At 69.9% G+C, this 57,325-nt stretch carries 50 protein-coding genes and 2 pseudogenes (1 of these 52 cut by a window edge); 35 read left to right on the forward strand and 17 right to left on the reverse strand.

What is annotated here, in order from left to right; genetic code table 11:
• Positions 1–331: 331 nt before the first annotated feature.
• A complete protein-coding gene (locus tag DJ81_RS06455) occupies positions 332–553 on the reverse strand; it encodes a DUF5795 family protein (protein ID WP_094523093.1) in 222 nt (73 codons plus the stop codon).
• A gap of 75 nt (positions 554–628) precedes the next feature.
• The gene (locus DJ81_RS06460) at positions 629–1,663 is read right to left on the reverse strand and encodes a DUF5794 domain-containing protein (protein WP_094527702.1); all 1,035 of its coding nucleotides are present in this window, start codon (positions 1,661–1,663) and stop codon (positions 629–631) included.
• Positions 1,664–2,335: 672 nt separating this feature from the next.
• Here DJ81_RS06460 and guaB point away from each other — a divergent pair.
• The 3 genes from guaB (at position 2,336) to DJ81_RS06480 (ending at position 6,626) form a co-directional block, all read left to right on the forward strand.
• Positions 2,336–3,823 (forward strand): IMP dehydrogenase, encoded by a 1,488-nt coding sequence (gene guaB / locus DJ81_RS06470; RefSeq protein WP_094589030.1) that lies wholly within the window; start codon positions 2,336–2,338, stop codon positions 3,821–3,823.
• A 138-nt stretch (positions 3,824–3,961) separates the two neighbouring features.
• Positions 3,962–4,549, forward strand: coding sequence for a HalX domain-containing protein (locus tag DJ81_RS06475; protein WP_094523085.1), 588 nt, complete (start codon positions 3,962–3,964; stop codon positions 4,547–4,549).
• 109 nt (positions 4,550–4,658) lie between these two features.
• The gene (locus DJ81_RS06480) at positions 4,659–6,626 is read left to right on the forward strand and encodes a DEAD/DEAH box helicase (protein WP_094589033.1); all 1,968 of its coding nucleotides are present in this window, start codon (positions 4,659–4,661) and stop codon (positions 6,624–6,626) included.
• A 22-nt stretch (positions 6,627–6,648) separates the two neighbouring features.
• On the opposite strand, the gene DJ81_RS06485 is transcribed toward DJ81_RS06480, so the two are convergent.
• Positions 6,649–7,716 (reverse strand): phytoene/squalene synthase family protein, encoded by a 1,068-nt coding sequence (locus DJ81_RS06485; protein ID WP_094523081.1) that lies wholly within the window; start codon positions 7,714–7,716, stop codon positions 6,649–6,651.
• Between the two features lie 198 nt (positions 7,717–7,914).
• Between DJ81_RS06485 and DJ81_RS06490 the strand changes: the two genes are divergently transcribed.
• Positions 7,915–9,060: an acyl-CoA dehydrogenase family protein gene (locus tag DJ81_RS06490; protein WP_094589035.1), complete on the forward strand. Its 1,146-nt coding sequence runs from the start codon at positions 7,915–7,917 to the stop codon at positions 9,058–9,060.
• Between the two features lie 18 nt (positions 9,061–9,078).
• On the opposite strand, the gene DJ81_RS06495 is transcribed toward DJ81_RS06490, so the two are convergent.
• Complete coding sequence (locus DJ81_RS06495; protein WP_094589037.1) at positions 9,079–11,148, reverse strand: PH domain-containing protein; 2,070 nt, start codon at positions 11,146–11,148, stop codon at positions 9,079–9,081.
• Positions 11,145–11,609: a PH domain-containing protein gene (locus tag DJ81_RS06500; RefSeq protein ID WP_094557269.1), complete on the reverse strand. Its 465-nt coding sequence runs from the start codon at positions 11,607–11,609 to the stop codon at positions 11,145–11,147. The genes DJ81_RS06495 and DJ81_RS06500 overlap by 4 nt, the downstream gene beginning before the upstream one ends.
• A 209-nt stretch (positions 11,610–11,818) precedes the next feature.
• Here DJ81_RS06500 and DJ81_RS06505 point away from each other — a divergent pair, with 209 nt between their 5' ends.
• Positions 11,819–13,129 (forward strand): Glu/Leu/Phe/Val dehydrogenase, encoded by a 1,311-nt coding sequence (locus tag DJ81_RS06505; protein ID WP_094523073.1) that lies wholly within the window; start codon positions 11,819–11,821, stop codon positions 13,127–13,129.
• 105 nt (positions 13,130–13,234) lie between these two features.
• On the opposite strand, the gene DJ81_RS06510 is transcribed toward DJ81_RS06505, so the two are convergent.
• Positions 13,235–13,921, reverse strand: coding sequence for a YqjF family protein (locus DJ81_RS06510; protein WP_094589040.1), 687 nt, complete (start codon positions 13,919–13,921; stop codon positions 13,235–13,237).
• 253 nt (positions 13,922–14,174) lie between these two features.
• Positions 14,175–15,060 (reverse strand): annotated as a pseudogene (locus tag DJ81_RS06515) (cation diffusion facilitator family transporter).
• Positions 15,061–15,306: 246 nt separating this feature from the next.
• Between DJ81_RS06515 and DJ81_RS06520 the strand changes: the two are divergent.
• Complete coding sequence (locus DJ81_RS06520; protein WP_094523067.1) at positions 15,307–16,008, forward strand: HD domain-containing protein; 702 nt, start codon at positions 15,307–15,309, stop codon at positions 16,006–16,008.
• Between the two features lie 75 nt (positions 16,009–16,083).
• On the opposite strand, the gene DJ81_RS06525 is transcribed toward DJ81_RS06520, so the two are convergent.
• On the reverse strand, positions 16,084–16,770 hold the full coding sequence (locus DJ81_RS06525) for a TetR/AcrR family transcriptional regulator (RefSeq protein WP_094523065.1): 687 nt from the start codon (positions 16,768–16,770) through the stop codon (positions 16,084–16,086).
• Positions 16,771–16,939: 169 nt separating this feature from the next.
• Between DJ81_RS06525 and DJ81_RS06530 the strand changes: the two genes are divergently transcribed.
• The gene (locus DJ81_RS06530) at positions 16,940–18,646 is read left to right on the forward strand and encodes a COG1361 S-layer family protein (protein WP_094523063.1); all 1,707 of its coding nucleotides are present in this window, start codon (positions 16,940–16,942) and stop codon (positions 18,644–18,646) included.
• Positions 18,647–18,715: 69 nt separating this feature from the next.
• Entirely contained in the window at positions 18,716–21,214 is a 2,499-nt protein-coding gene (locus DJ81_RS06535) for an RND family transporter (protein WP_094589042.1), read from the forward strand.
• Here DJ81_RS06535 and DJ81_RS06540 read toward each other — a convergent pair.
• From DJ81_RS06540 to DJ81_RS06550, 3 genes are read right to left on the reverse strand one after another with little or no spacing between them, the layout of a single operon-like run.
• Positions 21,211–22,284, reverse strand: a complete 1,074-nt coding sequence (locus tag DJ81_RS06540; protein ID WP_094589044.1) for a metal ABC transporter permease — start codon at positions 22,282–22,284, stop codon at positions 21,211–21,213. The genes DJ81_RS06535 and DJ81_RS06540 overlap by 4 nt on opposite strands.
• Positions 22,281–23,036, reverse strand: coding sequence for a metal ABC transporter ATP-binding protein (locus DJ81_RS06545; RefSeq protein WP_094523057.1), 756 nt, complete (start codon positions 23,034–23,036; stop codon positions 22,281–22,283). Before DJ81_RS06545 ends, DJ81_RS06540 begins: the two co-directional genes overlap by 4 nt.
• Positions 23,033–24,097, reverse strand: a complete 1,065-nt coding sequence (locus DJ81_RS06550) for a metal ABC transporter substrate-binding protein (protein WP_094589046.1) — start codon at positions 24,095–24,097, stop codon at positions 23,033–23,035. The genes DJ81_RS06545 and DJ81_RS06550 overlap by 4 nt, the downstream gene beginning before the upstream one ends.
• A gap of 151 nt (positions 24,098–24,248) precedes the next feature.
• On the opposite strand from DJ81_RS06550, the gene DJ81_RS06555 reads away from it, so the two are divergent.
• The 11 genes and pseudogenes from DJ81_RS06555 to DJ81_RS06605 all read left to right on the forward strand — a co-directional run bounded on the left by DJ81_RS06555 (position 24,249) and on the right by DJ81_RS06605 (position 36,843).
• Positions 24,249–24,677 (forward strand): SHOCT domain-containing protein, encoded by a 429-nt coding sequence (locus DJ81_RS06555; protein ID WP_094523053.1) that lies wholly within the window; start codon positions 24,249–24,251, stop codon positions 24,675–24,677.
• A 102-nt stretch (positions 24,678–24,779) separates the two neighbouring features.
• The gene (locus DJ81_RS06560) at positions 24,780–25,025 is read left to right on the forward strand and encodes a YhbY family RNA-binding protein (RefSeq protein WP_094523051.1); all 246 of its coding nucleotides are present in this window, start codon (positions 24,780–24,782) and stop codon (positions 25,023–25,025) included.
• Positions 25,025–25,942 (forward strand): mechanosensitive ion channel family protein, encoded by a 918-nt coding sequence (locus DJ81_RS06565; RefSeq protein ID WP_094589048.1) that lies wholly within the window; start codon positions 25,025–25,027, stop codon positions 25,940–25,942. Before DJ81_RS06560 ends, DJ81_RS06565 begins: the two co-directional genes overlap by 1 nt.
• 70 nt (positions 25,943–26,012) lie before the next feature.
• Positions 26,013–27,350, forward strand: a complete 1,338-nt coding sequence (trkA, locus tag DJ81_RS06570; protein ID WP_094527717.1) for a Trk system potassium transporter TrkA — start codon at positions 26,013–26,015, stop codon at positions 27,348–27,350.
• Between the two features lie 7 nt (positions 27,351–27,357).
• Complete coding sequence (locus DJ81_RS06575; RefSeq protein WP_094589050.1) at positions 27,358–28,860, forward strand: TrkH family potassium uptake protein; 1,503 nt, start codon at positions 27,358–27,360, stop codon at positions 28,858–28,860.
• Between the two features lie 106 nt (positions 28,861–28,966).
• Positions 28,967–30,535: a TrkH family potassium uptake protein gene (locus tag DJ81_RS06580; protein WP_094527719.1), complete on the forward strand. Its 1,569-nt coding sequence runs from the start codon at positions 28,967–28,969 to the stop codon at positions 30,533–30,535.
• A 118-nt stretch (positions 30,536–30,653) separates the two neighbouring features.
• Complete coding sequence (locus tag DJ81_RS06585) at positions 30,654–31,094, forward strand: universal stress protein (protein WP_094527720.1); 441 nt, start codon at positions 30,654–30,656, stop codon at positions 31,092–31,094.
• Entirely contained in the window at positions 31,091–33,466 is a 2,376-nt protein-coding gene (locus DJ81_RS06590) for an amino acid permease (protein WP_094527721.1), read from the forward strand. The genes DJ81_RS06585 and DJ81_RS06590 overlap by 4 nt, the downstream gene beginning before the upstream one ends.
• Positions 33,467–33,555: 89 nt before the next feature.
• Positions 33,556–34,395: pseudogene (locus DJ81_RS06595) on the forward strand (universal stress protein); the annotation flags it as partial.
• Positions 34,396–34,463: 68 nt separating this feature from the next.
• Positions 34,464–35,147 carry a TrkA family potassium uptake protein gene (locus DJ81_RS06600; protein ID WP_094523037.1) on the forward strand — a complete coding sequence of 228 codons (684 nt, stop codon included), beginning with the start codon at positions 34,464–34,466 and terminating at the stop codon, positions 35,145–35,147.
• A 1-nt stretch (position 35,148) separates the two neighbouring features.
• Positions 35,149–36,843: a potassium transporter TrkG gene (locus DJ81_RS06605; RefSeq protein ID WP_094527722.1), complete on the forward strand. Its 1,695-nt coding sequence runs from the start codon at positions 35,149–35,151 to the stop codon at positions 36,841–36,843.
• A 58-nt stretch (positions 36,844–36,901) separates the two neighbouring features.
• Here DJ81_RS06605 and DJ81_RS06610 read toward each other — a convergent pair whose 3' ends face one another.
• Entirely contained in the window at positions 36,902–37,258 is a 357-nt protein-coding gene (locus DJ81_RS06610) for a hypothetical protein (RefSeq protein WP_094589052.1), read from the reverse strand.
• 122 nt (positions 37,259–37,380) lie between these two features.
• Here DJ81_RS06610 and DJ81_RS06615 point away from each other — a divergent pair, with 122 nt between their 5' ends.
• Positions 37,381–39,081, forward strand: coding sequence for a methylmalonyl-CoA mutase (locus DJ81_RS06615; RefSeq protein ID WP_094589054.1), 1,701 nt, complete (start codon positions 37,381–37,383; stop codon positions 39,079–39,081).
• A 68-nt stretch (positions 39,082–39,149) separates the two neighbouring features.
• Here the strand turns inward: DJ81_RS06615 and DJ81_RS06620 are convergent, their stop codons facing one another.
• Positions 39,150–39,386 carry a hypothetical protein gene (locus DJ81_RS06620; RefSeq protein WP_094523029.1) on the reverse strand — a complete coding sequence of 79 codons (237 nt, stop codon included), beginning with the start codon at positions 39,384–39,386 and terminating at the stop codon, positions 39,150–39,152.
• Positions 39,387–39,496: 110 nt separating this feature from the next.
• Between DJ81_RS06620 and DJ81_RS06625 the strand changes: the two genes are divergently transcribed.
• From DJ81_RS06625 to DJ81_RS06640, 4 genes are all read left to right on the forward strand, one after another.
• Positions 39,497–40,261: a phosphopantothenate/pantothenate synthetase gene (locus DJ81_RS06625; protein WP_094527724.1), complete on the forward strand. Its 765-nt coding sequence runs from the start codon at positions 39,497–39,499 to the stop codon at positions 40,259–40,261.
• 162 nt (positions 40,262–40,423) lie between these two features.
• Positions 40,424–40,873 carry an Lrp/AsnC family transcriptional regulator gene (locus DJ81_RS06630; RefSeq protein ID WP_094523025.1) on the forward strand — a complete coding sequence of 150 codons (450 nt, stop codon included), beginning with the start codon at positions 40,424–40,426 and terminating at the stop codon, positions 40,871–40,873.
• Positions 40,874–40,976: 103 nt separating this feature from the next.
• A complete protein-coding gene (locus DJ81_RS06635) occupies positions 40,977–42,131 on the forward strand; it encodes a DUF63 family protein (protein ID WP_094523023.1) in 1,155 nt (384 codons plus the stop codon).
• Positions 42,132–42,295: 164 nt separating this feature from the next.
• A complete protein-coding gene (locus tag DJ81_RS06640; RefSeq protein WP_094589056.1) occupies positions 42,296–43,972 on the forward strand; it encodes a methylmalonyl-CoA mutase in 1,677 nt (558 codons plus the stop codon).
• A gap of 9 nt (positions 43,973–43,981) precedes the next feature.
• Here DJ81_RS06640 and DJ81_RS06645 read toward each other — a convergent pair whose 3' ends face one another.
• Positions 43,982–44,296: a YbjQ family protein gene (locus tag DJ81_RS06645; RefSeq protein WP_094523019.1), complete on the reverse strand. Its 315-nt coding sequence runs from the start codon at positions 44,294–44,296 to the stop codon at positions 43,982–43,984.
• 77 nt (positions 44,297–44,373) lie between these two features.
• On the reverse strand, positions 44,374–45,177 hold the full coding sequence (locus DJ81_RS06650; RefSeq protein WP_094523017.1) for a formate/nitrite transporter family protein: 804 nt from the start codon (positions 45,175–45,177) through the stop codon (positions 44,374–44,376).
• A 120-nt stretch (positions 45,178–45,297) separates the two neighbouring features.
• Here DJ81_RS06650 and mce point away from each other — a divergent pair, with 120 nt between their 5' ends.
• Positions 45,298–45,681 carry a methylmalonyl-CoA epimerase gene (mce, locus tag DJ81_RS06655; protein ID WP_094557280.1) on the forward strand — a complete coding sequence of 128 codons (384 nt, stop codon included), beginning with the start codon at positions 45,298–45,300 and terminating at the stop codon, positions 45,679–45,681.
• Positions 45,682–45,717: 36 nt separating this feature from the next.
• Here mce and DJ81_RS06660 read toward each other — a convergent pair whose 3' ends face one another.
• Positions 45,718–47,889: a S9 family peptidase gene (locus DJ81_RS06660; RefSeq protein WP_094523014.1), complete on the reverse strand. Its 2,172-nt coding sequence runs from the start codon at positions 47,887–47,889 to the stop codon at positions 45,718–45,720.
• 203 nt (positions 47,890–48,092) lie between these two features.
• Here DJ81_RS06660 and DJ81_RS06665 point away from each other — a divergent pair, with 203 nt between their 5' ends.
• From DJ81_RS06665 to DJ81_RS06705, 9 genes are all read left to right on the forward strand, one after another.
• Positions 48,093–48,788, forward strand: coding sequence for a cyclase family protein (locus tag DJ81_RS06665; protein ID WP_094589058.1), 696 nt, complete (start codon positions 48,093–48,095; stop codon positions 48,786–48,788).
• A gap of 115 nt (positions 48,789–48,903) precedes the next feature.
• Positions 48,904–49,185, forward strand: coding sequence for a 50S ribosomal protein L44e (locus DJ81_RS06670; RefSeq protein WP_053771189.1), 282 nt, complete (start codon positions 48,904–48,906; stop codon positions 49,183–49,185).
• Positions 49,186–49,187: 2 nt separating this feature from the next.
• On the forward strand, positions 49,188–49,361 hold the full coding sequence (locus DJ81_RS06675) for a 30S ribosomal protein S27e (RefSeq protein ID WP_008004084.1): 174 nt from the start codon (positions 49,188–49,190) through the stop codon (positions 49,359–49,361).
• A gap of 18 nt (positions 49,362–49,379) precedes the next feature.
• Entirely contained in the window at positions 49,380–50,180 is an 801-nt protein-coding gene (locus tag DJ81_RS06680; protein ID WP_094589060.1) for a translation initiation factor IF-2 subunit alpha, read from the forward strand.
• Positions 50,181–50,205: 25 nt separating this feature from the next.
• Positions 50,206–50,388: an RNA-protein complex protein Nop10 gene (locus DJ81_RS06685; protein WP_094523008.1), complete on the forward strand. Its 183-nt coding sequence runs from the start codon at positions 50,206–50,208 to the stop codon at positions 50,386–50,388.
• A gap of 76 nt (positions 50,389–50,464) precedes the next feature.
• The gene (locus DJ81_RS06690; RefSeq protein WP_094527730.1) at positions 50,465–51,217 is read left to right on the forward strand and encodes a proteasome assembly chaperone family protein; all 753 of its coding nucleotides are present in this window, start codon (positions 50,465–50,467) and stop codon (positions 51,215–51,217) included.
• Positions 51,218–51,297: 80 nt separating this feature from the next.
• Complete coding sequence (locus DJ81_RS06695; RefSeq protein ID WP_094523004.1) at positions 51,298–52,464, forward strand: thiolase domain-containing protein; 1,167 nt, start codon at positions 51,298–51,300, stop codon at positions 52,462–52,464.
• Positions 52,461–52,934 carry a Zn-ribbon domain-containing OB-fold protein gene (locus DJ81_RS06700; RefSeq protein WP_094589062.1) on the forward strand — a complete coding sequence of 158 codons (474 nt, stop codon included), beginning with the start codon at positions 52,461–52,463 and terminating at the stop codon, positions 52,932–52,934. The genes DJ81_RS06695 and DJ81_RS06700 overlap by 4 nt, the downstream gene beginning before the upstream one ends.
• An 87-nt stretch (positions 52,935–53,021) precedes the next feature.
• Positions 53,022–55,769 carry a PAS domain S-box protein gene (locus tag DJ81_RS06705; RefSeq protein WP_094589064.1) on the forward strand — a complete coding sequence of 916 codons (2,748 nt, stop codon included), beginning with the start codon at positions 53,022–53,024 and terminating at the stop codon, positions 55,767–55,769.
• Between the two features lie 3 nt (positions 55,770–55,772).
• On the opposite strand, the gene DJ81_RS06710 is transcribed toward DJ81_RS06705, so the two are convergent.
• Entirely contained in the window at positions 55,773–56,543 is a 771-nt protein-coding gene (locus tag DJ81_RS06710) for a VOC family protein (protein WP_094522998.1), read from the reverse strand.
• 229 nt (positions 56,544–56,772) lie between these two features.
• On the opposite strand from DJ81_RS06710, the gene DJ81_RS06715 reads away from it, so the two are divergent.
• A protein-coding gene (locus DJ81_RS06715; protein ID WP_094589066.1) for a UbiA family prenyltransferase crosses the window boundary here: on the forward strand, positions 56,773–57,325 show its beginning. Its footprint extends 566 nt past the window's final position; only the first 553 of its 1,119 coding nucleotides appear in the window; it begins with the start codon at positions 56,773–56,775; its stop codon lies beyond the right edge, outside the window.

Raw genomic sequence — 57,325 nt, forward strand, 5'->3', positions numbered from 1 at the left:
GCCGGAGGGATTTGAACCCCCGATCGACTGATATCTCCGGTGCGCCTCGGAACTCCAGAGGGTCGTCAACGCGAGCGATGATCAGTCGCCCGCTCGGTATATCAGTCTGGAGTGTCGTCCCGGGCACGAACCTCTGGAGTCAGTCGCCATGCCTGGCTTGGCCACAGCCCCACGCGGTATCGCATTAGGTGGTTGCCGAAACGCGGATAAAGGGGTTTCGATCGCGAGCGATCGGGTGACGACAGGGCGACGCGAGCGATCGAGTGACGACAGGGCGACGCGAGCGGCGCCGTTACCGAGCGAGGTCCGACCGCTGTTCCCGGCGATAGCCTCAGCGGTCGTCGTCGCTCCAGTCGCACTCCTGGCATTTGAACCCGGTGACGAACTCGGTGACGCTCGGCATGTAGCCGACGGTGATGACGTCGCCGCCGCACTCGGGGCAGTCCCGCTCGGCGTCCGCGATGGACTCGGCTTCGAGCACCGACTCGCCTTCGACCAGCTCCGCGAGCTTCTCGGGCGTCACCATTCGGCCCTGCACGACGCGATTGGACATACGTCGCGTAGACGGCGGAGCACCTAAACCCCGGCGACACGCCGGTGTGGGGAGCCGCCGATCGCGACGCGACGCCTACAGCCAGGGCGCCCGGGAGTCGTCGTCGGTGAACGGGTCCGACTCGTCGTCGCCCGCGTCGCGGTCGCCGCCGTTGGCCAGCACCGCCACGTCGTCGTCCACGATCGGTCCGGGCGCGTCCGGCGGGGCGTCGAGCGGCGGGTCGGTCGGCGCGGGATCTCCGTCCGCGGGCGCCTCGTCGGAGCCTCCCTCCTCGTCGGCGTCTTCGTCGTCGCCGTCGCGGGGACCGTCGCCCGGCCCGTCCTCGTCGCCCGGCGAGTCGTCCCCGGAGTCCGCGACGGGACCGGCGTTCGGGTCGTACGCGAACAGCGTGGTGACGGCGAGGACGGCCAGCGCGATGGGCGCCTCGGTCTGCATCAGGTCGAACGGACCGAGCAGGATCGGGAGCGCGAGCACGCCGAGCGCGACCGCCGAGCCGAACCGGAAGCGGTCGATGTCGACGCGGCCCCGGAGGTGCGGCGACAGCAGCGCGACCGCGAGGGCGAACGAGACGCCGACGCCCGCCGCGGCGGCGCCGTTAACGACGTACTCCGGCGAGGTCATCTCGCCCGGGCGCACGGCGAAGCCGGCAGGGTCGAAGCTCGCGACGAACCCGAGCGCGATGATGACGCCCGGGCTCGGGAGGTACTCGCCGATCTCCGAGCTCGCGGTCTTGGCGGCGATCGTGAGGATCACCAGCCCCGCGAACCGCTCGAAGACGTGGAGGTCGAGGAACGCCTTGAACGTCGGCGCGAACGCCGCCTCGATCGCCGCGATGGGAACGACCACCGCGCCGATCAACAGCACGGAGGTCGCCATCTCCCGGCGGCTCCCGTCCATTTCGGCGAGGATCACGGCCGCGGTGGCCGACCCGCCGAAGATGAGGATCCCGGTCTCGACGACGCCGGTGGCGGTGCCCAACACGCCGGCGATGACTAACGCCGGGAAGATGCCGTCGATCAGCGGCAGCACCATGACGGTCGCGAGCAGCTTCGTCGCGCTGCCCACCTGCCGCTCTAAGCGGAGCGCTATCGGGTGGCGTGAAACGCTCATTCAGGGGCGATGTCCCTGACCGACGGGTACACGGTGGGAAGCAGACGACCCGCGATAGCCGAGGGCCCGGCGTGCGGAGTCGAAGCCGCGAGCGGCCCGACCAGCCCATGTAAAGAGTTTGCGCGGATTGCCGGCTGTAAAGGAGGCGCCGAGGGTGCGGATCGGCTGGCCGGCGGTGCGCGCGTTCACGGGACTGTCGGAGTCCATACTCTATATACGCGTTTCGGTTGCGTTAAAGGTTGTGTGAGACCTGTCCGCACGACACGGACGATCGCTGTATCTCATTTAAAAAGGCGGGTACGAACCGGTGACGAATCCCGGATTTCGCCGGCGATCCGTCGACGGCGCCGGCGTTAGAGCGCCGATCCGTGGGAGACGGCTCGCGGACGTGCCCGTCGAACTGTGACACGCGAGAGCCGAGGGCGGGTGATCGAAGGCGAGAGTCGAGTGCGGGTGATCGAAGGGAGGTCGCAGGCGCCTCGTCCGTGGAGAGCGCGAGGCTGGCACTCGCGCCGAACGCCTGACGAGCACCCGTGCCGGTCAGGTTCGATATCGGCTCCGCCGCGCGCGATATGATCCACGCCCGTGCATATATATAGAACTCGAATGAGAATGAGGTGCACGTCCGTGCGGACTCGCAACGTTTTTGATGCGGCACTCACGACGGTTTATATGGAGACCAACTCCGGTCGATTCTCTGCGAAGCTCGACGTGCCGGAAGCGCTGACGTTCGACGACGTGCTCCTCCGCCCCAAGGAGAGCCGGGTGGAGCCCGACGACGCCGACCTCTCCGCGCGCGTCTCGAAGAACGTCGAACTCACCGTGCCGGTCCTCTCGGCGGCGATGGACACCGTCACCGAGAGCGACCTGGCAATCGCGATGGCCCGGGAGGGTGGCCTCGGCGTCCTGCACCGCAACATGACCGTCGAGGAGACGGCCACCGAGGTCGAGCGCGTCAAGCGCGCCCACGAGCTCGTCATCCGCCGCGAGAACGTCGTGACGGTCTCGCCCGACGACACCGTCCGCGAGGCCGACGCCGTGATGGAGCGACAGGGCGTCTCCGGCGCCCCGGTCGTCGACGCGGAGGACGCCGTCCTCGGCATCATCTCCGGGACGGACATCCGCCCCTACCTGGAGGTCGGCGAGGACGACGCCGTCGGCGAGGCGATGACGGACGAGGTCATCACCGCGTCGGAGGACGTCGACGCGCGCGAGGCGCTCGAACTGATGTACGACCACAAGATCGAGCGCGTCCCGATCGTCGACGGCGAAGACCGCCTCGTCGGGCTCATCACCATGCAGGGCATCCTCCAGCGCCGCGAGCACGAGGAGGCCGCCCGCGACGACAGGGGCCGCCTGTTGGCCGGCGTCGCCGTCGGCCCCTTCGAGGAGGAACGCGCGATCGCGGCCGACGAGGCCGACGTCGACGTGATCTTCATCGACTGCGCGCACGCCCACAACCTCAACGTGCTCGACTCCGCCCGCGCGATCAAAGAGACCGTCGACGCCGACGTCGTCGTCGGCAACGTCGGGACTCGCGAGGCCGCCGAGGCCGCCATCGACTTCGCCGACGGGCTGAAGGTGGGGATCGGGCCGGGGTCGATCTGCACCACGCGCGTCGTGAGCGGCGCCGGGATGCCGCAGATGACCGCGGTCTCGGAGGTCGCGGACGTGGCGTCCCAGCAAGGCGTCCCGGTGATCGCTGACGGCGGGATCCGCTACTCCGGCGACGCGATCAAGGCGCTGGCCGCGGGCGCGAACGCCGTGATGCTCGGCTCGTACTTCGCCGGCACCGACGAGGCGCCCGGGCGCGTCATCACGATGCAGGGGAAGAAGTACAAGCAGTACCGCGGGATGGGCTCCGTCGGCGCGATGAAGTCCGGCGGCGGCGACCGCTATCTCAAGGAGGAGGACGAAGACGAGGAGTTCGTGCCCGAGGGCGTCGAGGCCGCGACGCCGTACAAGGGGAGCCTCGCCTCGGAGCTCCACCAGCTCACCGGGGGGATCTGCTCCGGCATGGGGTACGTCGGCGCCGCGACCGTCCCCGAGCTGCACGAGCGAGCCGAGTTCGTCCGCGTCTCCAGCGCCGGGCAGACCGAGGGCCACCCGCACGACGTGATGATCACCGACGAGGCGCCGAACTACAGCCCGAACGAGTGATCGCTCGCCGGATCGGCCGACGGTCGGCCCACGGTCCGACGGCGTTCGATAGCGGCGGCGTGGTCCCGAAGAGGTATTTTAATATAGTCCGCGAAGAGACCAAACGTGTGAGCGAACACGTCGTCGCTCCGAGAATCCATGAGTGAGCAACCGCCGCTGGTCCTCGTGGTCGAGGACGAACCAGATCTGGCCGACCTGTACGCCGCGTGGCTCGGCGACGAGTATCGCGTTCGAACCGCGTACGGCGGCCAGGAAGCGCTGGAGAACCTCGACGAAGTCGACGACGATGTCGATACGATCCTGTTGGACAGGCGGATGCCGGGGCTCTCGGGCGACGAGGTGCTGTCTGCCGTCCGCGAGCGCGGCATCGACTGCCGGGTCGCGATGGTCACCGCCGTCGAGCCCGACTTCGACATCCTGAAGATGGGGTTCGACGACTACCTCGTGAAACCCGTCACCAGCGACACCCTCAGGGAGACGGTCGCGGGGCTGTTGCGACGGGGAGAGTACGACACGGAGATGCAGGAGCTGTTCTCGCTGACCTCCAAGAAGGCGATGTTGGAGACGGAGAAGAGCGCCACGGAACTCGCCGACAACGACGAGTATCAGCGACTCACCGACCGCATCAACGAGCTCCGGTCGCGGGCCGACGAGTCGCTGGAGGCGGTCACCGAGGACGAAGACGACTTCGAGAAGCTGTTTCAGGACTTCGACGACGGGAACTGACGGCCCGAGGCGGCTCGGAACGCGACGCGACCGGCGTCCGGAACCGAAACGCGGCTCCGCTTCCGCCCCGCCGACTGTTTAAATACGGTCCGGCCGAACCGACGACCGAATGCGCGTCAGCGACCTCCCGCTCGCCGAGCCGTACGTCGACCACTTCGCCGAGCGGGGGATCCGCGAGCTGTACCCGCCGCAGGCGGCCGCCGTCGACGCCGGCGTCTGCGACGGCGCGAACGTCGTGGCCGCGATCCCCACGGCCTCCGGGAAGACGTTCGTCGCCGAGCTCGGGCTGTTGACCGCGGACGGCCCGGGGCTGTACGTCTGTCCGCTCCGCGCGCTCGCCCGCGAGAAGTACGAGGCGTTCGCGTCGCTCCCCGGCGTCGACGTCGGCATCTCCACGGGCGACTTCGACGCCACGGGCGAGGCGCTCGCCGGCAACGACGTCGTCGTCGCGACCAGCGAGAAGGTCGACTCGGCGATCCGGAACGGCGCCGACTGGGTCGACGAGCTCGCCTGCGTCGTCGTCGACGAGGTCCACCTCCTCGGCGCCGAGCGACGCGGCCCGACCCTCGAAGTGACGCTCGCGACGCTCCGCCGCCGGAACCCCGACGTGCAGGTCGTCGCGCTCTCGGCCACCGTCGACAACCCGGAGGCGATCGCCGGGTGGCTGGACGCGACGCTCGTCGAGTCCGACTGGCGCCCGGTCGACCTCCGGACCGGCGTCGCCGTCGGCGGGCACGTCGACTTCGACGACGGGACGGCGATCGACGTCGCTGTCGCGGACGAGTCGAACCCCGAGACCGACGGTGACGACGACGACGGCCTCGACGACACCGAGGTCACGGCCGCCCTCGTCGCCGACACCGTCGCCGACGGCGGGCAGTGCCTCGCCTTCGTCCGGTCGCGGACCGAGGCGGTCGCGCTGGCGGAGCGGCTCGCCGAGGACGGCCTCGCGGGCGAGATGGGGATCGGGTCGGCCGCCGAGGCCGCCGCCGACGAGGTCGAGGCCGTCGACGGCACGGTCACCGGCCGACAGCTCGCCGACTGCCTCCGGTCGGGCGTGGCCTTCCACCACGCCGGGCTCCGCTCCGGGCACCGGTCCGTCGTCGAGGCGGCGTTCCGCGACCGCGACGCCGCCTGCATCTGCGCGACGCCGACGCTCGCGGCCGGGGTCAACGTCCCCGCGCGTCGCGTCGTGGTCCGCGACCAGAAGCGCTACGCCGGCTCGGCGATGGAGTGGCTCCCGACGCTGGAGGTCCACCAGATGTGCGGCCGCGCGGGCCGGCCCGGGCTCGACCCGCACGGCGAGGCGGTGCTCGTCGGCGACGAGGACACCGAGGCCGAGCTCGTCGAGCGCTACGTGGAGGGCGAGCCCGAGGCCGTCGAGTCGAAGCTCGCCGACCCCGCGTCGCTCCGGACGCACGTCCTCTCCGCGATCGCGACCGGCTTCGCCGAGACCGAAGAGGAGATACTCGGCGTCTTCGAGGGCACCTTCTACGCGCGGGAGGCGGGCGCCGGCGGCCTCGCGGACGCCGTCGCGGTCGCCGTCGACGACCTCGTCGCGGCCGGGATGGTCCGCCGGGAGACCGGCGGCGTCGACGCCTACCGGCTGGTCGCGACGCCCGTCGGCGAGACCACCTCGAAGCAGTACGTCAGGCCGGAGACCGGCGAGCGGATCGTCGCCGGCCTCCGGACGGCCGCCGAGATGGCGAGCGCGACGACGCTCACCGTCTTCGAGGTGATCTGCGACACGCCCGACATGCAGGACACCTACCTCGGCAACGAGGAGCGCGCCGAGATCTACCGCTTCGCCCGGGCGAACGCGGGACAGCTGACCACGGCGATGGGCGAGACCGACGACTTCGAGGAGTGGCTGGAGTCGGTGAAGACCGCGCGGATCCTCGACGAGTGGATCGGCGGCGCGACCGTCGAGGCGCTCGTGGAGGCGTACCGGATCGGCCCGGGCGACCTCGACTCGCGGATCGAGCGCGCCGAGTGGCTGCTGAGCGCGGCCGAGGCGCTGGCGGAGACGACCGGCCTCAGCGTGCCGGCGGTCTCGCGGGCGAGAGCGCGGCTCTGAAATCCGTCAGAAGAGTCGTCCGTCAGTCCGCGGGCTCGACGGCCCGGTGAAACGGGGTCCGGGAGATCGTCCGCCGGAGGTCGGCCAGCGAGTCGCGGCCGACCTCGCCGGCGACGGACATCACCGCGAACACCTCCTGTCTGGAGACTTTCACGCCGGTCTCGGTGAGCGCGTCCTCGGGCCGGGAGTTGAGCTCGCGGAGGGTGCCGACCGCGAGCAGGTACGGGACGGTCCACGCCTCCATCGTGTTCCCGTTCGAGAGGGGCATCGTCTCCAGGTACGCCTGCGCGTCGTCGAGGAACGACCGGGCGTACTCGGCGGTGCGTCCGACGACGCGGGCCGACGACTCGCGGTTCTCTGGGTGGACGACGCGCTCCTGCTCGACCCCCTCGTCGGCCAGCCACTCGGCGGGGAGGTAGACGTTGTTCTCCTCCGTGTAGTCGTCGTACACGTCCTTCGAGACGTTGACGAGCTGGAGGAGGAGCCCGAACTCCTCGGCGGTGTCGCGGAGGCGCCGCGCCCGCTCCTCGCCGACGTCGCCGCGGGTGAGGAGGTTCGTGATGAGGTTGCCGACGGTGCCGGCGGCGTAGTAGCAGTACTGCTCCAGTTCGTCTCGGTCGTCGATGCGCAGCCCGCCCTCGGTGGCGTGGCGGTCGACGAACATCGCCATCCCGTCGACCATCTCCAGCACGGGCGGGACGATGGCCTCGCGGGCCTCGGGATCGAGGTCCTCGAACGTCGCCACGATCGTCGGGGCCTCGGCGACGACCTCCCAGTCCTCGTCGCGCTCGGCGGGCGCCGGGAGCCACTCGTCGACGGCGTCGCGGAACTCGGCGATGTCGACGTCCGAACCCGGGTCGACGGCGTCGCGGTAGGTGCGCAGTACGTCGCTTTGCGCCTCGGGAGGGATGTGACCCGCGTCCTCGACGGTGTCGGCGACTCGACAGAGGAGGTACCCGACGCAGATCTGCGAGGCCATCGGCTCCTCTAACACGTCGACCGTCAGCGCGAAGGTCCGAGAAACGCCCTGAACCGCCTCGTGACACCACGGAAGGTCGGGCTCGGCGGGACCGTGTGCTCGTCCGCTCATTCGGTTACCGACACTTACGGCACAACGCATAAAAAGCCTCGTGGAACGAGCCGGGCTCTGCACCCCCGACGGGCGTCGATTCCGACGGGGTTCGAGGGACGGGATCGACCGACTGCGCTCCGAAGGGCGGCGAGAAACCTCGCCCCCGTGTAGGATCGTGTAGAAACCGATAAGTCGCCGTGCGCGGGAGTGTACGGCATGGACTTCGCGCTCTCCGAGGAACAGCGTCAGATCCGCGACACGGTCGCGGAATTCGTCGACGAGGAGGTCGTCCCACGGGCCGCCGAGATCGACGAGTCCGACGAGTTCCCGGCCGACCTGATCGACGAGATGGCCGAACTCGGGCTCATGGGAATGCCGTTCCCCGTCGAGTACGAGGGCGCCGGGCTCGACTACCACAGCTACGCGATCGGCCTCGCCGAGATCTCGCGCGGCTCGGGCGGGCTCGGGACCGTCGTCGCCGCCCACACGTCGCTCGCGGGGAACATGCTGTACGAGTTCGGCGACGAGCGACAGAGGGAGGAGTACCTCACCGCCTTGAACACGGGCGAGGACGTCGGGGCGTTCGCGCTCTCTGAGGCCGAGGCCGGCTCGGACGTGCCAGCCATGACGACCACGGCCGAGCCCGACGGCGACGGCTACGTCGTCGACGGGGGGAAGCTCTGGATCTCGAACGGCTCCGTCGCCGACACGATCACCCTGTTCGCGAAGACCGACCCCGACGCCGGCCGGAAGGGGATTTCCTCGTTCGTCGTGCGCCCCGAGGAGGACGACGGGTTCATCGTGGAGGGGACGGAGGACAAGCTCGGCGATAAGGGGTGTCCGACCGCCGAGCTCCGCTTCGACGACATGTGGATCCCCGAGGACCGGCGGCTCGGCGAGGAGGGGGAGGGGTTCGTGCAGGCGCTGAAGACGCTGAACGGCGGCCGGATCACGATCGCGGCGCGGTCCGTCGGCATCGCGCGGGCCGCGCTCAACGAGGCGAAGTCGTACGCGCAGGAGCGGGAGCAGTTCGACCACGCCATCGCCGACTTCCAGGCGATCCAGCACAAGCTCGCCGACATGGACACGAAGGCCCGCGCCGCGGAGCTGTTGATGCACGAGGCCGCGGACCTGAAGATGCGCGACGAGGACTACATCAAAGAGGCCGCGCAGGCGAAGCTGTACGCCTCGGAGATCTCCCGCGAGGTCGCGAACGAGGGAATCCAGATCCACGGCGGCTACGGCTACACGAAGGACTTCCCCGCCGAGCGCTTCTACCGAGACGCGAAGCTCTCGGAGATATACGAAGGGACGAGCGAGGTCCTGCGGAACACCATCGCTCAGCAGTTGCTCGACGAGTAGGCGGCCGCGGACGCCTCGCTACTTTTCGTCGCCCGCGGATCCGCCGTCGCTCTCGGCCGGATCCTCCGCGCTCTCCTGGTTCGACGTCCCTCCATCCGACGTCCTCTCCTCGCCGGTCTCCTCGTCCGACGTCCTCTCCTCGCCGGTCTCCTCGTCCGACGTCCCCTCGTCGGCCTCTCCGTTCCGTCCGCCCCGCTGATGGGCCACGTCGGCGTCCGAAGGGAACCGGTCGACGGCGTACTCGCCGGTGTCGATCCGCTCCGCGGGCTCGGAGTAGTCGCGGTCGGTCGTGGAGAAGTCCGGCCGGACCACCCCGTCGTCGGGGATCGCGGGTTCGTCCTCGGCGTCGACGGGGTCGGAGTCGGCGTCGGAGCCGGAGTCGGAGGAATCCCCGCTCTGGGTGTCGCCGCGTTCGGCATCTCGGTCGGCGTCGGGGATCCCGGCGTCTCTCGCGGTCGCGGCGTCGTCGTCTCCGGTGTCGGCGTCGTTGCCAGCCCCGGCCCGTCCGGCACCGGCGGCCTCTTCGGCGTCTGCGACGTCCACCCCGTCGGCGTCGTCGTCGGGACCCGCCTCGACCGCCTCGTCGACGTCGCCCTCGAACCACTCGAAGCGGTCGCGGCGGTTCCGCTGGGTGGTGAGCGCCGACTGGAGCCGCTCCTGTAACGCCTCTCTGAGCTCGATCGCCTCGTCGAGCTCGAAGTCGACGGCGGCCGCCGACGTGCCGCTGAACGAACTGCTCCCGGCGGTGTCGGCGACGATCGTCGCCACGTTCCACCGGCGCTGGAATATCGTCCGGCTGTCGATGACGGTCTGGATCCGGTAGTAGGGGACGACGGTCACCGTTCGGCTCCAGAACCCGTTGCGCGTGAGCAGGTGGTCGTCGCCGAGCCAGTAGCCGCGGTGCTTCCACTTCAGGTGCGCCGCCGGCGGCACCGCAAGCAGGAGGACGGCGGGGCCGTACCACGGGAGGTCCGGAGTCACGAACCAGTCGACGGCGAAGGCGACCCCGACGAGGACCGCGACGGCGATGACGTACCGGAAGACGTAGCGCCACCGGATCCGCTTCGGCGGCCGGGAGAACGTCGGCGTCCCGAACGACTCCACCTCGTGGGCGAGCCGGTAGACGCGGTCCGTCGTCGCGATGGGGACCGCCGCCTGACTCCCCCCGTCTCCGGACTGGCCGGGGGCGTAGCCGGCGGTCTCGATCGAGAGGCTCGCGTACCCGAGCACCCGCTTCGCCGGGTTGTCGGAGACCGTCAGCGTCTGGACCTTCTCGGTCGGGATCGAGCCGCTGTATCGCCGGAACAGGCCGCGCTCGTACCTGAGCTCGTCGCCGGCGCGCGAGAGGCGGAAACCGTAGTAGTTCGAGAACGCGACCCCCGCGCCGAGGATCCACGACACGAGGAACAGCCCGCCGACTGCGACGATGGCGGTCGCGGTGAGCGCGGTGGCGGACGCCTCGGGGATGAAGCCCGAGAGCACCGGGACCGATCCCGAGCTCAGAAAGACGAGCAGACCGATGAGCCGGCCGTCGAACGACAGTGCGCCGACCAGGGCGAGTTCTCCCGGCGAGATGGCGAACAGCTCCTCCTCCGCCGGACCGACGGCGTCGCGGTCGGCGCCGTCGGCGCTGCCCTCAGTCGCGCTCGCCTCGCCGGCCGACGAGCCGGACTTGCGGCGCTGGACCTCGCGGCGGAGCCGGGTCGCCTCCGCCGGCTTGACGAAGCGGATCGACCCCTCGGTGGAGGAGCCGCCGGCGGTCTCCAAGTCGACCGCGGCGATCCCGATCGCCCGCTGGATCACGCTCTGGCTCACGTCGACGTTCTGGATCCGGCGGTAGGGGATCTCCCGCTCGCGCCGCGAGATGACCCCGGAGGAAATGTCGAGGGTGTCCGCCGTGAGCTCGTAGTCGAAGCGCCGGTAGTAGGCGGTCTCGTACGCGAGCGCCGCGATGAGGATCGCGCCGCCGGCCGCCGCCGCCGCCGGGAGCCCCCAGTCGTTGCTGTTCGCGACGAAGAAGGCGACCACGACGAATCCCGACACCTTCTGGAGCGCGCGGTACGGGACCGACTGGGGCGCGAGCTTCACACCGCGTCCTCCCCGTCCGCGCGGATCGCCAGTCGCTTCAGCTCCTCGCGGAGGTCGCTCGCGCCGTCCGGCGTCAGTCCCGGAATCCGGACGTCCGCGCCGCGGGAGCCGGCCGTGTAGACGACGCAGGAGGCGAGCCCGACGCCGCGCTCGACCGGGCCGCGCCGGGAGTCTACGTGTTGGATCCGCACCAGCGGCACCGTCGTCCGGACCTGCGTAACCACGCCGCGGTCGAGGTACAGCGCGTCCTCGCGGATCTCGTAGCTCCACCGTCGGTACTTGAGCACGGCGTGGACCACGCCGAGCGCGAGGACGACGCCGCCGGCGGCGAAGGGCGCCCACATCGGGAGGCGGCCGATGTAGAACCCGCCGGCGAAGGGGAGAGAGAAGACCGCCGCGACGATCACCGCGCGGAGGATCCACACGATCCGAATCCGGGGATGCAGCGACTGTGCCGTCATCGAGGCTCCCCCGCCGCGTGTCCGCGTATCATACGCCGTCGTTGTCGGCGCCGACGTATAAGTCCGGGCGAAACGGGTCGCCGTCAGGCCCCGGAGACGCCCGTGATAGTCCTCGCACTGAGGGCGCACTCGACGCATTTGAGAGGTACTCTCTACCGGGGTCAAGTATTGCCGAAACCGATATCACCCGGGCCCGAGTCGGGCCGAATATGGCGGACGATCCGTTCGAGAACATGCTGGCACAGATGGACCGCGCGGAGGAGTACGCCGACGTGGATCACGGCGTCTTCGAGCGGCTCAAACACCCCGAGCGGACGCTCAAAGTCACCCTCCCGGTCGAACTCGACTCGGGGGAGGTCGAGGTGTTCGAGGGGTACCGCTGCCAGTTCGACAGCGCGCGCGGGCCGTTCAAGGGCGGCGTCCGGTTCCATCCGACCGTCAGCCAGCGGGAGGTCGAGGCGCTCGCGGGGTGGATGACCTGGAAGACCGCGCTCGTCGACCTCCCGTACGGCGGCGCCAAGGGCGGCGTGATCTGCGAGCCGAAGGACCTCACCCAGAACGACTTGGAGAGCCTCACCCGTCGGTACACGGAGGGCATCCGGCGGATGATCGGCCCCGAGACCGACGTGCCCGCGCCGGACATGAACACGAACCCGCAGACGATGGCGTGGATGATGGACACCTACTCGATGTACGAGGGCCACTCCGTCCCGCAGGTCGTCACCGGCAAGCCGCTGGAGGTCGGCGGGACGCCCGGACGGGTCGAGGCCACGGGACGCGGCGTCTCCATCGTCACCGAGCGGCTCTTCGAGTACCTCGACCGCGACCTCTCGGAGGCGACCGTCGCGATCCAGGGGTTCGGCAACGTCGGGTCGAACGCGGCCCGACTCCTCGACGAGGCCGGCGCCCGGATCGTCGCCACCTCCGACGTGACCGGCGCCGCCTACGACCCCGACGGGCTCGACGTGAGCGCGCTCGCCGCGCACGTGAGCGCCGGCGGGCTGATCGAGGAGTACGTGGCCGGCGATCTGCGGGCGACGCCGGACAGCGGGCGAGCGACCGACGGCGGCGAGCGCTGGGACGACCCCGACGCGATCGGCAACGACGAGCTGCTGAGGCTCGACGTCGACGTCCTGATCCCGGCCGCCGTCGAGGGTGTGATCACCGCCGACAACGTCGACTCCCTGCGCGCGTCGTCCATCGTCGAGGCCGCGAACGGGCCCACGACCGTCGCCGCCGACGAGGCGCTGACCGAGCGCGACGTGCAAGTGGTGCCGGACATCCTCGCGAACGCCGGCGGCGTCATCGTCTCGTACTTGGAGTGGGTCCAGAACGCTCAGGAGTTCTCGTGGCCGCTTGAGACGGTAAACGCGGAGCTCGAACGCCGCATCGGGACGGCGTTCGACCAGACGATCGACCAGTACGACGAGAAGGGGCTCCCGGACCTCCGGACCGCGGCGTACACCCTCGCGCTCGAACGCACGGCGAGCGCCCACGAGTACCGCGGTCTCTTCCCGTAGAGGGCCGGCGCCGCGGTCAGCGTCGTCGCGGTCGGCGCCGCCGTCGGTGGCCTCCCGGTCAGCGCCCCGGTCGGCGGCCTCTCGGGTGGCGCCGAGACTCCGAGTTCAGGCCCGCCGGAGCCGGTCCGCGCTCACGTCGACCGGCTCCGCGTAGTGGACGAGCGGCTCGCCCGCGGGGCGCTCGAAGCCGTTCGCCTCGAAGAGCGTGTTCTCTCGGAGATCGGCGGTTCCCTCTCGCAGCGTCCACGGCTCGTGGGCGATCTCGCCGCGGTAGAGGCGATTTCCGTCCGCGTAGAAGCGGTAGTTCTCGAGGAGGAACGCCGCGAGCGACCCCGGCTCGGCCGCGAACGGCTCGCCCGCCGGACCATAGGTGGCGTCGAAGCGGGCGTCCGTGACCCCCCGGTGCGTCCGACGGCTCCGGAACCGGACGGCCCCGTCGTCTCGACGGGTCGCGCTCATCTCGGCGCGGTAGTACGGCAGGGCGAACAGCCGCCGGGCGACCGCGACGCCGAGGCGGTCGTCGGCGTCGAGGTTGTAGAAATATACGCCGGGGCCGCTCGGCCCCTCGACGTACGTCCTGAGGTTGAGCTCCGGGAACGAGAGCCCGAAGGGGACGCCTCGCGGGCGGATGTCATCCATCACGAAGGCGACGACGCCGAGGTACGCGTCTCCGTCGTGCGTGGCGACCGTGAGCCGCTCGGGGAGCGTCTCGTCGACGACGGCCGGATCGACCGGCCAGTGGCAGAACAGCCCGTCGCGCCACGTCATCTCCAGCCAGCGGCGTCCGAACATGCGATCGGTAGGGCCGCGAGGGGCAAAACCCGCACGACCGTCGAGGCGCGTTCCGGTTTCGGACGGGCGGTCCGAAGCGCGGTCGGATGCGTCCCCTCGCCGATCAGTCGCGCCGGTTCCCCGGATCGAGAGTGCGTCTGCTCCGTCGGGAGTCGCGTCGGTTCCGTCGGGAGTCGCGTCGGTTCCGTCGGGAATCGCGCCGGCTCCGTCTCCGACGGCGCCGCACACGGTCGTCGTCCCCGCCTGCGGGGGCTCAGGTACCGAGGTCGATCCCGTCGGGGGCGTCCTCGGCGTCCTTCCACTCGCCGAGTCCGGAGGGGTCGAGGTGAACGTGGACATCGCCGACGTCGTCCAGGTCGCGGAGGCCGGTGACGAGCGCCGTCTCGACCTCGTGGGCCTCGCGGAGCGTCATCCCGCCGTCGACCTCGACGTGGACCTCGACCTCCAGTTCGGTCCCGTCGTAATACACCGTCAAGTCGTGGACGCCTTCGACGGCCGGGGACCGCGCCGACGAGGTAGGTGACGTTCTCGCGACCGATCTCGACGCCCTGGTAGACGACGAGGACGCTGACCAGCGCGCCGGCGACCGGGTCGAGGACGGGGAACCCGAGCAGGGCGCCGAACACGCCGAACAGCGCCGCGACGGTGGTGTAGATGTCGTTGAGACAGTCGGCCGCGAGCGCGGTCAGCGCCGTCGACCCGAGGGTCGCGTTGACGCGCTCCGTGTACCAGTAGAGGAGGTACATGTCGATCAGCGCGAACAGCAGCGCCGCGACGAGGATCGGGCTGGCCGTGATATCCGGCGATCCGAGGAACTCCGAGACGGACTCCCGCAGCAGCAGCACGCCGAGCAGGACGATGACCGCACCGACGAACAGCGCCGTCAGCGGCTCGATCCGCTGGTGGCCGTGCGGGTGCGTCTCGTCGGCGGCGTCGTACCGGGAGCCCCCCCAAACGAACACGACCGCGCTGGCGACGAGGTCGGCGACCGAGTGCGCGGCGTCGGCGAGGAGCGCGACGCTGCCGAAGGCCAGTCCGGTCGCGCCGACGACCGCGATCTTCAGCGCGTTGCCGAAGATGTTCACCCCTGCGGCCCGCTGGAAGCGGGCCTTCTCGCCGTCACCCCAGGGGCGCCACATACGTTCGGGTCGTCGCCGGCCGTTCTTAAGAGCCTCGCCGCGTCGCCCGGCGGGTCACTTCCTCCGGGGGCACGGACGGAGTGCGGGGGTGCCGCGAGCGCGCCGCGAGTCCGCGGACGGCCAGAGCGCCGAGACCGCCGGCGGCCGACGCGTCGGGCCCGAGCGGAGCCGATCGCCCCCCGTCGTAACGACTAAGAACGAAACGCTCCTCGGTACCGGTAATGAATCACGAGTTTTTCGCCCGGGGTGGTCTCCGTGGGCGTCGAGATTAAGGAAACGGAGGTGAGCGACGAGGACTTCGAGGAGATGATGGGGTTTGTGAGGGATTACCTCGCGGCCAGCGTCGAGAGCGAGGAGGACGGCGGGCGGATGCGCTGGTACCCCTGGCACTCCGCGGAGTACCGGTTCAACCACATCGTCAACGTCGTCGACCTCGCGACCGAGATAGCCGAGGCGGAGGGCGCCGACGTCGACGTGGTCCGCGTGGCCGCGGTGTTCCACGACGTCGCGAAGCTTGAGGCGGAACAGGACGTGCACGCCGAGGCCGGCGCGCGGGTCGCCCGAGAGTATCTCCAGAGCCGCGGCAACTACCCCGAGTCGTTCATCGAGGAGGTGTGCGGGGCGGTCGTCGACCACTCGTACACGGGCGATCTGGCGGACGTGCCGCTGGAGAGTCGGTGTCTGATCGAGGCCGACGTGCTGGACAAGGTCGGCGCCAACGGCGCCGTGCTGATGCTGCTGCGGATGGGGTACGAGTCCCGCACGCACATGGACGCCGCGAAGATGGTCGACCGGGTCCTCCAGCGCGCCCACGACCACACCGAGCGCGTTGTCTCCGACAGCGCCGAGAGCATCGCCCACCAGCGCATCAAGCGCGTGAAGTGGCTGAAAGAGTGGCTCGAAGAGGAGGTCACGCGGATGGACGTCGAAGGCGTCACCGAACGCTGACCGCCGGACCCCTCGTTCCCGGGCCACCTATCCCCCGAGAGGTCGTTCCCGGTCAGCCCCGGCTTCGCTCCAGGCTCACCCCTCGACATCGACCCGCGGGAGCATCGCCTCCAGATATCGACGGGCGCCGCGACGGGTGTCGTCGGTCCAGTCCCGGTCGGCGGTCGTCGCCCAGCGGAGCATTCCCCCGGTCGCGAGCGTCTGAAGCGTCGAGGCCACCTCGATGGGGGGTATCGCGGACGCGTCGCCGCGCGGATCGGTCGAATCGTCCCCGTCGCGGTCGGCGTCGACGTCGGTGCCGCCGTCGATCTCCGCCGCCGCCTCGCGGACGGTCCGTTCGAGGAACGCCTCGAACACGCGGTCGCTGCGGTCGAAGTGGTCGCGGTAGGCGCCGTCGCTGGCGGCCTGCGCTCGGAGCTCGACGATGACGGTCAGGAACTGCGCGTCCGGCGCGTGCTCGTCGTCGACGGAGCCGGGGTCGGTCGTCGCCGAGAGGTAGATGTCGAGCCGTTCGTGGGGCGTCAAGTCGAACTCGCCCGCCGACACCGACGCCTCGAACCCGTCGAGCAGGAACCCGAGGAGATCGACGAGCAGCTCGTCTTTCCCGTCGTAGTGGTGATAGACGAGCGACGGGCTCTTGTCGAACTCCTCGCCGATCCGGCTGATCGTGAGGTCGGCGTACCCGTGCTCGCAGAGCGCGCGGAACGCCGCCCCCAAGATGGCCTGGCGAGTGTCGGCGGGCTCCGCGAACGGGTCGTGCATGGTGAGTCCACCGCGGCCACGCACAAAACGCTCTTGATTGAACGTTCATTCAACACGCTTAACACGGGAGCGACCCACACGACCGTATGACTCGACGCGACGCGTCCGGCGGTCGGTCCCCGATTCGGCGCCCCCACGCGGTCGATGGGAGAAACGGCGGAGGCGAGAGATGAGCCGGCCAGCGCGGGCGGGCGCGCTCGCTCTCGCGGTCGTCGCCGTCACGGCCCTCGTCGGCGCCGCCGCGTTCGCCGGGGCCGCGGCGCCGGTCGGACAGGCTTCCACGGCCGGGCAGGACGTCGACGGCGCGCGGACCGCCGCGGTCGGTCCGACGGCGGACGGCGGTATCGCCGCGCAGACGACGGAGCGCCAGATCCGCGGCTCGCCCGCGCTCGATCTGTTCGCCTCCCAGCGGACGGTGCCGAGCGGCGCGGAATCGACGGTGACGCTGGACGTCCTCAACACCGGCGAGATGGAGTTCGGCAACCAGCTCGACCCGCGGGTGACGACGGCGCGCGGACTCACGCTCTCGGTCGACGACGGCGACGTGCCGATCGAGGTCGGCGACGGCCGGACGGTCGTCGGCGACGTGCGGACCGACGCGAGCCCCGTGCAGGTCCCGCTCGAGGTGACGGTCCCCGACGACGTGCCGGACGGCTCCTACGAGGTCGAGGTGACGGCCCGCTACCGGTACACCTTCGAGATCATCCCCGAGTTCAACGACCACAAGGACCGGCGCGGTACCGACCGGTTCGACGTCACGATCGTCGTCGACGACGGCGCGCGCTTCGCGATCGTCGAGACCGGCACCGAGGCGCAGGTCGGCGGGGGCGGCGAGGTCACCGCAACCATGCGGAACGTCGGCGACGAGGTCGCTCGCGACGCGGTCGTCACCGGAACGACGACCGGGAGCGAGGCCGTCATCGGAAGCGACGGGAGCGCCGAGTCGTTCGTCGGCGACTGGGCGCCCGGCGAGAACCGAACGGTGACGTTCGAGTCGACGGTCTCGCCCGACTTCGGCGGCGGGGCGTACGCGCTCGTCTCCACCGTCGACTACCGCGACGCGGACGGGATCGACGAGACCTCTCCCGCGTCCCGGGCCGGCGTGGTGCCGATCTCCGAGCAGTCGTTCTCGATCGACGGCGTGGAGGGGAGCCTGGAGGTCGGCTACTCCGGGAGCGTCAGCGGGACGCTCACCAACGAGGGGCCGCTCGACGTCGACGACGCGGTGCTCGTCGCCGACCCGCAGAGCGACCGGGTGACGGTCGGCGAGCGGCGGTACGCCCTCCCGGAGATCCCGGCGGGCGAGTCCGTCGACTTCTCGTTCGACGCCCAGGTGAGCGGGAGCGCCGACCCCGGCCCCCGGCAGTTCCGGTTCACCACCGAGTACACGAACGGCGACTCGGCCATCGCGGTCGAGGAGACCCGGCGGATCGAGGTCGCGCCGCGGCAGCCCGAGTTCGAGCTCGCCGCCGACAACGCGACCGTCCCGGCGGGCGAGACCCGGCGGATCACCTTCGAGATCACGAATCAGCGCCCGGAGACGCTCTCGTCGATCAACGCCGGGCTGTACGCCGACAGCCCGCTGTCGGCCCCCGACGACGAGGCGTTCGTCGACGAGCTGGCGCCCGGCGAGTCGACCGAGATTGCCTTCGACGTGGCGGCCGCGCCAGGGGCGACCGTCGAGACCCACCCGATCGAGCTGGACTTCCGCTACGACGACGAGCGCGGTAACGACCGGATATCGGACGTCACCCAGTACCCCGTCGAGGTGACCGAACCGACCGACGACGGCGGGCTCCCACTCCTACCGCTCGCCGTCGGCCTCCTCGTCGTGGTCGCCGGCGCGGGAGCGCTCGTCCGGTACCGGCGGCGGTGACCGGATGGGCGACACCAATGCCCGCGCGTCTCCGAGCGACCGGGGGGCCCTGAGTCGACGGAGGCGACGGTGACCGCGGCCGACCGGCTCGTCGAGCGGGTCGACGAGCTCGTCACGGAGCGACCGGTGGCGGTGATCGCCGTCTTCCTCCTGATCAGCGTCGTCGCCGTCGGCGGGGTGGGGGGGATCACCACCTCGGCCGGCGCCGACCAGTTCACGCAGGACATCCCCGCCCAGCGCGCGCTCGACGACATCGACGAGGAGTTCGAGACGTCGATCGGCGGGTCGGCGACGTCGGCGCAGGTGATCGTCACCGGCGACAACGTGCTCTCGCGATCGGCGCTGATACGGGTCCTAGAGACTCAGGAGCGGCTGGAGTCGCGGTCGACCCTGAGAGTGAGCTCGACGACGAGCCACGCCGACGCGGTCGCCCGACGGTTGGACCCGACCGCGGAGACGCCGGGCGAGCGCCGCGACGCGGTCGCGGAGGCGACGCCGAGCGAGCTGCGGACGGCCATCGCCGACGCCGACGCGTCCGGCGCCGTCGCGGCGCAGGTGTCTGTCGACTACAACCCGACAGCCCAGCGAGCCGGGGCCGCCATCGTCGGTGTCACCTACGACCTGCCCGAGGCGGCCACGACGGCCCGAGTGACAGAGCTACAGACGCGGAGCGTCGACGTGGTCGACTCGGTGCCGGGCAACGAGGCCGGCGAGAACGCGGTCCTCTTCGGCGACGGGATCCTCCAGTCGGAGGTCACGGCGCTGCTGACCGACACCGCGGTCATCGTGTTCCCCGCGGCGCTGCTCCTGATATTGGGCTTCCTCGTGTTCGCCTACCGCGACCCGATCGACATGGGGATCGGCCTCGCCGCCCTGCTCATGTCGCTCCTGTGGACCTTCGGGTTTATGGGATACGCGGGGATCCCCTTCTCCGACTCCCTTATTACCGTCTTCCCGCTGCTGCTCGCGGTCGGGATCGATTTCGGGATCCACATCGTCAACCGCTACCGGGAGGAGCGCGGCGAGGGGCTCTCGATCGCGGCGGCGATGCGGACCACGACCGATCAGCTGTTGATCGCCTTCCTGCTGGTCACGATCACCACGGTGTTCGGGCTCGCCTCGAACCTCGTGAGTCCCTTCGAGCCTAACCGGGACTTCGGGCTCGTCGCCGCGGCGGGGATCACGTTCACGCTCACGGTGTTCGGCGTCTTTCTCCCGGCGACGAAGGTGGTGGTCGACCGCTGGCGCGAGCGGCTGCCGATCCCGGCGTTCGGCACGACGCCGCTCGGGTCGGGCGGCTCGCGGCTCGGGCGCGTGCTCCGCGTCGGGGTCGACCTCTCGAAGGTCGCGCCCGTGGCGGTCGTCGCCGTCCTGCTCGTCGGCGGCGCGGTCGGGGGCGCGTACGGGACCGGCGTGAACACCGAGTTCTCGGAGGAGGCGTTCTTCCCAGACGAGGACCGGCTGGAGACGTACTCGAACCTGCCGGAGCCGCTCGCGCCGACCGACTACACCTTCCTCCGGGTGCTCACGCTGTTCGAGGAGGAGTTCGAGCAGAGCTTCGTCGGGAGCGTGACCCTGTACGTCGACCAGTCCGTGCGCGACGACGACGCCCTGGAGCTGATCGACCGGACAACGCGCGATCCGCCGGACGCCTTCGAGACGACCGACGAGCGCCGGGCCGCCTCCACGAGCGTCGTGACCGTCATCGAGGACCGGGCGGCGCGCGATCCAGAGTTCGGCGCGCTCGTGGACCGCAACGACCGGCTCGGGACGGGCGTCCCCGACCGCAACGTCGACGAGGTGTACGACGCGCTGCTCGACTCGCCCGACCGGGACCGGGCGCGCGGGTACCTCGCCGCCGACCGCGGGAGCGCGCGGATAGATTACACGATCCGCCCCGGCGCCGACGACTCGGAAGCGGTGGCCGGCGTCCGGGCGCTCGCGGAGCGCACTCCCTTGCAGGCGGTTCCGACGGGCGACCTCGTCGTCAACGAGGCCGTGATCGACCGGCTGACCGAGTCCGCGATCCGGAGCCTGATCGCCGCGTTCGTGCTCACGGCCGTGTTCCTCGCGCTCTCTTACGCCTACTTGGAGGGGAAGGCCGTGTACGGCCTGCTCAACCTCGTGCCCGTCCTCGTCACGGTCGGCCTGCTCGTGGGTTCGATGCGGCTGTTCGACATCCCCTTGACGCCGATCAACGCGCCGATCCTCTCGGTCTCGATCGGACTCGGCGTGGACTACACCGTCCACTTCGTTCACCGGTTCGTCGACGAGTTCAAGGCCGGAAACGCGGTCGAGGACGCGCTCGACATCACAATCGCGGGCACGGGCGGCGCGCTCACCGGGAGCATGCTCACGACCGTCTGCGGGCTCGGCGTCCTGTGGCTCGCCGTGATCCCGCTCCTGCGGGACTTCGGCGTGCTGCTCGCGCTCGGCGTGCTGTACGCGTACCTCTGTTCGATCCTGCTCGTCCCGTCGCTGGTGGTCGTCTGGAGCCGGTACGGCGACCGCGTCGGTCTCGGGCTCGACGGGACCCTCTGCGACGAGCCGACGGAGCGGGCCGACTAGTCGGTCGACTCTGCTCCGGCGACGTCGTCGCCGCCGACGTCGGTGGCCTCGCCCGTCGCCCGCTCGGCGCCGTCGACGCGCTCGGGGGCCTCGTCGCCCGCCCGCCGCGACTGGGCCTTCCCGGCGAGCACCGCGACGATGTACACGCCGACGGCGACGAGAACGATCGTGCCACCGGCGGTCGTGTTGTAGTTGAACGACAGCGTGATCCCGGCGACCACGGCGATCTGCGCCAGTACGACCGACGCGAGCAGCGCCTCGCGGAAGCCGCGTGCGAGCTGGGCGGCGGCCGCGACGGGGACGACGAGCATCGCCGCGACGAGGATGACGCCCATGATCTGCATCGCGCCGACGACGACGAGGGCGGTCAGGGTCGTCATCAGGCGGTTGTACCAGGGGACGTTGATCCCGGCGACGCGGGCGGCCGTCTCGTCGAACGTGACGTACAGCAGCTGCTTGTACGTGACCGTGACGACCAGCGAGACGATCGCGAAGAGCACGACCAGCAGGACCGCGTTCTCCCGCGAGACCGTCGAGAGGTTCCCGAACAGGTACTGGTTGATCCCGACCGCGAGCCCGCCGGTGTTCAGGCTGATGAGGACCGCGCCGAGCGCGAACCCGGTCGAGAGCACGATCGCCATCGACACGTCGTTGTACGCGTCGGTGGTCTCGGCGATCAGCTCGATCGCCAGGGCGGCGATCACGGCGACGACGATCGCGGTGACGTACGGCGAGATCCCGGTCCCGAGCAGCGAGTTGACGAACAGCCCGACGGCGACGCCCGCGAACGCGGTGTGGGCGAGCGCGTCGCCGATGAGCGCGAGCTGCCGGTGGACGAGGAAGGTGCCGATCAGCGGCGCCATCACGGCGATGAGCGCGCCGACGAGGAACGCGTGGTGCATGAAGACGTACTCCAGCATCGCGATCCCGAGCCGGTCGCCGACCCAGCCGAGCCCGTCGCTCCACAGGCCGACGAGCCGCGAGAGGAGGTCGTACGGCGCGGAGAGGAGCGGGACGACGGCGGCGGGCGACGCCGCCGACGCGACGGCCGCGGAACCGGCGGGGGTCACGTGACGATCCCCCCTTCCTCGCGGCGGACGTTCGTCCCGTACGCGCGGTCGAGCGCGTCGCTCTCGGCGAACGCGGCCGGCTCGCCGTCGAAGTACACCTCGCGGTTGAGACAGACGACCCGCGAGGCGTGCTCGATGACGGCGCCGATGTCGTGTTCGACGAGGAGGACGGTGATCCCGTCGTCGACGAGCTCGTCGAGCAGGTCGAAGAAGGCGTCGACCGACTCGGCGTCGACGCCGACGGTGGGCTCGTCCAGGACGAGCAGTTCGGCCTCGCCGGCGAGCGCCCGCGCGATGTACGTCCGCTGGCGCTGCCCGCCCGAGAGCGCGGTGATCTTCCGGTCGGCGAGGTGTTCGATGCCGACCGTCGCCAGGGCGTCGCGGACGCGGTCGCGGTCGGCGGCGGTCACCCGGCCGAAGCCGGCGTGCGGGAACCGCCCCATGAGGACGACTTCGCTCACGGTGATCGGCATGCGCTTCTCGTCTTCGGTCACGTCCTGCGCGACGTAGCCGACGCGCTCGCGCTCCGCGAACGCCCGGGCGGGGTGACCGAGCAGCTCGGCCGACCCCGCGTCGGGCTCGTGGAGGCCCAGAAGGAGGCGGAGCAGGGTGCTCTTCCCGGAGCCGTTCGGTCCGACGATCCCGACGTACTCGCCGCGGTCGACCCGCAGGTCCACGTCCTCGACGACCGGCGTCGCGGCGTAGCCGAACGTCAGCCCGCGGACGTCGACGAGGGGGGTGTCACCGCTCATGGCTCGAAGTTTCGACCGTAGTCGGCGAACGTCACGTCCTCGGGGTCGTCGAGACCGAGGAGGATCCGGAAGGTGGGCAGGTTCACCTGACGGGCGATCTCGAAGTACCCCCACCCCCGCTCGACCCAGGACTCGGCGGTGCCGGCGTACGGCGTCACCGGGAAGTACGCCTCGACGTCGGTCTGCTCCAAGAGCTGTCTCGCCGGCCGGATCGGCTCGAACACGGCCGCGCCGATGTGTCGGATGTCGTTGGCGGCGATCGTGTCCTGCGCCCGCTGCATGTCGGCCGGCCGGACGTCGTTGCTGGCCGCGAGGTTCACCACCAGCGGCTCGATCGTCGCGCCGTAGCGCTCCGAGACGTAGGCGAAGGCGTTGTGTGCGGCGAGGAACGCCACGTCGCGCTCGGCGGCGTCGAAGACGGCCGTCCACTCCTCGTCGAGCGCGTCGAGCTCCGCGTCGATCGCGTCGGCGTTCTCGCGGATCGTCGCCTCGTCGTCGGGAGCGAGCGCCGCGAGCCCGTCCGCGATGTTCTCGACCGCGACCTTCGCGCGCTGGGGGTCGAGCCAGAAGTGCGGGTCCTTCGCGTCCTCGACCGCCTCGTCCTCGGTGAGCGAGTCGGCGAGGTCGAGCAGCTCGACCCCGGCGCGGGCGTTGATAAGCGCCGTCTCCGTCGTCTCCGCTTCCAGCGTGTCGATCGCGCGGTCGACCCACGGCTGGAAGTCGGGCCCGACGTGGACCAGGGCGTCGGCGTCGGTGATCCGCCGCTGGATCGACGGGTCCGGCTCCCAGCCGTGACCGTGGAGGCCCGTCGGCACGAGGTTCTCGACGTTCAGGACCGTCCCCTCGGCGAGCGTGTCGGCGAAGTCGTAGAACGTGAAGAAAGAGGCCACGACCGTGTACTCTCCGGCGTCGGCGCCCTCACCGTCGCTTCCGCCGCCGCCGTCTCCCGGATCGGCGGCGTTTCCCGTGCAGCCGGCGAGACCCCCCGCGAGGACGCCGGCGCCGATGCCGGCGAACCGCCGTCGAGAGAGGCCCGTGGCCTCGTTCGTGTCGGTGCGCATTACCAGCCGTTTGTCGGTGGGAACGTAATACGCTTTGGGTCTAAGAAAAAGATTAGACAAGTCTAACTCTAGCCGCGGACGGGAGAAGCGCCGACGGAGCGCCCCGACGCCGCCGATACGATTTAGTCGCCACACCGAGAGGACCCCCACGATGGCGGAGTCCTCCCTGCGCGAGCGGTTCGAGCGAAACGCGAGCGAGATCGCGGGCACGGTCGTGACGGGCGCGTGGCTGGCGGCGCTGTTCCTCGGCTTTGAGTGGTGGCTCCCGCTCATGCTGTTCGGCTACGTCGTCGTCGTGCCGGTGGTCGGGATGCTGTTCGACGGGGACGAGGAGGCGGAGCGGGCCGAGGGACCCGCGGTCGACCGGACCACGGAGAGCGACGCGGTCGACGAGGAGCCGGCGGGCACGCGGGACGCGCTCGACCGGCTCCGGAGCCGGTACGCCGAGGGCGACCTCACCGACGAGCAGTTCGAGCGGAAGCTCGACCGGCTCCTCGAGACGGAGACGCCGGAAGACGCCGCCGAGTACGTGCGTCGAGAGCGCTCCCGGGAACCGGCGCGCGAGGTCGAACGCGAGTAGGGGGACCGCGGCCGATCCGGACGCGAGCGTCGCCCGCGGCTCCGAGCGGCCCCGTCGTCCGCGAACCTCAAGCTTCAACTGCCGCGACCGAGTGAACGACGTATGAGCGATCAACAGCTCCGCAAGGAAGCGCACGACCTCGACGTCACCGTCTGGGTCGGGAAGAAGGGCGTCGACGCCGTCGTCGACGAGACGGCCGACCAGCTCGACGACGCCAAGCTCGTGAAGGTGAAGTTCCTCCGGGCGGCCCGAGGCGGGACCACGACCGACGAGCTCGCCGCGGAGCTGGCCGACGCCGTCGACGCCGAACTCGTAGAGACGCGAGGGAACACGGCGGTACTCCACTGATGAGCGCCGCGGGCGGTACGAGCGACGTCGTCGCCGTCGCGGGGACGCTGGAGCCGTTTTTGCGGCCGCTGACCGGGATCGTCATCGACGCCGCGATCTTCCTCGCCGTCGTTTTCGCGACGTACCTGCTGTATAAGGCGGTCATCGCGCCGCTCGTGCTGCGGCTCTTCGACAGGCAGGGCCTCGACGAGCACGCGCGGCGACCGCTCCAGAAGATCGTCGCGTTCCTCGTGCTGTTCGCGGGCGTCACGGTCGCGTTCGGGGCGGCGGGATATCAGGGATTCCTCCGGTCGCTGGCGACGATCGCCGCGGCGGCGACGCTCGCCATCGGCTTCGCGCTTCAGGACGTGATCAAGAACTTCGTCGCGGGCGTGTTCATCTACACCGACAAGCCGTTCCGCATCGGCGACTGGATCGAGTGGCAGGGGAACTCGGGGGTCGTAGAGGACATCTCCTTTCGAGTCACCCGCGTCCGCACGTTCGACAACGAACTTCTCACGGTGCCGAACGCCGTGCTCACCGGCGACGTGGTGAAGAACCCGGTCGCGAAGAAGACGCTCCGGCTGAAGTTCGTCTTCGGGATCGACTACGAGGACGACGTCGAGAAGGCGACCGACATCATCGTCGAGGAGGCCGAGAAGAGCGACGCGATCCTCGACGACCCCGCGCCGTCGGTCAGGCTGACGGAGCTGGCGGACTCGTACGTCGGCCTGCAGTCGCGGATCTGGATCGACGACCCGTCGCGGGCGGACTTCGTGAAGGCGCGCGCCGACTACGTGAAGGCCGTCAAGAAGCGGTTCGACGAGGAGGGGATCTCGATCCCGTTCCCGCAGCGCACCGTCTCCGGGCGGAACGAGTGGACGGACCCCACGTCGTTCGGCGGGGCGGCTGAGGCCGGGATCGGCGGGGACTCGTAGCCCGCTCCTCCCGGCGACCGCGGCGACACCGATAGTAACGAACTTGAGGGTCGGGTAACTCGTTGTGTCCATGCATGTGGTCGTTATCGGGGCCGGCGAGGTCGGCACGAGCATCGCTGGGAGCCTCTCGTCGGACCACGAGGTCGTCGTCGTGGACGTCGACGAGGACCGCGCGGAACAGCTCAAGTACGAGATCGACGTGCTCACCATCGCCGGCGACGGGACGACCTCCGATATCCAGACGGCGGCGGAGGTCGGCCGCGCGGACATGGTCATCGCCTGCACCGACAACGACCAGACGAACCTCGTCGCCTGCGGCACCGCGAAGACGCTGGGCGACGGGTTCACCATCGCCCGCGTGAAGAGCACGGACTTCCTCCGGACGTGGGAGGGGAGCGAGGGCGCCTTCGGCGTCGACTTCATGGTGTGTACGGACCTGCTGACCGCGGAGAACATCGTCCGGGTCATCGGGCTCCCGGCCGCGATCGACGTCGACCCGTTCGCGAGCGGGATGGTCCAGATGGCCGAGTTCGAGATCGCGGAGGAGAGCCCCATGGCCGGGCAGACCGTCGCCGAGGCGGACCGCTTCGAGTCGCTCACGTTCGTCGGGCTGTTCCGCAACGGGGAACTGACGATCCCGCGCGGCGACACCGGGATCAAGGCCGGCGACCGCGCGGTGGTAATCGGGAGCCCGGAGAGCGTCCAAGCGTTCGCGACCGACGTCGACCCGCGCACGACGCCGGACGACGCGGACGACATCGTGATCGTCGGCGGAAGCGAGATCGGGTATCAGACCGCCCGTCTCCTCGGGGAGCGAGAACTGCAACCCCGGATAATCGAGCAGGACCCCGACCGCGCGCGGTGGCTCGCCGAGCAGCTTCCGAAGGCGGTCGTCATGGAACACGACGCGACCGACACGGAGTTCCTCTCCCGCGAACACGTCGACGAGGCCGACATCGTCGTCACCGCGCTCCGCTCCGACGAGAAGAACCTCCTCGTGTCGGTGCTCGCCAAACGGCTCGGCGTCGACCGCGTGATCGCGGTCGTCGACAGCCCGGACTACGTCACCGTCTTCGAGGAGATCGGGATCGACATCGCGATCAACCCGCGGACCGTGACCGCCGAGGAGATCACGCGGTTCACCTACGAGAGCGTCGCGGAGAACATCGCCGTGTTGGAGAACGACCAGGCGGAGGTCCTCGAGCTGGAGCTCACCGAGGGATGCGGGCTCGTGGGGCGACCGATCTCGGAGCTCGTCGCCGACACCGACGCCCGGTTCGTCATCGGCGCGATCACCCGCGATCACCAGCTCGTGACGCCGCGCGGGGACACGGTCCTCCGGCCGGGCGACCACGTGATCCTGCTCGTGGACTCCGACTCCGTGGGCGAGATCGCGTCGATGGCGTGAGCGGTCCGTGACCACCGGGATCCGGGTCGGTTGGCGGGCGAGCTTGGGTCTCACCGGCGACGTCCTTGCCGCCCTCCCGGTTCCGCTCGCGTTCCCGCTGCTGACCGCGTTTTATTACGGCGAGTCGCCGCTCCCGTTCGTGGCGGCTATCGCGGTCTCGCTCGCGCTCGGCGCTTCGTTCCGGTCGGTGCAAGACCCGGCGGAGGACCTCGGGCCGCGCGAGGCGTTCCTCGCGGTGGCGCTGATCTGGTTCCTCGTCGCCGCGGTCGGCGCGATCCCGTTCGTCGTCGCGGGCGTCGGGACGGTCGCGCACCCGGTGAACGCGATGTTCGAGGCGATGAGCGGGCTGACGACGACCGGCGCGACCGTCCTCGTCGACTTCTCGCTCCACTCGCGCTCGGTCATGATGTGGCGACAGGTGATCCAGTGGCTCGGCGGGCTCGGAATCCTGATCCTAGCGACCGCGGTGCTGTCCGAGATCGGGGTGGGCGGGGCGCAGCTGATGGAGACGGAGTCGCAGACCCAGGACGTCAACAAGCTCACACCGAAGATCTCCCGGACCGCGCAGCTCATCTGGGGGATCTACGTCGGGCTCACGGGGCTCGCGATCGCGGTCTACTTCCTGCTCGGGCTGGCGTTCGACCCGCAGATGGACCTGTACAACGCGGTGGCGCACGCGTTCACGTCGGTCGCGACCGCAGGGTTCTCCCCGGAGCCGCAGAGCGTCGGCGCGTTTCACCCGGTCATCCAGTGGGCGGTGGTCCCGTTCATGGTGATCGGCTCGACGAGCTTCGTCCTCATCTACTTCGCCATCAACGGAGAGCCGATGCGCCTGTTAAAAAACGAGGAGTTCCACTTCTACCTCGGCGCGATGGGGACGCTCGCGTCGATCGTCGCCTTCGCGTTGTTCCTCGATCCCAGCGTCACGTTCGGCGCGGAGGGAACGGTACGCCACGCCGTGTTCAACGTCGCGTCGATCGTGACGACGACGGGGTACGCCAGCACCGACTACGTGGCGTGGGCGCCCGCGGCGAAGCACATGCTGTTCATGGGGATGTTCATCGGCGGGATGGTCGGTTCGACGACCTGTTCGATCAAGTCGCTGCGGTGGCTCGTCGCGCTGAAGACGTTCCGCCGGAACCTCTACACCGCCATCCACCCGGAGGCGGTTCGGCCGGTTCGAGTCTCGGGGAAACCGGTCGACGAGGGGGCGATCCGCGACATCTACGCGTACCTCCTCTTGAGCATCGTGATCTTCTTCCTGCTCACCGTCGTGATCGTCGTCGACGCGGAACGGGCGGGTCTCCGGGTGACCGAGTTCGAGGCGCTCGGCGCGGCGGCGACGACGTTCCTCAACATCGGTCCCGCCTTCGGCGAGGCGGGCCCGTACGGGACGTTCGCGTCGTTCCCGATGAGCACGCGCGCCGTGATGATCGTCCTGATGTGGATCGGGCGGATCGAGATAATCCCGGTACTCGTGCTGTTCACGAAGGCGTTCTGGACGTCGTGAGAGCCGGCAGGCGGACGAATCGACAGTCCCGCGACGCCACCGTGATCGGCTTTCCTTCGACAGTTTAATACAGCGAACGGGCCTCTCCAATAGCGATCCAACACACATGTCCTGGGGCGTCAACTGGAAGGCGAGCGTGGGGCTTCTCGGGGTCGGGATCAAGTACCTCGCCGTCACGATGCTGGTGCCGCTGGTCGTGGCGCTCGTGTACGGAGAGGACATCTGGGTGTTCCTCGTCTCGATGGCGCTCGTCGCCGCGATCGGGTTCGCGGTAGAGCGGGTCGACCCGGACCCGGACCTCGGGCCCCGGGAGGCGCTGCTTTTCGTCTCGCTCGCGTGGATCGCGGCCGCGGCGATCGGCACCGTTCCGTACCTGCTCGCCGGCTACGGGACGGAGTCGACGATCGGGCTCCAGGTCGGGTCGGTCGGCGCGTTCACGGAGTCGGTGATCAACGCCCTGTTCGAGTCGATGAGCGGGTTCACGACCACGGGCGCGACCGTCCTCGGCGAGATCAGCACCGACCGCCACTCCCACGCCGTGCTGATGTGGCGACAGCTCACGCAGTGGCTCGGCGGCATGGGGATCATCGTCCTGATGATCGCCATCCTGCCGGAGGTCGCCGTCAACGGCGCCCAGCTGATGGAGTCGGAGGCGCCCGGCCCCGAACTCCAGAAGCTCACGCCGAAGATCGCGGAGACCGCGCGCGCGCTCTGGCTGATCTACTTCGGCTTCACCGTGGTGTACATCGCCATCCTGTACGGGCTCCACCTCGCCGGGATGGCGCCGAACATGAACCTCTTCAACGCGATCGCCCACGGGTTCACCACCCTCCCGACCGGCGGGTTCTCGCCGCAGGCCGACAGCATCGCGGCGTTCTCGGCGATCGTGCAGTGGGTCGTCATCCCGTTCATGCTCATCGCCGGCGTCAACTTCGCGCTGTTCTGGCACGTGCTGCGCGGGGAGGCGGAGGTCATGCTGGAGAACGCGGAATTCCGTGCGTACGCCGGCGCCGTCGCGGTCGTGACGGCCGTTCTCGCGGTGATGCTGTTCCGCGGCGCGGCGCCGCCGATCGAACTGGGCGGTGCGACGCAGGGGGTGACCGAGAACTCGCTCCGGCAGGCGGCGTTCCAGATCGGGTCGCTGTTGAACTCCACCGGGTACGCGACTGCCGACTTCGTGCAGTGGGACACCGACGCGCAGATCCTCCTGATGTTCGCGATGTTTATCGGCGGTTCCGCCGGCTCGACCGGCGGGGGCGTCAAGATCGTCCGGTGGCTCATCGTCGGGAAGGCGATCCGCCGCGAGCTGTTCACCACGGCCCACCCCGACGTCGTGCAGCCGGTTCGCCTGAGCGGAAGCGTCGTCGACGAGGACGCCATCCGCGGCATCATGGCGTTCACGCTGCTGTACCTCGTCCTGTTCGGCGTCTCGGCGGTGTTCCTTTCGCTGGACACCACCCGGGTCGGTATCCAGCTGACGATGCTGGAGTCGACGAGCGCCTCGCTCGCGACGATCGGGAATATCGGGCCGGGGTTCGGTCGGCTCGGCCCGTTCGGGAGCTACCTCTTTTTCCCCGACACGTCGAAGCTGCTGATGGTGTTCCTGATGTGGATCGGCCGGCTGGAGATCGTCCCGGTGCTCGCGGTGTTCATCTCGGCGATGGACGGCCGGTGACAGGAGGTCAAAAACTACAAGCGGTGCGTTTTCAGCGCCGAAAACAGCTTCTAACCGCGTTTAATTGCTCGGTTGTGCAGAGCGTATCTTCTTAACTGACGAGAGTATGAATGTGGGTATGACGAGCACCGACCAACCGGAGGGAGGAGGCCTACTCGATCACGTTCTCCTGCCAGTGGCTCACGAGGAGGACGCGATGTCGACGGCGCTGGCGCTGGAACCGTATCGACCGGAGCGGGTCACGGCGCTGCACGTCGTCGAGAAGGGCGACGGCGTCCCCGACAAGACGCCCGTCGAACAGTCCGAGGAACTGGCCGCAGAGTCGTACGATGCGGTCCGATCGGTGTTCCCCGACGCCGGCGAGCACACCGCCTACTCGCGGGACATCGTGGGCGCTATCTTCGACGCGGTCGACGAGGTCGATGCGAGCGCTATCGCCTATCAGTCTCGGGGCGGGAACCGGCTCGTCCAGTTCCTCTCCGGCGACCTCTCAGTGAAGCTCGTGACGGAGTCGCACGTGCCCGTGGTCGCGCTCCCGCGCGAGGGATCCACCGAATGAGCGACGAGGAGCTGGCCAAGGACCTCGGTCCCCTCGCCGCGCTCACGATCGGGATCGGGACGATGATCGGGGCCGGCATCTTCGTGCTCCCCGGGACCGCGGTCGCGCGGGCCGGTCCGCTCGCGGCGTTCACGTTCGTCCTCGGTGGCGTCATCGCCCTGTTCACGGCGCTTTCAGCCTCCGAGCTCGGGACGGCGATGCCGAAGTCCGGCGGCGCGTACTTCTACGTCAACCGGGCGCTCGGGCCCATGTTCGGCTCCGTCGCCGGGTGGGCGAACTGGCTCGGGCTCGCGTTCGCCTCCGCGTTCTACATGTACGGCTTCGGCGAGTACGTCAACGCGCTCCTCGGGCTCGGGCCGGTCGGGCTCGGCCCGGTGACGCTGGAGGCCGCCCAAGTGATCGGGCTCGCCGGCGCGCTGCTGTTCATCGCCGTCAACTACTTCGGCGCGAAGGAGACGGGCGGGCTCCAGATCGTCATCGTCATGTCGCTTTTGGGCATCCTCGCCGTCTTCACCGTCGTCGGGCTGCTGAACGCCGACATGGAGTCGCTGCGGCCGATCGCGCCGCCGGGGACGACGAGCCAGGTGCTCCCGGTGACGGGGATCATCTTCGTCTCGTACCTCGGCTTCGTCCAGATCACCTCGGTCGCCGAGGAGATCAAGAACCCCGGGCGGAACCTCCCGCTCGCGGTCCTCGGCTCGGTCGTGATCGTCACGGTCGTGTACGCGCTGTTCCTCGTCGTGCTGCTCGCGGCGGTCCCGAACGAGCTCGTCGCGAACAACGAGACCGCGGTGGTCGACGCCGCCCGCCTCCTCTTCGGCAACTACCAGGTGTTCGGCTTCTCGCTGGGCGCCGTCGGCGCCGGGATGCTCCTGATCGGCGGCCTGCTCGCGACCGCCTCCTCGGCGAACGCCTCGATCCTCTCGTCGTCGCGGATCAACTTCGCGATGGGCCGCGAGAAGATCGTCACGCCGAAGCTCAACGAGATCCACGACCGCTTCGGCACCCCGTACAAGTCGATCGCGCTCACAGGCGCGCTCATCCTCGTGTTCCTCGTCGCCGGCGGCGTCGAGTCGCTGTCGACGATGGGATCCGTGCTCCACCTCATCGTCTACGGCCTGCTCAACATCGCGCTCATCGTGATGCGCGAGTCGGGGGTCGAGGGGTACGACCCCGACTTCGAGGTCCCCTTCTATCCGTTCGTTCCGATCATCGGAACGTTGTCGTCGTTCGCGCTGATCATCTACATCGAGCCGACGATCATCCTGATCTCGTTCGGCCTCGTCGCCTTCGCCCTGCTCTGGTACCTGCTGTACGCCCGCCGGAAGGTGGAGGCGCGCGGCGTGCTGGGGGCGTGGATCCTCGACCGCTCCGACGAGCTGCCCAAGGCCGCCGTGTCGGCGGCCACGTCGGTCCAGCCGAGCGGCGACGACTACCGCGTGATGGTGCCGCTCGCGAACCCCGCGACCGAGGAGCACCTGATCACGCTCGCGTCGGCCATCGCCAAGCAGCGAAACGGGACGGTCGTCGCGGTCAACATCGCGAACGTCCCGGACCAGACGTCGCTGGAGGCCGCCCGCGACCGCGGCGCCCACGATGCGGCGCACAGTCTCCTCGATAAGGCCCGTGAAGACGCCGAGACGTTCGGCGTCGACGTGGAGACGCACGTCGTCCTCTCGCACCGCGTGTTCGAGGAGGTGTTCGACGCGGCCCGGACCTACGGCGCCGACATGACCGTGATGGGCTGGGGCGAGGACTCGCACGGGTCGCCCGGGCGCGCGGAGACGGCGGTCGACGAGCTCGCGCACTCGCTCCCGTCGGACTTCCTCGTGTTCCGCGACCGTGGGTTCGACCCCTCGCGGATCCTCGTGCCGACCGCCGGCGGACCGGCCTCGGACCTCTCCGGCGCGGTCGCCAAGATGCTCCAGACGGAGTTCGACGGCGAGGTCACGCTGCTGCACGTCGCCGACGACGAGAGCGCCGGACGGCGCTTCCTCATGGGGTGGGCCGCCGAGCACGACCTCGCCGACGCGACGCTCCGCGTCGAGAGCGGCGACATCGAGGAGTCGATCGAACGGGCCGCGCGCGACGCGACGATGGTTATCATCGGCGCGACTCAGAAGGGGCTGCTCTCGCGGCTGGTGAGCGGCTCGCTCGTGTTGGAGGTGCTCGAAGACGTGGAGTGTTCCGTGCTGCTCGCGGAGAAGCGCGACGACCGCGGCGTCTGGGCTCGGCTGTTCGGGAGCGGGGCACGGGAGAACGCCCCTGACGATGTCACGGCCGACGCCGCTGAGGCGGGCGACGCGACCGCCGAGGCGCGGGGTGACGGCGGGGTCGGACGGGCGGAAGCGGACGAACAAACGGAGGAGTAGCCGAACGGAGAAATGAGCGAACCGGACGAACGAGCGACCGGGCGGCCACCGAGGGCGTCGTGACCGCGTTCGGGGCGGCGAACGGGGTCGGAACCGACGGGCCGACGGTGATGGTCGCCGTGTCGAACCCGCGCACGGAGAGCGCGCTCGTCACGCTGGCCGGCGCGGTCGCGAGTCACGAGGGGGGTCGCGTGCTCGCGACGCACATCGTCACCGTTCCGGACCAGACGTCGCTGGAGAAGGCGGCCGAGAACCGGACCGACCTCGACGACTCGTCCGAGGAGCTGTTGGCCGCCGCGGCCGCCGACGCCGAGGCGTTCGACGTGCCGATCGAGACGAAGACGATCCTCTCGCACCGCGGGATCGAGGAGGTGTTCGACGCCGCGCGGACGAACGACGCCGACACCGTCGTGATGGGCTACGGCGGGACGCGGTTCGTGGGCGGGCGCGTCGAGGGCTCGCTGGACGAACTCGCCCGCGATCTCCCGTGCGACTTCCTCGTCTTGGACGGCCAGCGGCTGGACCTCTCGAAGGTGCTCGTGCCGACCGCCGGCGGCCCCTCCTCCGACCTCTCCGGGGAAGTCGCGAGGGCGCTCCGAGACGAGATCGACGTGGACGTCTCGCTGCTGTACGTCGTCGACCCGGGAGACGAGGCGGCCGGCCGGGAATTCCTCACCGACTGGGCGGCGGGCCACGGCCTCGGCGACGCCGACCTGCGCATCGAGGCGGGCGGCGTCGAGGAGACGATCGGTCGCGTCGGCGAGGAGTACGACCTCGTTATCGTCGGTGCGACCGAGCGCGGACTGCTCTCGCGGATCGTCCGCGGGTCGCTGGCGTTCGAGACCATCGAGACCCTCGACACGCCGGTGTTGCTCGCGGAGCGCCCCTCGTCGCGGTCGCTCCGTGAGCGGCTGTTCGGGTGGCGCTGAGGGCGGGGTCCCGCGCCTCTCGGCGGATTGCGGTAGGCTTTCGGTTGTCGCTCCTGAACCGCTGACACATGTATCTGATCGTCGTGGGCGCGGGCGATATCGGGACGCCGCTCGTCAAGCTCGCGACCGAGAGCGGCAACGAGGTCGTCGTGATCGAGCGCGACGAGGAACGGGCGGAGCGGGCGTCCCGGGGGTACGACTGCCTCGTCATCAACGACGACGCGACTTCGAAGGAGACGCTGCTCGACGCCGGGGCCGATCGCGCGGACGCGCTCATTTCGACGACGGATCAGGACGCGACGAACATCATGGTCTGTCTGCTGGCGCAAGAGCTGTCGGTGCCGAACATCGTCTCGGTCGTCCACAACCCCGAGCACATGAACGTGTTCGAACAGATCGGCATCAACACGATGCAGAACCCGCAGAGTCTGATCGCGGAGTACCTCTACCGAGCGGTGAGCCGACCGTCGGTCGTCGACTTCATGCACATCGGCGAGGAGGCGGAGGTGTTCGAGATCACCGTCGGTCCGGACGCGCCGATCGCCGGGAAGACGCTGCGCGAGGCCGACGAGGCGGATCTCATCGGCGGCGAGACCCTCATCATCGCCGTCGAGCGCGACGGGGAGGGGACGCCCATAACCCCCCGGGGCAACACGCGTATCGAGGCCGGCGACCTGCTCACGGTGTACTCGGGAGAGGGCGCGACGCCAGAGGTGACGGACGTGTTCGGCCACCAGGAGGACCACGACTGAGATGTCCGAGCGGAACGGCGGCCGGCTCCCGACCGACCTGGGAGTCATCGCCCGCGACGTCGGCTCGCTCCTCCTGATGGAGGCCGGGCTGATGACGGTCACCGTTGTCGTCGCCCTCGCGTTCCGGGAGTTTCACGCCGCGCTCGGCTTCCTCGTCGCGGGCGGCGCGACGGCCCTCGTCGGCGGGCTCGCGAATCGGCGGTTCGCCGACGCCCCAGACCCGAAGATGAAACACGGCATGGTGATCGCCGCCGGCGGGTGGCTCATGGTCGCCGTCTTCGGGGCGCTCCCGCTGTTCCTCACGGCGTGGCTGACGCCGTCCGCCGTCATGGACGCGTTCGTCCCCGCCGCCGCGGACACGGCCTCGTGGGAGCCGATCGCCGTCGGAGGGACCACGACGGTCTCCAGTCTCGCCTACTTCCGCGACCCCCTGCATGCCCTCTTCGAGAGCATGAGCGGCTGGACCGGGAGCGGGCTGACGATGGCCGTCCACGAGCCGTCATTGCCGCGGGCAGTGCAGTGGTGGCGGTCGTTCATCCAGTGGGTCGGCGGCGTCGGCGTCATCGTCCTCACCGTCTCCATCCTCTCGCGTCCGGGAAGCGGGAGCTACGCGCTCTACAGGAGCGAGGCCCGGGAGCAGAAGATCCACCCGAGCGTCGTCTCGACGGTCCGGACGGTCTGGAAGCTCGTGGTCGGCTACACCCTGCTGGCGTTCGCGATGCTGTTCGTCGCGATCCGAGCGAGCGAGAGCGACTACGCCGAGTCGCTCTCGCTCGGCGAAATCGCCTGGCAGGCGCTCAACCACGCCATGACCGGCCTGACGACGGGCGGGTTCTCCGTCACCGACAACTCGATCGCGACGTACGGCTCCCCCCTGGTCGAGGTCGTGCTGTTGCCGATCATGGTCCTCGGCGCGATCGCGTTCCCGGTCCACTACGTCGTGCTCAGGGACCGGAGCGTACGCGAACTGGTCGCAGACCTCCAGACCAGGTGGCTGTTCGCGCTGCTCGGGGCCGGCGTCGCCGTGCTCGCGATACAGAACGTCGCGTCCGTTCCGGTCGCCGCCGGCGCGTTCGCGACGGAGTCGTTCCTCTCGTTCCCGGTTCCGCTCCTCGACGGCGCGGGGCTCGACGCGGTCCGGGACTCGGCGTTCCAGTGGATCAGCGCGCTGACCGCCACCGGCTTCCAGTCGGCGCCGATCGGGAGCTGGGTCGCGGGCGCGAAGGTGTTGGTCGTCGTCGCGATGGTGCTCGGCGGCGCCGCCGGGTCCACGGTCGGCGGCATCAAGATCATTCGTGCGTACACGGCCGCTCGCGGAATCATCTGGCAGTTCTCCCGCGTGTTCCTCCCGGGCAACGCCGTCGTCACCGCGCGCATCGGCGACCGCACGCTGGACCGCGAGACGATGGAGCGGGAGTTCAGCGAGGCCGCCATCGTCACGCTGCTGTGGGTCGTCGCGCTCGTCGTCGGGAGCCTCGTGCTGGTCAACGTCGCCGGCTCGGAGTTCGGCTACGCCGACGCGCTGTTCGAGGTCGCGAGCGCACAGGGGAACGTCGGGCTCTCGTCCGGGATCACCGGCCCGTCGATGTCGCCGGCGGCGGAGGCGATGTTCCTCTTCCACATGTGGATCGGCCGCCTGGAGATCATTCCGGTGCTCGTGTTCCTCCGAGCCGGTATCTGGGGGCTGAACCCGTGACCGGCTCGACGCCGACGGTCACCGCCGGACGGCGATCGAACCCACGGCGCGGTCGGGGTCACTCCCCGTCGGCGTTCACGCGACCGATGAACGACCAGTGGGTCTCGTGAGTTCCGTTCGGAAGGGTCTCTTCGGTGACGTGGTAGAGGTACGGCCCGTGCGGACAGTCGTCACAGCCCTCCTGACAGGAGTACTGTTTCACGACTTCGGTGTATCCCTCGTGTTCGGTGACGCGCAGGATGTCCTCGCCGGCCTCCGCGTCGACCGGGAGCTCCGTCTCCTCGTGGTAGTGCAGCAGCTCCTGCGCGTGGACGATCGCCTTACGGAGCTCCTCCGGTGTGCAGTTTTTCAGCTGCTTGACGAGCTTCGGCGGTAATCCTTCGGACGGCGTCGGGGACTCCGATGGGTCGGTCATGGGTGGGGATTGACTCCGAGCCCTCATAACGGTCGGTGGCGATTCGGACCGCCGGCGAATCCGGCCGGCCGCGCGGCAAATTGTAATGAATATTTATATGAGTCCGGCGGGTAGCGGGCGGCATGTATGACGACGAGGAGCTCTCCGAAATCCGCGAGGCCAAGGAGTCGTGGGAGGCGGAGACGCTCGACCCGACCCTCGACCGGCACGGCGAGCGGAACGAGCGGTTCGCGACGGTGTCGAACCACGAGGTCGACCGGCTGTACACCCCCGCGGACGTGGCCGACCTCGACTACGGCGAGGACCTCGGCTTCCCCGGCGAGGAGCCGTACACCCGGGGCGTCTACCCGACGATGCACCGCGGACGGACGTGGACGATGCGGCAGTTCGCGGGGTTCGGCACCGCCGAGGAGACGAACGAGCGCTTCCGCTACCTCATCGACGAGGGCCAGACCGGGCTCTCGACCGCCTTCGACATGCCGTCGCTGATGGGGCTCGACTCCGACGACCCGATGTCGCTCGGCGAGGTCGGCAAGGAGGGCGTCGCCGTCGACACGCTCCGAGATATGGAGGTCCTCTTCGACGGGATCGACGTCGGCGAGGTGTCCACCTCCTTCACCATCAATCCCAGCGCGCCGGTGATCTACGCGATGTACGTCGCGATCGCGGACCAGCAAGGGGTCCCGCGCGAGGAGCTTCGGGGCACCCTCCAGAACGACATGCTGAAGGAGTTCATCGCGCAGAAGGAGTGGGTGATCCCGCCGGAGCCCTCCCTCGACCTGGTGACGGACACGATCGAGTTCGCCGCCGACGAGACCCCGAAATTCAAACCGATCTCGGTGTCGGGGTACCACATCCGCGAGGCGGGCTCGACCGCGGTCCAGGAGCTCGCCTTCACCCTCGCCGACGGGTTCGCGTACGTCGAGGCGTGTCTCGACCGCGGGCTCGACGTCGACGAGTTCGCCCCGCAGCTCTCCTTCTTCTTCAACTCGCACAACTCGATCTTCGAGGAGGTCGCGAAGTTCCGGGCCGCTCGCCGGATCTACGCGCGGATCATGGACGAGTGGTACGACGCCGAGGCCGACGCCTCGAAGCAGTTGAAGTTCCACACCCAGACCGCGGGCCAGTCGCTGACGGCCCAGCAACCCCTGAACAACGTCGTCCGCGTCACGCTACAGGCGCTGGCGGGCGTCTTGGGGGGAACCCAGAGCCTCCACACCAACTCCTTCGACGAGGCGCTGGCGCTCCCCTCCGAGCGGGCCGTGCGGGTCGCGCTCCGCACCCAGCAGATCATCGCGGAGGAGTCGGGCGCGGCCGACATCGTCGACCCGCTGGGCGGCTCCTTCGCGGTGGAGGCGCTCACGGACGAGGTGGAGGCGGAGGCGACCGCGTATATCGAAGAGATCCGAGAGATGGGCGACGGGTCGGTCCGCGACGGGGTGCTCGCCGGGATCGAGCAGGGGTACTTCCACCGCGAGATCCAGCAGGCCTCCTACGAGTACCAAGAGCGGGTCGACGAGGGCGAGGAGACCGTCGTCGGCGTCAACGCCTATCAGGTCGAAGAGGACACGGAGCCGGACCTGCTCCGGGTCGACGAGACGACCCGGGAGCGCCAGCTCGACCGGCTCGAGTCGGTGAAGGCGGAGCGCGACGACGACGCGGTCGACGCCGCCTTGGACGACCTCCGCGACGCGGTCGACGCCGGCGAGAACGTGATGCCCGCGATCGTCGCGGCGGTGAAGGCGTACGCGACGATGGGCGAGATCATGGCGGTGTTCGAGGCGGAGTACGGGACGTACCGCGAGCGTATCGGGGTGGCCTGAGCGGGGAAAAAGCGGGGACGTCGAAGCGGACGGACCGACCGCGCGCGAAGCCGCATCGATCCGCCGCGTTACGCCGGATCGACCGGCCGCGCGGACTCCGCGCACCACGCGTTGCCCCGGCGACCAGCGCGCCGCAGGTCGAGCTCGACGACCGTGCCGGCGTCGAGCGACGACAGCTCGGCCTCCACGTCGGGATCGTCGTACTCGACGACGTACAGCGTCCCGTTCCGGGGGTATTCACGGAGCGTGATCGCCCCGTGGTCGTTGCACGCGTCCACGATCGTGTACTTGCCAGTGCGATCCATCCCGTGTGGCGCTACGAAGTAACCCATGTTAACGTTTGTGCGTACGGGTACCGGAGCCACACGGTGGCCGCGAACGGTCCACTTTAATCGGCGCGCCGCCTCGCTCCGGTATGACGGAGACGGAGGTCCCGGAGGACCACCCGCGGTACGCCTCGCTCGTGACGCGCCACCGGATCGAGGAGGGGGTGAAGAAGGGGATCACATCGAAGCAGGGACTCATCGCCCAGGGACGCGCGGAGGCCTTCGACTACCTCCTCGGCGAGCGGACCCTCCCGAGCGCCGACCGCGCCGCGCGCGCCGCCGCGGCGACCCTGCTGGCGGCCGACCGTCCGGTGATCTCGGTGAACGGCAACGTCGCGGCCCTCGCCCCCGCGGAGACGGTCGCGCTCGCCGAGGCGGTCGACGCCGACCTGGAGGTGAACCTCTTCAACCACACCGACGAGCGCGTCCGGCGCATCGCCGACCACCTCCGCGAGCACGGCGCCGACCGGGTCAAGGGCATGGCCGGCGACGGGGAGATCCCCGGCCTGTCGCACGCTCGCGGCGTCGTCGACGCCGACGGGATCGAGGCGGCCGACGTCGTGGTCGTCCCGCTGGAGGACGGCGACCGCGCGGCGGCGCTCGACGCGATGGGGAAGACGGAGATCGTGATCGACCTGAATCCCGGGAGTCGGTCGCCGCGGACCGCGGACGTTCCGATCGTCGACAACCTGATCCGGGCGGTGCCGAACGTCGCGTCGCACGCGCGAGACCTCGCGGACGCGTCTCACGAGGAGCTGCGGGAGATCGTCGACGCGTTCGACGCCGACGAGGCGCTCGCGGCGGCGGAAGCGGCCATCCGAGAGGGGTCGTTCGAGACTCCGGCCGAGGCGTAATCGGACGGAATCCCGCCCGAGACGTACTCAGACGAATCGCCTCGGCCGGCGTCTCGGGCGGAGATCGGCCGCCCGGCGCGTGGCCGGAGGTGTTGAGAATACAACCCGTAGCGACGTCGAAACGCCGGAACTGCAAAGTCCGCTCCCGACGTAGGCCCGGCCATGGAACTCGACGAGACGGACCGCGCCATCCTCAGGATCCTCCAAGAGGACGCTCGGACGCCGTTCTCGGAGATCGCGCGGCGGATCGACATGTCGAGCGCGACCGTCCACGACCGAGTGGGGCGGATGGAGGAGGCCGGCGTCATCGAGGGGTACCACGCGGAGGTCGACCCCAAGGCCGTCGGTTACGGCGTCAGCGCGTTCGTCGGACTCCGCATCGAGCAGGGACGCGAGGAGGACGCGCTCGACCGGCTCCGCGACATCGACGGCGTCAGCGAGATCCACCTGACGACCGGCAAGTGGGACGTCATCTTGCGCGTCGTCGCCGCCGACACCGACAGCCTCCGCGATCTGATGTTCGACGAGATAGCGGAGATGGACGGGTTCTCGCGGTCGCAGACCATGATCATCCTCGGCACCGACTTCGAGGCCGACGGCCCGCCGATCTGAGCGGGGCTCCGCGCCGCGTCGCGCCATCGGGGACCCGTCGCGGACGACGACGAGGCGAGCCGGGACCGGAACGCTCAACTCGGGAACACTCCGAACGGGAGTCATGAGCACACCGGTCGCCGGACGGATCAGGCAGTCTCCGGAGCGGGCGTGGGCGGCGGTCGTCGGCGGGGTCGCGCTCCTGCTCGCGGTCGGATCGGTCGTCTTCCCGCGAGCCGTGTACGATCGGTTCGTCTGGCGGTACTTCTGGGGACCGGTCGTCGCCGACGGGCAGGGGGCGCAGTGCGCCGTCCGGGACGCTGGCGGCACGGAGTTGCTCGGGGGCTCGGGCGCGTGTCAGGCCGCCGTCGACGCTGGGGAAGTCGTCGCGTTCCCGGGGTACACCACCGTCTCGACGGTGAGCTACGTGGTCGTTCTGCTCGGGATGCTGATCGGCGTCGTCTTCCTGCTCCGCCGGTTGGATATCGGCGACGAGCTGCGGTTCTTCTACGCGCTGTTCCCGTTCATGCTGCTCGGCGGCGCGCTCCGCACCGTCGAGGACTCGGGGGTCGCCGCGGTCCGCGCCGGCACGGAGCCGCTGATCCCCTTCCCCGCGAGCGCGGTGCTGATCAGCCCGTTCATCTACTTCACCGCGTTCGGGGTCACCCTCGCCTGCGTCATCGCGGCGTACGCGCTGGCGGACCGCGGGGTCGTCGACGACTACGCCCGACCGCTGTTCGCGATGGGGACGCTCGCCCTCGCGGCCTCGCTCGGCTACCTCTCGTACCTCGCCGCCGCGACCGACTACGTCGAGTTCTACCCGCAGGTGCTCGCGCTCACGCTGCTCCTCGCGACCGTCTCGACGGCGGCCACCTGGAAGCTCGCGACGGCGTACGAACCGACGGTCCGGCAGGGGACGGGGGCCGCGGGGATCGTCATCATCTGGGGCCACGCGATCGACGGCGTCGCCAACGTGATCGGGCTCAACTGGATGCCGGCGCTGACCGGGACCGCGAACCTCGTGCCGAAACACGTCGTCAACGCGCTGATCGTGAACTGGACCGGGCGGCTCCTCCCGGACTCGGTCCTCGCCGTCACCGGCGACGCGTGGCCGTTCCTCCTCGTCAAGCTCGCGGCCGCGACGTTCGTCGTCTGGGTGTTCAACGGCGAGATGTTCGAGGAGTCGCCGCGCTACACGCTGATGCTGCTCATCACCGTGCTGGCCGTCGGGCTCGGACCCGGGACGCGGGACATGCTCCGAGCCACCTTCGGGGTCTGAGTACCGGAGGCCGACCCGTCTGACCCCGCCGGTCGCGTCGTCGCCGGCGGTCCGCCCCGGTCGCAGGCGGAGGGGTTCTCCCTCGCCCCGTCGCCGTCGTCGAACTGTCGGCGTTACGCCATTCCCGAAAAGGGTTAAGTCGTGTTCGGACGACTGGTTCACTAATGTACGATCCTGAGGAACTGGCCGAGATTCGGGAGGCCAAGGAGTCGTGGGAGTCCGGGACCTACGGCGAGACGGTCGACCGGTTCGGGGAGCGCAAGGAGACGTTCACCACCGACACGGGCGGCCAGGAGGTCGACCCGCTGTACACCCCCGCCGACGTCCCCGACCACGACTACCGCGAGGACGTCGGGAACCCGGGCGAGGAGCCGTACACGCGCGGCGTCTACTCGACGATGCACCGCGGCCGGCTCTGGACGATGCGCCAGTACGCGGGGATGGGCACCGCCGCGGAGACGAACGAGCGGTTCAACTACCTCATCGACGAGGGCTCCTCCGGGCTCTCGATGGCGTTCGACCTCCCGACCCAGATGGGGTACGACTCCGACGCCGCGATGGCCGAGGGCGAGGTGGGGCGCTCGGGCGTCGCCATCGACACCCTCGACGACTTCGAGACGGTCTTCGACGGGATCCCCTTAGACGAGGTGTCGACCTCGATGACGATCAACGCCCCCGCGGCCGTCCTCCTCGCGATGTACGTCGCGATGGGCGACGAGCAAGGGGTTCCGCGCGAGGAGCTCCGGGGCACCATCCAGAACGACATCATGAAGGAGTACATCGCGCGGAACCTCTACATCTACCCGCCGAAGCAGTCGATGCGGCTGATCACGGACATCTTCGACTTCTGCGCCGCGGAGACCCCCAGATTCAACACGATCTCCATCTCGGGGTACCACATCCGCGAGGCGGGCTCGACGGCCGCCCAAGAGGTCGCGTTCACGCTCGGCGACGGGATCGAGTACGTGCAGGCCGCGATCGACGCCGGCCTCGACGTCGACGAGTTCGCCCCGCAGCTCTCCTTCTTCTTCAACGCCCACAACAACGTCTTCGAGGAAGCCGCGAAGTTCCGCGCCGCCAGGCGCATGTGGGCGAAGATCATGGAGGAGCGGTTCGACGCGGAGAACCCCAAGTCGAAACAGCTCAAGTTCCACACCCAGACCGGCGGCTCCACCCTCACCGCCCAGCAGATCGAGAACAACGTCGTCCGCGTCGCGTATCAGGCGCTCGCGGCCGTGTTGGGCGGAACGCAGAGCCTCCACACGAACGGGAAAGACGAGGCGCTCGCGCTCCCCACCGAGAAGTCGGTCCGGACCGCGCTTCGCACCCAGCAGATCCTCGCGCACGAGTCCGGCGCGGCCGACACGATCGACCCGCTGGCCGGGTCGTACTACGTGGAGAGCCTCACCGACGGGATCGAGGAGGAGGCGTTCGAGATCCTCGACGAGGTCGACCGCCGCGGCGGAATGTTAGAGGCGGTCGAGAGCCAGTGGGTCCAGCGGCAGATACAGGACGTCGCCTTCGAGCGCCAGCGGGAGGTCGAGGAGGGAGAGCGGATCATCGTCGGTGTCAACGAGTACGCGGTCGACGAGGAGCCGGAGATGGACCTCGAAGAGGTGGACCCCGAGCAGGAGCAGAACCAGCGCGAGCGCCTGCAGGAGGTGAAGGCCGACCGCGACGACGACGCGGTGGCGGACGCGCTCGGGTCGCTTCGCGAGGCCGCGCGGGGCACCGAGAACGTGATGCCGCACGTCGTCGACGCCGTGAAGGCGTACGCGACGGTCCAGGAGATATCGGACGTGTTCCGCGACGAGTTCGGCGAGTACAAGCCGGGGCGGTAGGGCGGCGACCTACCGAAGCCGCACCGCGGTCCCGTACGCGAGGATCTCCGCGCCGCTGTCGGCGATCGAGGAGGTCGTGTACCGGACGTTGATCACGCCGTCGGCGCCGAGCGCCTCCGCCTCCTCGATCATGCGGTCCTGCGCCTGGTCCCGCGCGTCGGTCATCAGCTCGGTGTACCCCTTCAGCTCGCCGCCCGCGAGGTTGCGGAGGCCCTGCGTGATGTCGCGGCCGACGTTGCGAGCGCGGACCGTGTTCCCGCGGACGAGCCCGAGCGTCTCGGTCACTTCCTTGCCGGCGATCGATTCGGTGTTGGAGAGCTCCATGTGAGGCCGATTCGTCGACCACCGATATAAATCTCGACGACGGTCGACCGCTCCGGCCGCCGCCGCGCCGCCGGTCCTCAGTCCGCGCCGCGGACGACGTGACCGTACTTCAGCAACGCGACGAACACCGCGCCGCCGAAGGCGTTGCCGACCGTCGACAGCACGAGGAACCCGACGTAGTCGGACAGCGAGATCGCGTCCGAGACGATCAGCCCGAACAGCACCTCGACGTTGCCCGCGATCGAGTGCGGGAGGTGGAGCAGTCCGATCGTCCCGGTGACGATCAGCACGAGGAGGATTCGGGCGGTCGTCTCCTGCGCCGCCGTCACGAGCCACGCCAGCAGGCCCATTAGCCAGCCGGCGAAGACCCCGCCGACGAACAGCCACGGGAGGTCGTGGTCGACGAGCTTCAGGGCGATGGTCTCGAACGACTCGGGATCGACGACGCCGAGCTCCGGCATCAACAGGGTCACGAGCAGGGTGAACAGCAGACCGCCGGCGAGGTTCCCGACGTACACCCACCCCCAGAGCCGGCCCAACTGCCTGACCGACGCCTGCCGATCGAGCACCGGGATCACGGCCAGCGTCGTGTGCTCGGTGAACAGCTCCGAGCGGCCGAGGATGACGAACATGAACCCGATGGAGTAGACGCTCGCCAACAGCAGTTCGGTCCCGAGGTCGCCGAAGCTCCCCGGCGAGAGCGTCAGGATCACCGCCATCATCAGCGGGCCGAACCCGATGTCGAGCCCCGCCGACAGCCCGGAGAGCAGCAGCCCCGAGCGCTCCCGATTCATCTCGTGGAGCGCGCTCTCGAGCAGCGAGCCGAGGATGTTCCGCGACGTCATCTGCTCCGTCGCCGCGTCGGTCTGTGAGTCGCTCACTGGTAGAGTCGATCCCCGATTCCCGCGGGGCCTACCCAAACCTTTTGATTCCGGTGAGCGGAGCGAGGGACCCGACCGTCGCTCGGTTCTTATAAGTCGGCGGCGCCGGATCCGAGTCGTATGCGATTCGATCACGTCGGCGTCGCGACGCGCGACGCCGCCGACCTCGCGGACCTGTTCGAGGGCCTGCTCCACGCGCCGATCGCGCATGAGGAGACGTTCGACGGGATGGACGTCGTCTTCCTCGAACTCGACGGCGGCTACTTCGAACTCCTCGAGCCCGACGACGGCGGCGCGATCGCCGACTACCTCGACCGGGAGGGGCCGGGGATCCACCACGTCGCGCTCGCGACCGACGACCTCCGCGGGGCGCTGGACCGCGCCCGCGACCTCGGCGTCGACCTCGTCGACGAGGAGCCGCGTCCGGGAGCGTGGGGCCACGAGGTCGCGTTCCTCCATCCGCGGTCGACGGGCGGGGTACTCGTGGAGTTCGTCGAGCACTGAGCCCGAAGGCCCCTCTGCGGCGACGCCGACCGCGGTTCAGTCGCCGCCGTCCGCCGCCGAGTCGTGCGTCTCGTACCAGTCGAGGATCTTCTCCAGCCGGTGGATCGCCCGGTCCGGGTCGCCGATGTTGTGGTGCTCGTCCGGGTAGACGACCAGCTCGGCGTCGACCCCCTGCTTCCGGGCCGCGACGTACAGCTGCTCGGACTGGGAGGGCGGGCACCGCCAGTCCTCGCCGCCGGCCATCACGAGCAGCGGCGTCTCGATGCTCCCGGCGTCGAGGATCGCGGTCGACGCGTCGTACGCCTCCGGGTTCTCCCACGGGAGCCCGTACTCGGCCTCGAACCACGTGTGGGTGTCGTCGGTGCCGAACGCCGACCGGAGGTCGTAGATGCCGTGCTCCGGCGCGGCGGCGGCGAAGAGGTCGGGCTCTCGGGTGACGAGGAACCCCTGCGCGATCCCGCCGTACGAGAAGCCGTGACCGAACACGCGGTCGGGGTCGACCCAGCCCCGGTCCGCGAGCGACGCGACGCCCGCAGCGATGTCGTCGACCTCGGCGGTTCCCCAGGCGCCGGTCAGCTCCGCGGTGAACTCCCGGCCGCGGGAGGTGCCCCCGCGGTAGTTCGGTCGGAACACGAGGTACCCCCGGCTGGTCAGCGCGGCGTGCGCGAAGCTGAACACGGGCTCGTCGTACGACATCGGTCCGCCGTGGATCGCGACCACGAGCGGGTGGTCGCCCCCGGTCGGCTCGATCTCGGGGTCGTGATACACGACGCCGTCGAGCGTCCAGCCGTCCGACTCCCACCCGACGCGCGTGGCCTCCGGCATCGCGAACTCGTCGATCAGCGACTCGTTGACCGCGGTGAGCCGCAGGAACGAGTTCGGTTCCGTCTCCGAATCGAGGTCGTCGACGTCGACCGCGTACAGGTCGGATCCGTCGATCGGGTCCGAGAGGATCATCACCGACGTCGACCCGTCGGCCGAGACGTCGAAGCCGGCCAGCGCGCGGTCGCGGCCCTGCGCCGCGAAGACGCGTTCGACGGAGCCGTCGGTCTCCACGCGGACCAGCCGCGTGTGGCTCTCGTCGGCGATCGGGACGTATATGGCGCCGTCGACCCAGCGCGGCGCGCCGCCGCGGGCGACCGTCCGGTCGAGGTCGACGGTGAGAGAGGCGACGCTCTCGGCGTCCCCCTCGCCGTCCGCGTCGCCGTCGACGAGGTACACCTCGGCCGGCGCGGGGGGGTCGTCGGGGTCGCCCGCGACCGTCACCAGCTCGCCGGCGCCGGGGCGCCACGTCGGGACGCCGTGAGAGCGGTCGCCGCCGGTGAGCCGCTCGGCGTCGCCGCCCTCGGGCGACACCGCGTAGACGTCGCGGACCGTGGTGTCGTCGGGGCGGTCGAGCCGGCAGGAGGTGAACGCGATCCGGCCGTCGTCGCCCCAGTGAGGGTCCATCCCGGTCACGTCCTGGAAGGCGCCGCCGCCGTACGCGTCGTCGAGCCGGCGCGGGTCGCTCTCGGGATCGTCGAGGTCGACGACGAACAGGTACGGCGTCACCTCGTCGGTCCAGCCGACGCCGTTCAGCTTGTGCTGGAGGCGGGTCGTCTCGATCGGCCCGCCCTCCTCGCGCACTTGGTCGAGGTAGTCGGTCTCCTCGTCGGTCGGGTCGCGCGACTCGATCGCTAGCCGGTCGCCCGACGGCGACCAGTCGAAGTCGGCGACGCCCTCGTCGCGCTCCGTGACCTGCCGCGCGTCGCCGCCGAGCGCGAGGTCGAACAGCCACACCTGCGGCTTGGGCTCGTCGTCGCCGGGCGCGCCCTCGCCCTCGTCGTCGCCCGCCTCGTCGTCCTCGCCGGACGCGTCGTCGCCGGACGCGCCGTTCTCGTCGTCCGCCGTTTCGGCCTCGTCTCCGTCGCTCTCCTCCTCCCGGTCCCGCCAGCCGACGCGCCGCTCGGCGTCGCGGTCGCGGGCGGCCACGAACGCGAGGCGGTCGCCCTCGGGGCCCCACGCCGGCGCGGAGGCGCCGGACGCGCTCGTCAGGCGGTGCGGCTCGCGGGAGCCGTCGGTCGGGACGACGAACAGCGAGGCCACGGCCTCGTCCTCGCGCTGGTCGTACTCGGTGGCGGTGAAGGCGACGCGGTCCCCGGAGGGAGAGACGGCGACCTCGCCGATCTGCGTCAGGTCGTAGTAGGCGTCGAGCGGCAGTTTCGACATGGACGCACCGAACGGCGGCCGGAGGAAATACGTTCTGGCCGCGGAAGTCGGGGGAGGCGCCGGCGGTCGGAGAACGGCGCCACCGGCCGGAAAACGGCGTCGGCGCGATCGAGAAACGAAGCCCGCGGTCGACGGACGGTGCCGCCGGGGCCGGGCGCCCGTTCGCCCGCCGTTTTAAGCGTCGCCGCGTCCCACCCCGACCCGTGTTCCGCGACCTCTCGCGACCGATCGAGACGGGGATGCCGACCTACCCCGGCGACCCCGAGGTGACGCTCGCGCCCGACGCGACCCACGAGGCCGACGGCTACGCGACGAGCGAGCTCCGGACCGGCACCCACGCCGGGACCCACCTCGACGCGCCGCGCCACACGCTCTCGGAGGGAGCGACCGTCGAGGAGATCGACCCGGGTCGGTTCGCGTTCGACGCCCGCCTCGTCGACCTCCGGCCGCTGAGGCCGCGGGAGGCGATCACGGCCGATGCGCTCGAGAACGAGGCGAGGTTCCTCGGGGACGGAGGAGACGCGGTCGATCTCGGAGTCGACCTCCTCGTCCTGCGGACCGGTTGGGCCGCCCACTGGGGGAGCGACCGGTACCGCGACCACCCGTACCTGACCGAGGCGGCCGCGGCGCGGTGCCGAGACCGGGGCGTCGGCGTCGGCGTCGACGCGTTCGGGCCGGATCCGACGCCGACCGCGGCGAGGACGAACGTCGCGCCCGCGAGCGACGAGCCCGACGGCACGCCCGCTCACGACGTCCTCTTAAAAGAGAGCCTCCCGATCGTCGAGAACCTGTGCGGGCTCGACGGGCTGCCGGCGCGGTTCCGGCTGTACGCGTTCCCGCTCCGCCTGCGCGGCGGGGACGGGTCGCCGGTGCGGGCGGTCGCGGAGTGGGAGGGATAACTGGCCGGGCGGCGCGCGGGTATCTCGACCGCTCCGCGGGCCCGATCGCCGGCCGGGAGCCAGACCAAACCCGTTTTAAGCGTCGGCGACGAACCGCGACTCAAGGTCGATATCCATGGAGATGCCACGTCGTTTCAACACGTACTGTCCACACTGTGACTCCCATCAGGAGCACGAAGTGGAGAAGGTTCGATCGGGTCGGGCGACCGGAATGAAGCGAGACGCGCGCCAGCGACGCCGCGCGCTCGCGACGATCGGCAACGCCGGCGGGTACTCGAAGGTCCCCGGTGGCGACAAGCCGACCAAGAAGACCCACCTGAAGTACCGCTGCGGCGACTGCGGCAAGGCCCACATGCGCGAGGGATGGCGCGCCGGCCGGCTCACGTTCCAGGAGTAAGCATGGCGGGAAGCTTCCACCGCGTCGCCTGCGGCGACTGCGAGAACGAACAGGTCGTCTTCGGCAAGGCCTCCTCCGTGGTGTCGTGTGCGGTCTGCGGCACGACGCTCGCGACCCCGACCGGCGGGGAGGCGGAGCTCCACGGCGAGATCGTCGAAACCGTTGAGGCGCGGTAACCGCCTCACCCACCCCGTATGAAGTACAGCGGCTGGCCCGAACCCGGCGAGCTGGTGGTCGGCGACGTCGACGAGATCGCCGACTTCGGCGTGTTCGTCGACCTCGACGAGTACGAGGAGAAGCGCGGCCTCTGTCACATCAGCGAGGTCGCCTCCGGTTGGATCAAGAACGTCCGCGACCACGTCCGCGAGGGACAGACGGTCGTCGCGAAGGTGCTCGAGGTCGACGAGTCCGCGAACCAGATCGATCTGTCGATCAAAGACGTCAACGAACACCAGCGGAAGGACAAGATACAGGCCTGGAAGAACTCGCAGAAGGCCGACAACTGGATGCTGATCGCGCTGGGCGAGGACGTCGACGACGACCGCTACACCACGGTCGCCAACGCGCTCCTCGCCGAGTACGACTCGCTGTACGACGCCTTCGAGGCGGCGGCGATAAGCGGGAGCGAGGCGCTCGAAGGCGTCGACCTCGACGACGACGCCCGCGAGGCGATCGTCGAGGCGGCCCGCGACAACGTCTCGGTGCCGTACGTCGACGTGACCGGCTACGTGGACCTCGAGTCCGCGGCCCCCGACGGCGTCGACGACGTGAAGGCCGCGCTGGAGGCCGCCGAGGGCAACGGCGAGGTCCCGGACGGCGTCGACCTGGAGGTCGGCTACGTCGGCTCGCCCGAGTACCGGATCAAGGTCCGCGCGCCCGACTACAAGACGGCCGAGGACCAGTTGGAGGCGGCCGCGGCCCGCGCCCGCGAGGCGATCGAGGGCCGCGGCGGCGCCGGCGACTTCCACCGCGAGCGCCGCGAGGACGACGAGTAACCCCTCCGCGGACACCTTTCTACCCGTGAAATCCGACATTCGCGTCTGCGCGAACTGGGAGGCGACCCACGATCGGCCGGTGTACACGCTCGGCGACTGCTGTCCCGAGTGCGACGGCCCGACCGCCAACAGCGCGCCCGCGCCGTTCAGCCCGGAGGACCCCTACGGGGAGTACCGGCGGCGGGCGCGGCGGCGGGACTCGGAGTAGGCCGTCGGACGGTCGTCCGGCTCTCGCGCCGCCGGAATAGCCACCCTCTTGTGACCGCCGCCCCGACCAGTCCGGTATGGACGACATCGAGATCGACGAGGTAGCGACGCCGGAGCTCGACGACCCGGTGCTCATCGAGGGCCTCCCGGGCGTCGGCCACGTGGGGAAGCTGGCGGCGGAGCACCTGTTAGAGGAGTTCGACGGGGAGCTGGTCCGCCGCGTGTACACCACGGAGTTCCCGCCGCAGGTGAGCGTCGACGGCGACGGGGTCGCGGAGCTGACCTGCGCCGAGTTCCACGCCGTCGAGACCGACGGCGCCGACCTGCTCGTGTTGACCGGCGACCACCAGGCCGGCTCGAACGCGGGCCACTACACGCTCACGACGACGTTCCTCGACATCGCCGAGGAGTTCGGGGCGACGCGGGCGTACGCGCTCGGCGGCGTGCCGACCGGCGAGCTCGTCGAGGAGTACACCGTGCTCGGCGCGGTCTCCGACGCCGACCTCGTCGAGGGGCTGAAAGACGCCGGCGTCGAGTTCCGGCCCGACGAGCCGGCCGGCGGGATCGTCGGCGTCTCCGGGCTCGTGCTCGGGCTCGGCGGCCGCCGGGGCTTCGACGCCGCCTGCCTCATGGGCGAGACGAGCGGCTACCTCGTCGACCCCAAGAGCGCCCGGGCGGTGCTCGAGACACTCGAGGCGGTCCTCGACTTCTCGGTCGACTACGAGAGCTTAGAGGACCGCGCCGAGGAGATGGAGGAGGTGGTCGGGAAGATCCGCGAGATGCAGGACGGTCCCGCGGTGCCCGACGACGACCTGCGGTACATCGGGTAGGACGCGGTCCGACCGGCTTTTTATACAGAGCGACCGCGCCTTCCGGCAGCGATAAACCGGACCCCGATTATCGTTCAGGTATGACCGACGCACGCGTCGCCGGAGTCGGGCTCACGCGCTTCGGGAGCCACGCGGACCGCGCGGGACGCGACCTCTTCGCGACGGCCGCGGAGCGCGCGTTCGAGGACGCCGGCGTCCCGCGAGAGGACGTCGAGGAACTGAACTACGGGAACTTCATGGGCGCGCTCGCCGAGCATCAAGGCCACCAGGCGCCGCTGATGGCCGAGGCCGCCGGCGTGCGCTGTCCCGCGACCCGGTACGAGTCGGCGTGCGCCTCCGCGGGCGTCGCCGTCCGCGAGGCCGTCCGGACCGTCGCCGCGGGCGACGCCGACGTGGTCCTGGCCGGGGGGATGGAGCGCATGACGAACCTGCCGACCGCCGAGGTGACGGAGGGGCTCGCGATGGCCGCCGACGACCTCTTCGAGGTCCGGTCGGGCGTCACGTTCCCCGGCGCGTACGCCCTGATGGCGACCGCCTACTTCGAGGCGTACGGCGGGGAGCGACGGGACCTGGCCCACGTCGCCTCGAAGAACCACGCGAACGCGCTCCCGAACGAGTACGCACAGTACCGCCGAGAGGTGTCGGTCGACGAGGCGATGGACGCACCGCCGGTCGCCGAACCGCTCCACCTCTACGACGCCTGCCCGATCACCGACGGGGCGAGCGCGCTGGTGGTCGTCTCCGCGGAGTACGCCGCGGAACACGACGTGGACGCCCCCGTCGCGGTGGCGGGGACCGGACAGGGGACCGACCGGATGGCGCTCGGCGACCGCGAACACCTCGCTCGAACGCCGGCCGCCGACGACGCCGCCGAGGCCGCCTACGCGGCCGCCGGCGTGGGCCCGGACGACGTCGACGTCGCCGAGGTCCACGACTGCTTCACCATCGCCGAGGTGCTCGCCACGGAGTCGCTCGGGCTCTTCGAGGTCGGCGAGGGGGTTTCGGCGGCCCGCGAGGGGATCACGACCGCCGACGGCGACCTCCCGGTGAACCTCTCCGGCGGCCTGAAGGCGAAAGGGCACCCGGTCGGCGCGACCGGCGGGTCCCAGATCGCCGAACTGACGCGGCTGCTGCGGGGCGACCACCCGAACAGCGAACACGTCCCAGACGCCGAGGTCGGCGTCGCGCACAACGCGGGCGGAACCGTTGCCAGCGCGGTCGTCCACGTGCTGGAGGTGGCGGAATGAGCGACGACGGTGCCGGCGACGACGGCGACGCGGGGAGCGACGGCGGCGACGCCGACGGGACCGGCCCCACGCCGACGCCGGTCAGCGACGCCGGCTACGACGAGTGGCTCGACGCGCTCGCGGCGGGCGAGGGGTACGCGCTGGTCTGCCCCGACGGCCACGGGTCGCTCCCGCCGCGCCGGATCTGTCCGGACTGCGGGTCGGACGCGCTCTCGCGGGAACCGCTCGCGGAGACCGGACGCGTCGAGACGTTCAGCGTCGTCCACGTGCCCTCGCCGCGGTTCGCCGACGACGCCCCGTACGTCACCGCGGTCGTCGACCTCGGGCCGGTCCGAGCGACGGGGGTCCTGCGCGGCGTCGAGCCCGAGGGCGACGCGGTCGAGGTCGGACTGTCGGTGACGGCCGGCGTCGAGGAGCGAGCGACGGACGGGGAGCCGCTGGTCGCGTTCCGGCCGGATGACGGCGAGTAGGAGCCGCGGATCCGCCCGCCCTAGGGTGGTCGATGTTTCCGCTGGCCGACCAAATGGTTATACCGTCGTCACCAGTACTCGGGATCAATGAGAGACCGGATCCGCGTCCTCCTCGTCGACGACGACCCGGACCTCGCGGAGGTGACGGGATCGTTCCTCGAACGCGAGGACGAGCGGATCGCCGTCGAGGCCGCCCCGAACGCGACGGTCGGGCTGGAGCGGCTCGACGAGGGCGGGATCGACTGCGTCGTCTCCGACCACGACATGCCCGGACCGAACGGGATCGAGTTCTTAGAGCGCGTCCGGGAGCGCGATCCCGACCTCCCCTTCGTCCTGTACACCGGAAAGGGGTCGGAGACCGTCGCCAGCGAGGCGATCTCCGCCGGGGTGACGGACTACCTCCAGAAGGGCGGGGGTACCGAGAAGTACGAGATCCTCGCGAACCGGATCGCCGACGCCGTCATGAAGCGCCGCGCCGAGCGCGAGGCCGAACGGACCCGGACGCACCTGCGCGCGATCACCGACAACTCGATGGACGCGATCGTCACCATCGACGCCGACAGCGAGATCCGGTTCGCGAACCCCGCCGTCGAACGGCTGTTCGGCTACGCGCCGAGCGAGCTGGAGGGAGAACCGCTGACGAAGCTGATGCCGGACCGGAAGGCCGCGGATCACACCGCTGGGGTCGAACGGTACGTCTCCGGCGGTGACCCGAAGATGGACTGGTCGGCCGTCGAGTTCCCGGGCCAGCACCGCGAGGGCCACGAGGTGCCGCTGTCGATCTCCTTCGGCGAGTTCGAGGAAGACGGTGAGCGCCGGTTCGTCGGGATCATCCGAGACGTGACCGAACGCGAGCGGCATCGCGCGTTCCTCGAGCGCTCCAACGACATCGTCTCGGCGCTCGACGCGGACGGGACGTTCCAGTACGCGAGCCCGTCCGTCGAGTCGCTCCTCGGCTACGAGCCGGCGGACCTCCTCGGTGAGGACGCGTTCGAGTACGTGCACCCGGACGACCGCCAACGCGTCCTCGAAGGGTTCAGGGAGTCGATCGCCGGCGACGCGGAGAATCCGACGATAGAGCACCGGCTGGAGCGCGCCGACGGCGACTACCTGTGGGTGGAGTCTGTCGGCAGCAACAGGCTCGACGACAGCGGGATCGACGGGTACGTGATCAACACGCGGGACGTCTCCGACCGGAAGGGGCGCGAGGAGAAGCTGGCCCGTCTCCGCGAGTGGACGCGGGACCTCAACTACACCCGCACGGTCGAGGAGACGACGCAGCTGGCGGTGGACGCCGCGTCGGCGATCATCGGCGCGGAGCTGAGCGGGATCCACCTAGAGAACGACGCCGGAGATGCGCTGGAGCCGATCGCGCTCGCGGAGTCGGTCCCCATGTTCTTCGACGAGCAGCCGTCGTACGACCGAGGCGGGCCGCCGGGGTCGCGCGCGGCCCTCGCGTGGGAGGCGTACCGCGGCGACGAGCCGCTCGCGATCGACGAGCTCTCCGAGTCTGACCGCCTCGACGAGGAGACGCCAGCGGAGAGTCTCGTGCTCCACCCGATCGAGGGGCACGGGCTGTTCGTCATCTCCGCGTCGGCGGCGAACGCGTTCACCGACACGGACGTCCTCATCGCCGAGATCCTGGCGAACCACCTGGAGGCCGCCCTCGACCGCGTCGACCGCGAGACGCGCTTGGAGCGGCTTCACGACGCGACGCGGAACCTGATCCGCGCGGATTCTCGAGAGGCGATCGCCGAGCGCGTCGTCGACGCCGCGGCCGAAGTGCTCGGCTTCTCCGTGACGACCGTCCGGATCCACGACGAGGACGCCGGCGGGCTGGTCCCGGTCGCCGTGTCGGAGGCCGTCGAGGCGACGCTCCCCGAGCGCGAGGTGTTCACGCCCGACGGCGGGAGCCTCAACTGGGCGGCCTACGAGGCGAACGAGGTCCGGGTGTACGACGACATCGAGACTCTCGACGCCGCCGACAACGGGACGGGGCTCCGGAGCCTGATGATCCTCCCGGCGGGCGAGTACGGGACGGTATCGATCGGCGAAACCGACCCCGGCGTCTTCGACGGGACCGACGTGTTCCTCGCGAAGATCCTCGCGACCGCCGCGGAGACGGCGTTCCAGTCGGAGGCCCGTACCGAGCGGCTCCACCGGCGGAGCGCGGAGCTAGAGCGGCAGAACGACCGGCTGGAGGAGTTCGCAAGCGTGGTCTCCCACGACCTCCGAAACCCGCTCAACGTGGCTCAGGGCCGGGTAGAGCTGGCCCGAGACGACTGCGACTCGCCGCACCTGGACGCCGCGGCCGGCGCCCATGAACGGATGGACGGACTGATCAGCGACCTGCTCACTCTCGCCCGCGAGGGGGAGCGCGTGAGCGACACGGAGCTCGTTGCCTTCGCGGCGGTCGTCGAGTCCTGCTGGCTGAACGTCGACACCGCGGACGCGACGCTCGCCGTCGAGACCGACCTGACGCTGCACGCCGACGAGAGCCGGCTGCAACAGCTGATCGAGAACCTGATGCGCAACAGCGTCGAGCACGGCGGCGATCGCGTCGCCGTCACGGTGGGCGGCCTGACCGACGGCGACGGGTTCTTCGTCGCAGACAACGGACCCGGAATCCCGCCCGACGACCGGGAGGACGTGTTCGACGTCGGCTACTCGACCTCGCGGGAGGGGACTGGGTTCGGCCTCCGGATCGTCGAGCAGGTGGCGACCGCTCACGGCTGGGACGTGCGGGTCACGGACGACCCCGAGCTGGGCGGCGCCCGGTTCGAGGTGCACGGCGTCGACGTCGCGGAGCGAGCGGCGAGAAACGAGGGGCGCTGACGCCTACTCCCGGACGAGCAGTTCGATCTCGTGGCCGTCTTGATCCTTCGTGAACGCGTAGTTGTGGTCGCAGGAGGCGGGGTCGCGGTAGTCCGGCGCCTCGCGGGTCATCAGCGTCTCCCACGCCTCGTCGAGGTCGTCGACGCGGACGCAGAGGTGGCCCCAGCCGTCGCCCATCGTGTACTCGCGGCCGTCGTAGTTGTACGTGAGCTCCAGCTTCATCGCCTCCTTCGGGGCGTCCTCGGGAGCCATGAAGTAGTTCGAGAAGGTGTCCGCCTCCCAGCGGCCACCCGGCTGCTCCGTGTACTCGAACTTGCGGGTCCAGTAGCCGAGCGCCTCGTCGGCGTCCTCGACGCGGATCATCGTGTGGTCGATGCTCCACTTCTCGCCGTAGTCGCGCTTGACGATCTCGATCTCGTGGCCGTCCGGGTCCTTCACGAACGCGTAGCGGTTGCCGCACGACTCGGGGTCTCGGTAGTCCTCGACGCCCTCCGCCATCAGCTGGTCGTACGACTCCTGGAGAGCGTCCTCGGGGACGCGCACGGCGATGTGACCCCACGCGTCGCCGATCTCGTAGGTGCGGTCGCCGTGGTTGTAGGTGAGCTCTAAGAGCGCGCCGTCCTCGTGGACGTCCTCGGGGCCGAGGTAGACGTTGGTGAACGTGTCCGCCTCCCAGCGTCCCTTCTCCTCGTAGTTCAGGTGCGTCTGGTACCAGTCGAGGCTCTCCTCTAAGTCCTCGACGCGGATCATCGTGTGGTCGAAGGTTCCGTCCATAGGGGACGGATCGGCCGCTCTCCTCAAAAGCGTACTGAAGGGGGCACGGAGGACTCGGGACGCCGCCGATCCGCCGGTGGGCGACGCACGCGAGATCGAATCGGCTCAGTCGGAGATAAAACGCCCACTATTATCAGTTTGTTTATTCATTTTATTATGTATAAATAGGTTCGGTGGTTTGAGTATAGCTGGCGGGTGCCACCGACAGTCGGGGTGCCGGCCGCAAACAATGTCAAACAGGACAGATCCGCCGTCGGAGTTCATCGACGGCACCGACTCGGAGAATCACACCGAACAGTTCCCGTCCGAGACGCCGGCGCGCGCCTCGACGGAGTCGACGCCACCGCGTCGAGAGTCAGCGGCGCCGAAAGGCACGTCTCCGGCCGCGGTCGGGACGACTACCGACCCCGCGCGCCTCCTCGGCGCGTTCGCGTCGGGGGCCCCGTTCATCGCGCTCGTCGCGGCCGTCGAGACGCTCATCGCGACCGTTCTGCTGGGCGTCCGGCCGACAGCCGCCCCGGTGGTCGTCGCACTGGTCACCTTCGCGGTGTACACCGTCGACCACGTCGCCGACGCCGACGCCGACGCGGCCTCGACCCCGCAGCGGGCGCTGCTCGCCCGGCGCTACGGAGACCAGCTGATGGTCGCCGCCACGCTCGCGTACGGCACCGCGGTCGCGCTCGCGGTCATCGGCGGACCGGTCGCGCTCGCGGTCACGCTGCTCCCCGGTGCGTTCTGGGTCGTGTACGCCTCCGACTGGCTGCCCGACCTCGGCCGGGCCG

The organism is Halorubrum sp. Hd13, from assembly GCF_002252755.1.
In the GTDB taxonomy this organism is placed as follows: Archaea; Halobacteriota; Halobacteria; order Halobacteriales; family Haloferacaceae; genus Halorubrum.

Coding starts and splice junctions, on each gene's coding strand:
- DJ81_RS06550 (WP_094589046.1), bottom strand. CDS start 24,097: ATGCGCACCGACACGAACGAGGCCACGGGCCTCTCTCGACGGCGGTTC.
- DJ81_RS06710 (WP_094522998.1), bottom strand. CDS start 56,543: ATGGACGGAACCTTCGACCACACGATGATCCGCGTCGAGGACTTAGAG.
- DJ81_RS06625 (WP_094527724.1), top strand. CDS start 39,497: ATGACGGAGACGGAGGTCCCGGAGGACCACCCGCGGTACGCCTCGCTC.
- DJ81_RS06700 (WP_094589062.1), top strand. CDS start 52,461: ATGAGCGACGACGGTGCCGGCGACGACGGCGACGCGGGGAGCGACGGC.
- DJ81_RS06485 (WP_094523081.1), bottom strand. CDS start 7,716: ATGAGCGGACGAGCACACGGTCCCGCCGAGCCCGACCTTCCGTGGTGT.
- DJ81_RS06620 (WP_094523029.1), bottom strand. CDS start 39,386: ATGGATCGCACTGGCAAGTACACGATCGTGGACGCGTGCAACGACCAC.
- DJ81_RS06680 (WP_094589060.1), top strand. CDS start 49,380: ATGAAGTACAGCGGCTGGCCCGAACCCGGCGAGCTGGTGGTCGGCGAC.
- DJ81_RS06480 (WP_094589033.1), top strand. CDS start 4,659: ATGCGCGTCAGCGACCTCCCGCTCGCCGAGCCGTACGTCGACCACTTC.
- DJ81_RS06675 (WP_008004084.1), top strand. CDS start 49,188: ATGGCGGGAAGCTTCCACCGCGTCGCCTGCGGCGACTGCGAGAACGAA.
- DJ81_RS06555 (WP_094523053.1), top strand. CDS start 24,249: ATGGCGGAGTCCTCCCTGCGCGAGCGGTTCGAGCGAAACGCGAGCGAG.
- DJ81_RS06660 (WP_094523014.1), bottom strand. CDS start 47,889: ATGTCGAAACTGCCGCTCGACGCCTACTACGACCTGACGCAGATCGGC.
- DJ81_RS06490 (WP_094589035.1), top strand. CDS start 7,915: ATGGACTTCGCGCTCTCCGAGGAACAGCGTCAGATCCGCGACACGGTC.
- DJ81_RS06500 (WP_094557269.1), bottom strand. CDS start 11,609: ATGACGGCACAGTCGCTGCATCCCCGGATTCGGATCGTGTGGATCCTC.
- DJ81_RS06670 (WP_053771189.1), top strand. CDS start 48,904: ATGGAGATGCCACGTCGTTTCAACACGTACTGTCCACACTGTGACTCC.
- DJ81_RS06615 (WP_094589054.1), top strand. CDS start 37,381: ATGTATGACGACGAGGAGCTCTCCGAAATCCGCGAGGCCAAGGAGTCG.
- DJ81_RS06640 (WP_094589056.1), top strand. CDS start 42,296: ATGTACGATCCTGAGGAACTGGCCGAGATTCGGGAGGCCAAGGAGTCG.
- DJ81_RS06560 (WP_094523051.1), top strand. CDS start 24,780: ATGAGCGATCAACAGCTCCGCAAGGAAGCGCACGACCTCGACGTCACC.
- DJ81_RS06610 (WP_094589052.1), bottom strand. CDS start 37,258: ATGACCGACCCATCGGAGTCCCCGACGCCGTCCGAAGGATTACCGCCG.
- trkA (WP_094527717.1), top strand. CDS start 26,013: ATGCATGTGGTCGTTATCGGGGCCGGCGAGGTCGGCACGAGCATCGCT.
- DJ81_RS06580 (WP_094527719.1), top strand. CDS start 28,967: ATGTCCTGGGGCGTCAACTGGAAGGCGAGCGTGGGGCTTCTCGGGGTC.
- DJ81_RS06605 (WP_094527722.1), top strand. CDS start 35,149: ATGTCCGAGCGGAACGGCGGCCGGCTCCCGACCGACCTGGGAGTCATC.
- guaB (WP_094589030.1), top strand. CDS start 2,336: ATGGAGACCAACTCCGGTCGATTCTCTGCGAAGCTCGACGTGCCGGAA.
- DJ81_RS06600 (WP_094523037.1), top strand. CDS start 34,464: ATGTATCTGATCGTCGTGGGCGCGGGCGATATCGGGACGCCGCTCGTC.
- DJ81_RS06510 (WP_094589040.1), bottom strand. CDS start 13,921: ATGTTCGGACGCCGCTGGCTGGAGATGACGTGGCGCGACGGGCTGTTC.
- DJ81_RS06505 (WP_094523073.1), top strand. CDS start 11,819: ATGGCGGACGATCCGTTCGAGAACATGCTGGCACAGATGGACCGCGCG.
- DJ81_RS06645 (WP_094523019.1), bottom strand. CDS start 44,296: ATGGAGCTCTCCAACACCGAATCGATCGCCGGCAAGGAAGTGACCGAG.
- mce (WP_094557280.1), top strand. CDS start 45,298: ATGCGATTCGATCACGTCGGCGTCGCGACGCGCGACGCCGCCGACCTC.
- DJ81_RS06705 (WP_094589064.1), top strand. CDS start 53,022: ATGAGAGACCGGATCCGCGTCCTCCTCGTCGACGACGACCCGGACCTC.
- DJ81_RS06635 (WP_094523023.1), top strand. CDS start 40,977: ATGAGCACACCGGTCGCCGGACGGATCAGGCAGTCTCCGGAGCGGGCG.
- DJ81_RS06690 (WP_094527730.1), top strand. CDS start 50,465: ATGGACGACATCGAGATCGACGAGGTAGCGACGCCGGAGCTCGACGAC.
- DJ81_RS06630 (WP_094523025.1), top strand. CDS start 40,424: ATGGAACTCGACGAGACGGACCGCGCCATCCTCAGGATCCTCCAAGAG.
- DJ81_RS06475 (WP_094523085.1), top strand. CDS start 3,962: ATGAGTGAGCAACCGCCGCTGGTCCTCGTGGTCGAGGACGAACCAGAT.
- DJ81_RS06530 (WP_094523063.1), top strand. CDS start 16,940: ATGAGCCGGCCAGCGCGGGCGGGCGCGCTCGCTCTCGCGGTCGTCGCC.
- DJ81_RS06585 (WP_094527720.1), top strand. CDS start 30,654: ATGACGAGCACCGACCAACCGGAGGGAGGAGGCCTACTCGATCACGTT.
- DJ81_RS06590 (WP_094527721.1), top strand. CDS start 31,091: ATGAGCGACGAGGAGCTGGCCAAGGACCTCGGTCCCCTCGCCGCGCTC.
- DJ81_RS06455 (WP_094523093.1), bottom strand. CDS start 553: ATGTCCAATCGCGTCGTGCAGGGCCGAATGGTGACGCCCGAGAAGCTC.
- DJ81_RS06525 (WP_094523065.1), bottom strand. CDS start 16,770: ATGCACGACCCGTTCGCGGAGCCCGCCGACACTCGCCAGGCCATCTTG.
- DJ81_RS06565 (WP_094589048.1), top strand. CDS start 25,025: ATGAGCGCCGCGGGCGGTACGAGCGACGTCGTCGCCGTCGCGGGGACG.
- DJ81_RS06545 (WP_094523057.1), bottom strand. CDS start 23,036: ATGAGCGGTGACACCCCCCTCGTCGACGTCCGCGGGCTGACGTTCGGC.
- DJ81_RS06460 (WP_094527702.1), bottom strand. CDS start 1,663: ATGAGCGTTTCACGCCACCCGATAGCGCTCCGCTTAGAGCGGCAGGTG.
- DJ81_RS06695 (WP_094523004.1), top strand. CDS start 51,298: ATGACCGACGCACGCGTCGCCGGAGTCGGGCTCACGCGCTTCGGGAGC.